This window comes from Dethiosulfovibrio salsuginis (assembly GCF_900177735.1).
In the GTDB taxonomy this organism is placed as follows: domain Bacteria; phylum Synergistota; class Synergistia; order Synergistales; family Dethiosulfovibrionaceae; genus Dethiosulfovibrio; species Dethiosulfovibrio salsuginis.
Genome location: NZ_FXBB01000020.1, coordinates 1 through 46,561, shown reverse-complemented (window position 1 = coordinate 46,561; position 46,561 = coordinate 1). Strand labels below are relative to the sequence as shown.

43 protein-coding genes and 1 riboswitch are annotated in these 46,561 nt (G+C 52.2%); of the genes, 14 read left to right on the top strand and 29 right to left on the bottom strand.

What is annotated here, in order from left to right; all coding sequences use genetic code 11:
• Positions 1–231 precede the first annotated feature (231 nt).
• Genes B9Y55_RS08375 through B9Y55_RS08325 form a run of 11 tightly spaced genes read right to left on the bottom strand, consistent with a single transcriptional unit; the run spans position 232 to position 12,305 of the window.
• On the bottom strand, positions 232–606 hold the full coding sequence (locus B9Y55_RS08375) for a fluoride efflux transporter FluC (protein ID WP_085544904.1): 375 nt from the start codon (positions 604–606) through the stop codon (positions 232–234).
• Between the two features lie 22 nt (positions 607–628).
• Entirely contained in the window at positions 629–1,264 is a 636-nt protein-coding gene (locus B9Y55_RS08370; RefSeq protein WP_085544903.1) for a cyclase family protein, read from the bottom strand.
• A gap of 25 nt (positions 1,265–1,289) precedes the next feature.
• A complete protein-coding gene (locus tag B9Y55_RS08365; protein ID WP_085544902.1) occupies positions 1,290–2,546 on the bottom strand; it encodes an HD-GYP domain-containing protein in 1,257 nt (418 codons plus the stop codon).
• Positions 2,543–3,709 carry an HDOD domain-containing protein gene (locus B9Y55_RS08360; protein ID WP_085544901.1) on the bottom strand — a complete coding sequence of 389 codons (1,167 nt, stop codon included), beginning with the start codon at positions 3,707–3,709 and terminating at the stop codon, positions 2,543–2,545. The genes B9Y55_RS08365 and B9Y55_RS08360 overlap by 4 nt, the downstream gene beginning before the upstream one ends.
• Before the next feature lie 35 nt (positions 3,710–3,744).
• Complete coding sequence (locus B9Y55_RS08355) at positions 3,745–5,097, bottom strand: diguanylate cyclase (protein ID WP_234986183.1); 1,353 nt, start codon at positions 5,095–5,097, stop codon at positions 3,745–3,747.
• Between the two features lie 8 nt (positions 5,098–5,105).
• On the bottom strand, positions 5,106–6,119 hold the full coding sequence (cheB, locus tag B9Y55_RS08350) for a chemotaxis-specific protein-glutamate methyltransferase CheB (RefSeq protein ID WP_085544900.1): 1,014 nt from the start codon (positions 6,117–6,119) through the stop codon (positions 5,106–5,108).
• Between the two features lie 12 nt (positions 6,120–6,131).
• Positions 6,132–8,306 (bottom strand): hybrid sensor histidine kinase/response regulator, encoded by a 2,175-nt coding sequence (locus B9Y55_RS08345; protein WP_085544899.1) that lies wholly within the window; start codon positions 8,304–8,306, stop codon positions 6,132–6,134.
• 24 nt (positions 8,307–8,330) lie between these two features.
• Entirely contained in the window at positions 8,331–9,989 is a 1,659-nt protein-coding gene (locus B9Y55_RS08340; RefSeq protein WP_085544898.1) for a methyl-accepting chemotaxis protein, read from the bottom strand.
• A gap of 17 nt (positions 9,990–10,006) precedes the next feature.
• A complete protein-coding gene (locus B9Y55_RS08335) occupies positions 10,007–10,513 on the bottom strand; it encodes a chemotaxis protein CheW (protein ID WP_159448290.1) in 507 nt (168 codons plus the stop codon).
• A 15-nt stretch (positions 10,514–10,528) separates the two neighbouring features.
• Positions 10,529–11,893 (bottom strand): CheR family methyltransferase, encoded by a 1,365-nt coding sequence (locus tag B9Y55_RS08330; protein WP_085544896.1) that lies wholly within the window; start codon positions 11,891–11,893, stop codon positions 10,529–10,531.
• Positions 11,880–12,305, bottom strand: a complete 426-nt coding sequence (locus B9Y55_RS08325) for a chemotaxis protein CheW (protein WP_085544895.1) — start codon at positions 12,303–12,305, stop codon at positions 11,880–11,882. The genes B9Y55_RS08330 and B9Y55_RS08325 overlap by 14 nt, the downstream gene beginning before the upstream one ends.
• 103 nt (positions 12,306–12,408) lie before the next feature.
• Positions 12,409–12,515, top strand: a riboswitch (TPP riboswitch).
• A 70-nt stretch (positions 12,516–12,585) separates the two neighbouring features.
• Between B9Y55_RS08325 and thiT the strand changes: the two genes are divergently transcribed.
• From thiT to hepT, 9 genes are read left to right on the top strand one after another with little or no spacing between them, the layout of a single operon-like run.
• Positions 12,586–13,092: an energy-coupled thiamine transporter ThiT gene (thiT, locus tag B9Y55_RS08320; RefSeq protein ID WP_085544906.1), complete on the top strand. Its 507-nt coding sequence runs from the start codon at positions 12,586–12,588 to the stop codon at positions 13,090–13,092.
• A complete protein-coding gene (locus B9Y55_RS08315) occupies positions 13,089–13,820 on the top strand; it encodes an ABC transporter ATP-binding protein (protein ID WP_085544894.1) in 732 nt (243 codons plus the stop codon). Before thiT ends, B9Y55_RS08315 begins: the two co-directional genes overlap by 4 nt.
• On the top strand, positions 13,817–14,557 hold the full coding sequence (locus B9Y55_RS08310; RefSeq protein WP_085544893.1) for an ABC transporter permease: 741 nt from the start codon (positions 13,817–13,819) through the stop codon (positions 14,555–14,557). The genes B9Y55_RS08315 and B9Y55_RS08310 overlap by 4 nt, the downstream gene beginning before the upstream one ends.
• A gap of 30 nt (positions 14,558–14,587) precedes the next feature.
• Entirely contained in the window at positions 14,588–15,529 is a 942-nt protein-coding gene (locus B9Y55_RS08305) for an ABC transporter substrate-binding protein (RefSeq protein WP_085544892.1), read from the top strand.
• Positions 15,526–16,026 (top strand): energy coupling factor transporter S component ThiW, encoded by a 501-nt coding sequence (gene thiW, locus B9Y55_RS08300; protein ID WP_085544891.1) that lies wholly within the window; start codon positions 15,526–15,528, stop codon positions 16,024–16,026. The genes B9Y55_RS08305 and thiW overlap by 4 nt, the downstream gene beginning before the upstream one ends.
• 51 nt (positions 16,027–16,077) lie before the next feature.
• Complete coding sequence (locus B9Y55_RS08295; protein ID WP_085544890.1) at positions 16,078–16,476, top strand: signal peptidase II; 399 nt, start codon at positions 16,078–16,080, stop codon at positions 16,474–16,476.
• 3 nt (positions 16,477–16,479) lie between these two features.
• The gene (locus B9Y55_RS08290) at positions 16,480–17,607 is read left to right on the top strand and encodes a threonine synthase (RefSeq protein WP_085544889.1); all 1,128 of its coding nucleotides are present in this window, start codon (positions 16,480–16,482) and stop codon (positions 17,605–17,607) included.
• Positions 17,604–17,978, top strand: coding sequence for a type VII toxin-antitoxin system MntA family adenylyltransferase antitoxin (mntA, locus tag B9Y55_RS08285; RefSeq protein WP_085544888.1), 375 nt, complete (start codon positions 17,604–17,606; stop codon positions 17,976–17,978). The genes B9Y55_RS08290 and mntA overlap by 4 nt, the downstream gene beginning before the upstream one ends.
• A complete protein-coding gene (gene hepT / locus B9Y55_RS08280) occupies positions 17,975–18,379 on the top strand; it encodes a type VII toxin-antitoxin system HepT family RNase toxin (protein ID WP_085544887.1) in 405 nt (134 codons plus the stop codon). Before mntA ends, hepT begins: the two co-directional genes overlap by 4 nt.
• On the opposite strand, the gene B9Y55_RS08275 is transcribed toward hepT, so the two are convergent.
• On the bottom strand, positions 18,348–18,695 hold the full coding sequence (locus B9Y55_RS08275) for a YbjQ family protein (RefSeq protein WP_085544886.1): 348 nt from the start codon (positions 18,693–18,695) through the stop codon (positions 18,348–18,350). The genes hepT and B9Y55_RS08275 overlap by 32 nt on opposite strands.
• Positions 18,696–19,169: 474 nt before the next feature.
• On the opposite strand from B9Y55_RS08275, the gene B9Y55_RS08270 reads away from it, so the two are divergent.
• On the top strand, positions 19,170–22,055 hold the full coding sequence (locus tag B9Y55_RS08270) for an ATP-binding protein (RefSeq protein ID WP_085544885.1): 2,886 nt from the start codon (positions 19,170–19,172) through the stop codon (positions 22,053–22,055).
• 44 nt (positions 22,056–22,099) lie between these two features.
• Here B9Y55_RS08270 and B9Y55_RS08265 read toward each other — a convergent pair whose 3' ends face one another.
• From B9Y55_RS08265 to B9Y55_RS08250, 4 genes are all read right to left on the bottom strand, one after another.
• Positions 22,100–23,194: an NAD/NADP-dependent octopine/nopaline dehydrogenase family protein gene (locus B9Y55_RS08265; protein ID WP_085544884.1), complete on the bottom strand. Its 1,095-nt coding sequence runs from the start codon at positions 23,192–23,194 to the stop codon at positions 22,100–22,102.
• Positions 23,195–23,378: 184 nt separating this feature from the next.
• Positions 23,379–24,380, bottom strand: coding sequence for a TRAP transporter substrate-binding protein DctP (gene dctP / locus B9Y55_RS08260; protein WP_085544883.1), 1,002 nt, complete (start codon positions 24,378–24,380; stop codon positions 23,379–23,381).
• 30 nt (positions 24,381–24,410) lie between these two features.
• Entirely contained in the window at positions 24,411–25,715 is a 1,305-nt protein-coding gene (locus B9Y55_RS08255) for a TRAP transporter large permease (RefSeq protein WP_085544882.1), read from the bottom strand.
• Positions 25,712–26,281 carry a TRAP transporter small permease gene (locus B9Y55_RS08250; RefSeq protein ID WP_234986182.1) on the bottom strand — a complete coding sequence of 190 codons (570 nt, stop codon included), beginning with the start codon at positions 26,279–26,281 and terminating at the stop codon, positions 25,712–25,714. The genes B9Y55_RS08255 and B9Y55_RS08250 overlap by 4 nt, the downstream gene beginning before the upstream one ends.
• 126 nt (positions 26,282–26,407) lie before the next feature.
• On the opposite strand from B9Y55_RS08250, the gene B9Y55_RS08245 reads away from it, so the two are divergent.
• Positions 26,408–27,217: a FadR/GntR family transcriptional regulator gene (locus B9Y55_RS08245; protein ID WP_143340874.1), complete on the top strand. Its 810-nt coding sequence runs from the start codon at positions 26,408–26,410 to the stop codon at positions 27,215–27,217.
• A gap of 295 nt (positions 27,218–27,512) precedes the next feature.
• On the opposite strand, the gene B9Y55_RS08240 is transcribed toward B9Y55_RS08245, so the two are convergent.
• Both B9Y55_RS08240 and B9Y55_RS13375 read right to left on the bottom strand, forming a co-directional pair.
• Entirely contained in the window at positions 27,513–29,627 is a 2,115-nt protein-coding gene (locus B9Y55_RS08240; protein WP_085544880.1) for a hypothetical protein, read from the bottom strand.
• Positions 29,628–29,881: 254 nt separating this feature from the next.
• Positions 29,882–30,058 (bottom strand): hypothetical protein, encoded by a 177-nt coding sequence (locus B9Y55_RS13375; protein ID WP_200806653.1) that lies wholly within the window; start codon positions 30,056–30,058, stop codon positions 29,882–29,884.
• A gap of 17 nt (positions 30,059–30,075) precedes the next feature.
• Between B9Y55_RS13375 and B9Y55_RS08235 the strand changes: the two genes are divergently transcribed.
• A complete protein-coding gene (locus tag B9Y55_RS08235; RefSeq protein ID WP_200806652.1) occupies positions 30,076–31,326 on the top strand; it encodes an alkaline phosphatase in 1,251 nt (416 codons plus the stop codon).
• A 92-nt stretch (positions 31,327–31,418) separates the two neighbouring features.
• Positions 31,419–32,603: a YibE/F family protein gene (locus B9Y55_RS08230; RefSeq protein ID WP_085544879.1), complete on the top strand. Its 1,185-nt coding sequence runs from the start codon at positions 31,419–31,421 to the stop codon at positions 32,601–32,603.
• A 51-nt stretch (positions 32,604–32,654) separates the two neighbouring features.
• On the opposite strand, the gene B9Y55_RS08225 is transcribed toward B9Y55_RS08230, so the two are convergent.
• The 11 genes from B9Y55_RS08225 to B9Y55_RS08175 form a co-directional block, all read right to left on the bottom strand.
• On the bottom strand, positions 32,655–33,407 hold the full coding sequence (locus B9Y55_RS08225) for a substrate-binding periplasmic protein (RefSeq protein WP_085544878.1): 753 nt from the start codon (positions 33,405–33,407) through the stop codon (positions 32,655–32,657).
• Positions 33,408–33,464: 57 nt separating this feature from the next.
• A complete protein-coding gene (locus B9Y55_RS08220) occupies positions 33,465–34,679 on the bottom strand; it encodes a Wadjet anti-phage system protein JetD domain-containing protein (RefSeq protein WP_085544877.1) in 1,215 nt (404 codons plus the stop codon).
• Positions 34,676–38,041, bottom strand: coding sequence for an ATP-binding protein (locus B9Y55_RS08215; RefSeq protein ID WP_085544876.1), 3,366 nt, complete (start codon positions 38,039–38,041; stop codon positions 34,676–34,678). The genes B9Y55_RS08220 and B9Y55_RS08215 overlap by 4 nt, the downstream gene beginning before the upstream one ends.
• On the bottom strand, positions 38,034–38,585 hold the full coding sequence (locus B9Y55_RS08210) for a DUF4194 domain-containing protein (RefSeq protein WP_268753293.1): 552 nt from the start codon (positions 38,583–38,585) through the stop codon (positions 38,034–38,036). Before B9Y55_RS08210 ends, B9Y55_RS08215 begins: the two co-directional genes overlap by 8 nt.
• A gap of 38 nt (positions 38,586–38,623) precedes the next feature.
• Positions 38,624–40,066 carry a DUF3375 domain-containing protein gene (locus B9Y55_RS08205; RefSeq protein ID WP_085544874.1) on the bottom strand — a complete coding sequence of 481 codons (1,443 nt, stop codon included), beginning with the start codon at positions 40,064–40,066 and terminating at the stop codon, positions 38,624–38,626.
• Positions 40,067–40,105: 39 nt separating this feature from the next.
• The gene (locus B9Y55_RS08200; RefSeq protein ID WP_085544873.1) at positions 40,106–40,636 is read right to left on the bottom strand and encodes a hypothetical protein; all 531 of its coding nucleotides are present in this window, start codon (positions 40,634–40,636) and stop codon (positions 40,106–40,108) included.
• The gene (locus tag B9Y55_RS08195) at positions 40,633–41,691 is read right to left on the bottom strand and encodes an AAA family ATPase (protein WP_085544872.1); all 1,059 of its coding nucleotides are present in this window, start codon (positions 41,689–41,691) and stop codon (positions 40,633–40,635) included. The genes B9Y55_RS08200 and B9Y55_RS08195 overlap by 4 nt, the downstream gene beginning before the upstream one ends.
• Positions 41,692–41,767: 76 nt before the next feature.
• Positions 41,768–42,364, bottom strand: a complete 597-nt coding sequence (locus B9Y55_RS08190; protein ID WP_085544871.1) for an RloB family protein — start codon at positions 42,362–42,364, stop codon at positions 41,768–41,770.
• Positions 42,364–43,665, bottom strand: a complete 1,302-nt coding sequence (locus tag B9Y55_RS08185) for an AAA family ATPase (protein ID WP_085544870.1) — start codon at positions 43,663–43,665, stop codon at positions 42,364–42,366. Before B9Y55_RS08185 ends, B9Y55_RS08190 begins: the two co-directional genes overlap by 1 nt.
• 152 nt (positions 43,666–43,817) lie before the next feature.
• Positions 43,818–44,027, bottom strand: coding sequence for a PhzF family phenazine biosynthesis protein (locus tag B9Y55_RS08180; RefSeq protein ID WP_085544869.1), 210 nt, complete (start codon positions 44,025–44,027; stop codon positions 43,818–43,820).
• On the bottom strand, positions 44,024–46,168 hold the full coding sequence (locus B9Y55_RS08175) for a GmrSD restriction endonuclease domain-containing protein (RefSeq protein ID WP_085544868.1): 2,145 nt from the start codon (positions 46,166–46,168) through the stop codon (positions 44,024–44,026). Before B9Y55_RS08175 ends, B9Y55_RS08180 begins: the two co-directional genes overlap by 4 nt.
• Positions 46,169–46,325: 157 nt before the next feature.
• Here B9Y55_RS08175 and tnpA point away from each other — a divergent pair.
• The coding region (gene tnpA, locus B9Y55_RS08170; protein ID WP_407641445.1) for an IS66 family insertion sequence element accessory protein TnpA at positions 46,326–46,561 on the top strand (236 nt) is incomplete at its 3' end.

Here is a 46,561-nt window from a genome sequence, read left to right as displayed (position 1 = left end):
TTATCGCCTTGAGCATCTGGGTTTCCTCGAAGAGCTCTTCATAGGTGGGCTTCTGAAACATGGATAGGCCTCCTTTCAGATTTATTCTGATGCCATGATATCACGTTGCAAGAAAATAAGGAACTGCTGGTTTAGGAGCTAAATCGGCGGGGGACTGAATAGTTACAAAAATAAAAACACAGGAGGTTGCGAGATATCAAATCCCGTAACCTCCTGTGTTTTTTCGATGGCCTATACAAGCTTGCCCAGCAGAACGCCGCAAAAAGCGGCTCCTACGCCTATGGCCTGGGAACCCAAAATATACGCTATCGCTGTGACGTGAGCTGCGGAGGATATGAGATGAAAGGCCTCAAAGCTCATGGTCGAGAAGGTCGTGAAGGATCCCACAAATCCCGTAAGGACGATAAACGCCGTCTGCCCGGATATAAAGTGTCGTTCGTTGGCCAAAGCCCATATAAAGCCAAAAAGAAGACATCCCGCTACGTTGACGGTCATAGTCCCCCAGGGGAACAATCCCGACTCCTTTCCCTGTACAAATGAAGAAAGGGAGTAACGGCTCAACGCCCCTAACGCGCCAGCTATCATCATGAACGCTATCTTGGACATCTTTTGCTCTGACCTTCGTCCCTCATTGGACCATTCCTATGGCCCTTATAGGCGCTCCGTCGGCTTGGCCTATCTTTATCGGAAGACAGCAGATAGTGAACGAATCGGGCATATCGTCCAGGCCTGTCAGGTTCTCCACTATGACCATGCCCGATCCCAGCAGGATCAGGTGGTTTGGCAGGACCGTAGAGTCTATAGGATCCACCGATATTGCATCGACCCCTATCCCCTTAAGTCCCCTCTCCGATACCCATTTTGCCGCCTCCTGAGATAACACCGGAAAGGGGCCAAAGTAGTCGTCGGTACCCCAAAACCTAGACCAACCGGTCCTTAGAATCAGGTAGTCACTCTCGTCCAGAGCTGCCTTAAATGGCAGAAGATCCTCCAGCTCCACCTCTTTGCCCGGTATGTCTATTGTGTCGACCAACACGGCCTTTCCCATAAAGGTGCTGACCTCCATCTGATCCAGGCAGGCGCCCTCTTTTAACATGTGGGCGGGGGCGTCCATGTGGGTTCCGGTGTGGCTGAAAAGGGTCAGGAGTTTTTCCGCAAATCCCTCGACCTCTACAGAGGTGGCTTTGACTATGGTAGGTGGTTCCGTGCCTGGGTAGACCGGCATGTTTTCCTTTATGGTGTGAGTTAAATCTATTGTCTTCATCTCTTTAACCTCCTTTTTGCATCGCTCAGCTTAGATAAATATCCATGAAGTCCCCTTCATCCATCATGGAGAGGCAGACGTCTACGACCTGTGGGTCGTAGCTGGTTCCCCTGTTTGTCTCCAGCTCAAGCCTCGCTTCCTCAAGCCCCAATCCCGGTCTGTAAGGCCTATGGGAGGATATAGCCTCGACTACGTCCGCTACCGCAAGACAGCGGGCTCCTATCAGGATCTCGTCTCCCTTGATTCCTCTCGGGTATCCCGACCCGTCCATCCTCTCGTGATGTTGCCGGACCATCTCAGCGACCGGCCAGGGAAAGTCTATGGATTGAAGCATATCGTAGCCCGCGTCCGGGTGGGTTTGCACCATGCGGAATTCCAGCTTGTTGAGTCTAGCTGGCTTGGTCAGTATCTCCGCCGGTATGGCGATTTTTCCTATATCGTGGACGAGCCCTGCGATCCTGACTCCCTCGATATCGTCCTCGGAAAGGCCGAGCCTTCTGGCTATGGTGGAGGCTATGGACGCCACACGTCTCTGATGGCCGGCTGTGTATGGATCCCTGGACTCGACCACCTTGCCCATCGCGTCGACCACACCCAGAAGGGATCTGCTGAGCCTTGAATTTGCCTCCCCTAACTCAGCGGTTCTGAGGTCCACAAGCCTCTCCAGTTTATCCTTGTAGACTGTGAGCTCTCTCTCCGATTTTGTCAGTTGATCCACCTTTCTCTCCAGGGAGTCGTTAAGGCCCTTGACCATCGAAAAGAGCTCCAGGTATTGGAGGACGCTGGCAGCGGAGTTGAGCACCACGGTCACGAAGTAGAGGTGAGAGTCGAGCAAAGTTCCCTTCTCGGAGGATATTATACCTAAAAACATCCCCATGGTCCTACTGGAGGTTGTCATGGAGTGTAGGAGGACGGTATTTTTGCCGTCCGATGACCTTATGAGAGTGGGTTTGTTCCTGTGAAGAGCCCAGGCAAAACTGCCGTCCCCGACCAGTATGGCTTTTTCCTTCTCAAGGATGGATGGATCTCCCTCGTGGCTTGAGAGGTTGAACGAGGCATCGGAATCTATGAGAAAGAACCCGGCGGAGGAACACTGAAAAAGCCCTTTGAGCCTCCGTAACGTCTCCTCCAGTACCTCCTCCGGCGATACCGTCACGCCGGTAACGGAGGAAAAATCGTTTAACCTGAGGACTATGTCCAGTATCTTGTCCACGAAGCGATGGCGTTCTTTCAACGTGGCGAGTTGGTACTCCAGATCCCCCGATATCCCCTGATACCTCATGAAGCTATTCCCCCCAAAAAGGCGTCCACTATTTCGGCCCTCTGCCTATTAAATTGACACATTATAAAATCCAGTTCGTTCTCCGTCACGCCCAGGAAATCAAGATCCTCGTCGCTCACGGGAGGGGCGTAATAGTCCCCCGCAAAGCCGCTGCCTACTGCGACAGAAAGCCCCTCTGCCACGGCAAACAGAGTTGATTTTCTGTCGTTGACGCGAGTGGACCTAGCCTCCGTTATGGAGCGAGCCAGATCGGGTGGCAGAAACCATCTGTCGAAAAGGGACAGTGTAACGTCGCTTGATCGGTATCCAAATACTGATTTTTCCGACTCAAGCAGCGAAGCTCCTCTGGATGCTCTGTACAGAGCGATGGAAAAGGCCTCCGGCATCCTTTGAACCATGACCAGCCTTCCCAGGTTCATCAGCATGCCCCCGACGAAAAAGTGTGAATCGTCGCCTCTGAATCGCCTGAAGGCCAGCAGCCTGGCGAAGAGGGCACAGCTTATGGATGACTCCCAAAAACTCCTCATGTCCAGGTTTTTATGGCTTATCCCCCTGAAGTAGGCTATGGAGGAGACCTGGACCACCAAGGCCATAAGGTCGTTGCTGCCGACTATGGATACCGCCTGCTCTATGGACTTTATGGTCCTGGGAAAGCCGTATATAGGGCTGTTGACGAGCTTGAGCAACCGCGCAGAGAGGGCTGAGTCGCGAGCTACCACTTCGGCGACGTGGACCGCCGAGCTGAATGGCGATTCTATCACGTCGATTATCTCCTGGAGCACCGGAGAGTAGGACGCCAGCCCAGGCTCAAGGTAGAGCAACGACTCTATGGGGAGAAGGTCCCCCTGGGACAGCTCTGGGCAGCTTGAGGGGAACAGCTTTTCCGGAATACTCCTGGCCCTGCGGGAGATCCACCTTTTCCCCCATCCCGCTTTCCATAGCGACAGGATAGGGCTGGGCGGATGACCGTCTAAATCGTCCACATCCTCCCTGTCGTGCGAATCTCCGTAGACGGACCCCTCAACTATTCCCCAGGAGAGGAATACCTCAACGTGTCTCGCTGTGACCAATGTATCCTTGGCGAGGATCATACGGCCATTGGGAGCGTGAAGGTCCTTGTCCAGGACCTTTCCCTCTAGAGAACCTATACCTACTACGGTCATTAAAACGCCTCCAAAAAGTATATCGCCGTACTGAATTACGCTTTATGCCCTCTCTTCGCCTCTTTGTTTTTGTACATTTTTTTGTCCGCCTCTATCATGAAGCCGGAGAGGCTGGAGCTATCTCCCGCTTTTCTGAGGTGTATCCCCACGCTCATCGATCTGTTTACCGATTTCAGCTTTTCTTCGAGCCTCTCTACTATGGCCTCTTCGCAGTCCTCGCAGTCTTTCAGGATTATAACGGCAAACTCGTCCCCTCCGACTCTGCCTACTATATCCGATTCCCTGAATACTTCTCGAAGTATCTGGGCTGTTTCCTGAAGGACCTTATCCCCTTCGTCGTGGCCGAAGTCGTCGTTGACCGCCTTAAAATCGTCCAGGTCGGCGAAGACGCAAAGTGCGTCTATCCCGTTTTCGTCGGCTATCTTGAGGGCCTTCTCTCCCATGGTCATAAAGCCCCTTCTGTTGTAGAGTCCTGTAAGTGCGTCGGTGGTTGCCTCGATCTCCAGCCTTTTCCTGAGGGAGACCGTCTCCGATATGTCTCTAAGGGTGGCCAGTTTGACCAGTTCTCCGTCCCAGTTTGAGGTAACCACCCTCATGTCCACGTAGATTTTCCCTCGAGAGGTCGTAAAGGATATTTCCCTGTCACCTTTTTCTTCCACCGAATAGGGAAAAGGCTTTCCTATCATCTTGGGGCTCGATGTCTCAAACAGAAGTTCGGCGGCAGGGTTGACGTATCTAACCGATCCAGACTTGTCGACCACCACCACTCCGTCTCCGGTTGTCTCCATTATGGTCTGGAAGTTTGCCTGGACCCTTTTCACGTCGTCCAGGGCGTTTCGGTAGTCCCCCGATAGCTTTTGAAGCTGGTTGTTCTGCATCACCGCCGCCTCGAAGGTGGATAACAGCAGATCCACTATCTGTATTCTGTCGGCGGTCAGTTTGTGGTATTGCCCGCCGAAGTAGACCTCAACGCTCATCTGTGCCTGCCCCGACCTTCTAAGCTCCAGGTTTGCCAGGACGTTCTGCAACCTTCTGAGCAAATGGCAGTCCTCGTAGGGTTTTGTGAGGAAGTTATCCGCCCCTGATTGAAGGCCCTTTATGACATCGCCGGGATCGGAGAGAGATGTAAGTATAATAACCGGTATGTCCTTTAGCTTAGGATCGTCCTTGATCCTCCTGCACATCTCGTAACCGTCCATCTCGGGCATCATGACGTCGGTTATTATCACCGTCGGAGTGACTTTTCCCGCCATCTCCAGCCCCATAGCCCCGTTACGGGCTACGGAGACGTTGTAGCCGTTTTCCCTGAGAAGCCTCTCCAGTCTCTTGGCCTGTGTGAGGCTATCCTCCACTATCTCTATCGTAGGGATCGGTGCGCTCAGAGTCATGAACATGGTCATCCTTTCCTCGAACATATATAGAGGGCTTTCCCTATAGACTTAGGAGGTAACACCTTGCAGGCGGCGGAGAGCCTTACCGCCTCCCCTGGCATTCCCCATATCACCGAGCTATCCCTGTCCTGGGCGAAGGTAAGGGATCCGTTGTCCTTCATGTCCTTAAGTTCCTGTGCTCCGTCTCTTCCCATCCCCGATAGCAGTATCCCTGCGGAGCAGGGGCCTATGGAGGTCCTTACGGATCGAAACAGCACCGAGGTCGACGGCTTTACCCCGTGTTCCGACGGTTCGTCGGAAAGGTCTATCTTCATCTCCGATACCTTCATCTGTCGCCCTTCCGGCGCCAGGTAGACAGTTCCAGGCAAGATTTTTTCCCTGTCTTCGGCGACTTTGACCTTCAGTTCTGTGCTTTGGGATAGCCATTGGGCCATCCCCTCGAGAAAACCGGCGGCTATATGCTGTACCACCAGTATCGGGGCGGGGAAATCTCCGGGTATGGCCGAGAGCAGCTCCGCCAGTGCGTGAGGCCCTCCGGTAGAGGCTCCTACCGCTACCGCCTTTATAGATCGACATTCTCCGTCGTAGGTCTGGAATTTTTCCCTGTTGTCGGAGGTTTTGACGGAGGCTATGGAGGCGTCTTTTACAGCGTCGCATAGCTGCTTTCCGTAGCCCTCCAGTCCGTTAGATTGTTGTGAGGGCTTAGGCAACACCGCAACCGCACCGGCCTCTATGGCCCTGAAGGTCTTCTCTACGTCGTCAGGCTCAAGGCAGGAGCTGATCACCACCACCGGGACGGGCTTCTCCTCCATTATCCTCTTGGTCGCCTGAAAACCGTCCATAATTGGCATCTGAATGTCCATGGTGACTACGTCCACATGGTTTGACAGTACGAAGTCCAGTGCCTCTTCTCCGTTACTGCACTGGCCTACTATCTCTATACCAGGATCTTTGGTCAACACCCGGCATAGCAGCTTTCTGAGGACCATCGAATCGTCTACCACTAAAACCTTTATCATAAACACATCTCCTTAGAGAAGCCGCTTCATTACCTCCAGCAGGTTTGTCTGATCGAAGCTGCTTTTCACTATGTATGCGTCCGCTCCAGCCTCTACCCCTCGTTCCTTGTCCTTTTGGGAGTCTAAAGAGGTTACCAGAACGATCGGCACCGAGCCCTTCGTTCCGTCGGATCTTATAGACCTCGCAAGGTCAAAGCCGTTCATCTTTGGCATCTCTACGTCCGATACGACTATATCGAATAACTCTCTGGAGAAGAGCTCAAGCCCCTCCTGGCCATCTACCGCCGTCTGTACCTTATAACCTGATGCGGTGAGTATGTTTTTAAGCAGAGTTCTGGAGGTTATAGAGTCCTCGACCAAAAGTACGGACGGAGGGTTTTCCTCGGTCTTGACCGTAAGGATCGTGGATTTTCTCTCCGAAGCCCTCTGGACCAGGTCCTTTACCCTCAGCACCGGGACGACTTTTCCCGATCCCATCACCGTCGCCCCGGACACGAAGGGAACCTTTGTCAGCTGAGGTCCCAGTCCCTTTAGCAATATCTCCTGCTCTCCTTTTACCGATTGAACGGCGAAGGCAAAAGAACGTGAGCTGGACGACAGCACCACCACAGGGAAAGGGGATATTTCGTCTTTTTCGGAGCGGTTGAGCCCAAGCATATCCCCTAGCCTGGCCAGAGGATAGGTTATTCCGTCTATGTCCACCGCTTCCCTGCCCTCCAGGGTCTTAATCCTGTCTGAGTGGATCTGGGTGACCTTGATCACCTGAGATGTAGGTATAACGAAAGGCCTACCCCATTCCTCAACAAGGACTCCTCTGAAAGTCGCCATAGACAGGGGGAGTTTGATCCTGAAGGAGGTTCCCGCTCCGACCTCCGAGGAAAGGGATAGAGAGCCACCTAGAGCCTCTACTTTCTCCCTGACTATGGCCATGCCCAGGCCTCTGCCGGATATATCGGTTATAAGGGCGCTGGTGGAAAGTCCCGATCTGAAAATTAGATTGAGAACCTCTTCGTCCCCCAGAGACAGGGCCTGTTCCTCGGACATTATCCCCGAGGAGACCGCTTTTTTTATAAGTTTATCCCTGTCTATCCCTCTGCCGTCGTCGGAGAGGGTTATATCCAGCTGCCCACCGTCGGTATAGGAGAAAGAGAGCCTCAAAGACGCCTGTGGATGTTTATCGGAGGCCGCTCTTTCGTCGGGCTTCTCTATGCCGTGATCCAGAGCGTTTCTTATAAGGTGGATGAGAGGGTCTTTCATACCCTCCAGGATTCTCTTGTCGACCTCTACCTCCCCACCGACCATCTGAAAATCGACGTCTTTCCCCATGGTCTTTGAAAGGTCTCTCACCATTTTAGGAAAAGACTGGAGAAGGGTCGAGGACGGTAGCATGACAACCGCCTTCGCTTCCCTGAGAAGTCTATCCAGAAGGACTCGAGCGGCTTTGCCGTCCAGGGATAGGGCCTTGGTTACCTTCCTTATGCCAGTCTCCAAATATTGAAAGGATTGCTTTAGGGCCTCCTTATCCTCCTGATGGAGGGCTCTCTTACAGTCCTCTATGGAAGATATGAGGTCTCTGGTCTCGGAGATTCTTTGATCTATAGCCAGGTTTACCGATATCATCTCCTCCGCCTGGAGGAGCAGCGAGTCTATTTTAGCCGATCTAACCCTCACGGTGTCCCCGGTGGCCACCTGATGGTTGTCCTGTGACGGGAGGGGGTCAGGGTTCTCGGGCTTCTCTTTCTCGTTTTTATCCGGCGATGGCGGAACTGAAAGGGAGAAGGATACATCCTTCGGTGGTCCGCTTTTCAACTCGTCCATCGCCTTAGCCAGCGATCTTCCTTCGCTGTCGTCCTGGTCTGGATCGGCGATCATAGCGGAAAGACAGCTCATAGACCTCTGGAGAAGGTCGTAATCTCGTCCCTCAAGGGAGAGGGTCTTTTCCTTGAGTTTCGAGAATATCCCCTCCATTGACTGGCATAAAGACGCCACCTTAGGCATCTCGACGGCGTGGGCGGCTCCTTTTAGGCTGTGGGCCGCCCGGTAGACCGATTCTACGACCTTTTCCGACGGGGTCGTGGCGTTTTCGAGCTCCAGTAGGCCGGAGGTCATGGTCTGAAGGTGTTCCTCCGCCTCCAGGAGAAAATCCTGCCGAAGTTCCTGGAGAAACTCCAGATCGGAGGGGCTCACTTTTTACTCTCCATTCTTACCGAGCTAGACCTGATACCGGTTGATCAGGTTTGAAAGGGTTTGTCCCATGTCCTTGAGCCCTTTGGCGGCTCTCTCCACGTCCTTCATTCCCGCCAGGTTCTGGATCCCCGCCTCTTTGACGTTCTCCATAGCGGTCAATACCTGATCGACCCCCCCTAGCAGCTCGTTGTTCGAGTTGGCTATGGCGGTAGCGGCTTGGGACATCTCTCCAAAACCTCTGGTTATCTCCTGAATGGAGTCTCTCGACGGAGTGGCCTCTTTGCCCCCTTCGTCCACCGCCTTTGCCCCCTGTTCTGTGGCCATAACCGCGGCATCGGTGGCCTTCTGTATCTCCCTTAGGATTTTGTGAACCTCTTTGGCGGACTGTTTCGACTGCTCCGCCAGGGCCTTTATCTCCTGAGCTACTACCGCAAAACCTCTGCCCTCTTCCCCCGCCTTCGCCGCTTCCACCGCGGCGTTGACCGCCAGCAGGTTCGACTGTTCCGCCAGGTCCTCCACCGTATCGGTTATGTCGCCGATCTCCTGGCTCTGCTCACTCAGCCTGACTATAGTCTGGGCTATGGAGTTCATCTGGTCCCCAATTTTTTTGAGTCCGCCTAGGAGTTTTTCCGTGGCGTCCTTTCCCTTCTGGACGACCTTTATGCCTCTTTTGGCGTTTTCCGCAACGTCTTTGCTCTTTTTATCGGTAAGAGCGGCGGTGGATCGTACCTCCTCCATCGTAGCGGTTGTCTGAACCACCGCCGCCGAGGTCTCCTCGGCGCTGGCGGTTACCTGAGATACCGCTGCGGAGATCTGATAGGCCGACGTAGACAGTGAGGTGGATACGTCGGCCATGGCAACTATCTGCCCTCTCATGTCCTCGGTCAGGGCCTGTATGGAATGGGCCAACTCCCCTATTTCGTCTCTCCGGTTGAGATATTTTTCCGGCACGTCTTTTCTTAAGTCGCCGTCTTTGAGTCTGGTAAGGAGCGCAACTCCCTCGGCGATCGGGTAGGCCACAGAGGATGTTATGCCGTAGGCCAGGATGCAGGCAAGGGCACCTCCAAGGAGGATCGCTATCATGGTGACTATGGACAGGGTCTCCCCAAGAGCCTGCTCTGAGCTCACGTTTAGGTCTATTTCCTGGTTTATCGCTAGGGCTAAACTCTCCAGGATTTCACCGAGCGAATCGGAGGTGGATATCATCGGCAGCATAGCGGATTGATACCGGTCGTAGAGCTTATCCCTATCGCCTGAAGGAGCCTCCAGAATCGCCTCTATGGCCTGGTCCAGCTTTAGGTGAGATTCCCGCCATATCCTGTATCTCTCCTCCGCCTCTTTTACGGTGTTTTCGTCGGTCCCTATTGTCTTTGACAGGGTTATGAGGTTTCCCCATAGGTCGTCCACCTTGACGAAGAGGGCCTTTCTCCTGTCCGCTATTCCCTGGATCTCCCTGAGGTCCATATCGTTGTGGACCGAGACGCTATCAACCCTTATGACCATCCTGTTGAACTCCAGGTCTTTCAGAGTCCTTATTGCCGGTATTTTGCTCGTGCTTATCTCCTCCATGGTGCGGGAGAGACGGGATATGCCGTAAAAACCCAGCCCACCGAGGGCCAGGGCTATGATCACCATCGTCCCGAACCCCCAGATGACCCTGTCTTTTATCTTGAAATTTCTCATCTAAGCATCTCTCCTGTCTATAACTCTCTATTGACTATCAGTCTCCGGTCGGAGAGGATTCTGTCTCCCTTTAATATGACTACGTCCTCATGTATCCCTGATATATAGTCCTCTATGCCTGAGGAACTAGGGAGTGGTGGCCCCAAAGAGTGGGATGGTGCGGTCATAACGTCCACAGGAGGTTCCACTAAAAGACCTATCTCCATGGACGGCGACCTTAAAACCAGGATAAAACGGTCTGGCGCCGAGCTCTTCGGCAGGTCTAAAATCGCCTTAAGGTCGTTTACCGACACTATCTTCCCTCTCAGGTTGACGACTCCGACTATAAAATCCGGCACCGCCGGTAAAGGGGTTATCTCCCTCGCGGGAAAAACCTCTCCCACCAGCTCGGAGGATATCCCGTAGAGCTCCTGTCCTAGCCGGAAGGTCACAAATTCATCCCCTTTGTCCAAGGAGTTTTGAGCTCTCCCTGATGCCAGAGCTTCCGCCCTTTCCTCCAGGACTGTGGATACGTCTTTTTTCACTTTTATCACCTCACATCACAGGTTATTCAGTGCTGATAACAGGTCTTTAGCGGTTGCCCCGTCTCCGTAGGGTACCGTTTCCTCGCCGGGCATCCCCAGGAGAAGCTCTCTCAGGTTTCTTACGTGCCTGCTTCTCTCTCTCTGATTTCCCTCCGATATGGCGATACCTAAAAGGGAATAGTGGGCCATGACGAATGAAGGGTCCAAAAAGAGGGCCTTTCGGAGGGTCTCTTTGGCGCCGTCCAGGTCCCCCATGTCCTGGTATATTATGGACGTCAGATAGTGGATGTAAGGGTCGGTGGAGTTCCCTAAGGATAGGCAAAGCTCGAGGGCCCTCTCGGTCTCTCCTCTGTCCGCTAAAGAGTGGATAAGCCCTATATCCGGTATGTCTGCCTCAGGCTCTGTGGAGTCAGCACGGGGATCTACAGGGAGAGGTTCGTACAGACCTGTTTCGTATTCCTCGTAGTCATCGTCGTTTTCGTTTCCCCATGGAGATTCGTGGGATTCCCCTCCTACCTCCGATGGAAAGGCGCAGAAAGGGGGCTCCGACTCGAAGGGCCTAAAGAAGGTCTGTCCTCCTAGGTGTACAGGATAAAAATGGGATTCTTCCATAAGGGAGGTCTCACAGGCGGCCACCACAAGCCATCCCTCAGGAGAAAGGGCCTCTAAAAAGCCCTCAAGGACCTTTTTCCTGCTGTCATCGTCGAAATACATCATCACGTTTCGGCAGAAAATAACGTCTATCTCGCCGCTACGCCAGGGAGTAGCCGATGCGACCAGGTTTGCCGAATCGAAGGATACCGCCGATCTGTAACGGCCCTTTACCTGAAAAAAGCCGTCCTCAAAGGGGTCGAAATACCTGGTTATCTCCGTATCGTTCATCCCTCTGAAGGACCATTTACCGTAAATACCTCTTCTTGCCTTTTTGAGGCTGCTTTCGTTCAGGTCCGTCCCGTACACCCTGAAACCGCCGCCTAGTCCTAACGTGGAGTCCTCCATTATCATCGCCAGGGTATAGGGCTCCTCTCCGGTGCTGCATCCGGCGGACCAGACCTTTATCGGCCTTTTAGGGCTCGAAACCAAGGAGGGAAGGATGTCCTCTTTAAAGGAGCTGAGGATCTTTCTGTCCCTGAAAAAATAGGTTTCCCCTACGGTTATGTAAGGAGAGATTACCTCCACAAAGGTCCGATCGGATCTCTCGATAATCCAGGTGACGATCTTATCCTGCCTTTCGTCTAGGTCCTGGGATAGGTCTCGAACCAGCAAGGCAGCTTTTTCCCTGGCCTTTTGGATATCCGACCCTAATACTATGCCAAATCTATTTTTAATTGAGTAGACCAGCTTATCCAGGTCCTCCGGGAGTAGCCTAAGGGAGCTCAAGTCCGCACCTCTCGGCCATCTCCATAATCTCTTCCGACGATGTAGTCGATATGGCTGTCCTGTCGTTTTGAAAGACCATGGATGCCTTTTTGCTCGATCCCGGCAGGTTTACAGGGTCTGTCGAGAGCTGAGTCACATCCCTTATACCGTCGACCCACAGGGCCCTAGGTCTATCCTGCCAGGTAATCAGTATAAAACGATGTTCCAGCTTTAGGGGGCTGAGCTCTTCTCCGTAGACAGGACGGAGATCGTAAAGGAGAACCCCCCTCCCTTCGACATCTATTATCCCAGCCACGATAGGATGGGGCTCGTTCAGAGGGGTCATTGCCACCGAGGGGACTATTCTATCGACCTCTTTCACCGGGAGGGCCAGTGTCCTCGAACCCACGTAAAAAATCAAATAGGAATCCATGCCGGTCACCTCCTAAAATTTCTTGAACCGATTATAGGCTTATGCCCTGGGCCTGTCACTAAGGGGACTGGTTGACATATTCGCTAAACAGGTGTAAAAGTGCTGTTGGAACTGGGGGAGTCGGTGTACCGGCTGAGAGGAGACTTTAAGTCTCGACCCCTGGAACCTGATCCGGATCATGCCGGCGCAGGGAAGTTTACCTCATACGTCCAGGGTGCCCCTCTACCTTGGAGAACCCCTTCCCTCCTCCGGCAACAACCATTTAGAGGAGGTTTTCCCTATGAAAGGCAATACCCGCATTTTGGTGGAAGCGTCTCTGTCGGTGGCACTGGCGGTGACACTCTCCTACGTCAAGCTATTTCGGATGCCCCAGGGAGGCTCTATCACCCTGGAGAACGTCCCCCTTCTGCTTTTTTCCCTGAGGTACGGTCTTAAGGCGGGCTTCGGTGCCGGTGCTGTGGCCGGTCTTCTTCAGCTCATGCTGGGAGGCTACGTGGCTCACCCTATCCAGGCGGTTCTCGATTATCCTCTCGCTTTTGCGGCCCTGGGATTGGCGGGATCGTTTAGGCACCACCACTGGGCTGGCATAGCCCTGGGGACCGTTGCCAGACTGGCCTGTCACGTGGCCTCCGGTGTGGTGTTTTTCGCCAGCTACGCCCCGGTAGGACAGAACCCTCTCGTCTATTCCCTAGTGTATAACGGCAGCTATATGGTCCCTAACATGATACTTTCCATTGTCATGATAACCGCCCTGTGGAAGAGGTTGCCAAAACCGGTAACCTTATGAATCTCCTATCGGTTCAGGGCCTGAAGAAGGATTTCGACGGCCTTTCCGTCCTGGAGGATTTCTCCCTGTCCGTGGCCCGTGGGGATTTCGTCTCCCTCATAGGGCCGTCAGGTTGCGGTAAAAGCACCTTCTTTGACCTGCTGACCGGTGCCGTCCCTCCCGACGAAGGAGAGCTCCTGTGGGAGGGCTGTGGTGTCCCCGATCTTTCGACGAAAGCGGCCTGGATGGCCCAGACGGACCTCCTTTTACCCTGGTTATCGGCGATGGAGAACAGCTTGCTGCCTAAAAATAATTATACCCTACAGGACAGGGAGAGGGCGGTCGACCTTTTTCGCAAACTCGGACTGGGGGGCTTTGAGGACTATCTTCCTAATAGGTTGTCCGGGGGAATGAGGCAGAGGACCGCCCTGGCTAGGACCATTATGTTCGATCGGGAACTTATCCTCCTGGACGAGCCCCTTTCGGCCCTGGACTCTCTGACCAGGCAGGGACTCCAGGGGCTTTTGGTGGCCCTCCAAAAGGACTTCGGCAAGACCATAATCATGATAACCCACGATGTGGAGGAGGCCCTGATAACCTCCGATGTGGTCGTCCTCCTGTCGGAACAGCCTATGGAGGTCAGGTCGATTTACGAGATCGAAGGGGAGAAGCCCAGGCTCAGGGACGATCCTTACGTGGTTGCCCTTCGTAAGGAGATACTGGGGCTTTTGAGAGGAGACATAAGGTGAAGAGGTTACTGCCCCTTTCACTGGGGGCGTGTCTGATTCTGTTTTGGGAGATTGGCTGCCGGGCTTGGTCCGTCCCGACCTATATTCTGCCCCCTCCTAGTGAGGTGCTGGTCACCGCCTTTTCCCAGTACAGGACTCTGGCCCATCACGGATCGGTCACGTTGCTTGAGATTCTCTCAGGGTTGGCTCTGGCCATCGCCATCGCTCTACCTATGGCCTCGGCTATGTTTTTATTTCCCTGGGTTGAGAGGGCCCTCGCTCCCTTTCTGGTGGCGTCACAGGCTGTTCCTGTATTTGCGTTGGCTCCGGTGCTGGTGGTGTGGTTCGGATACGGCATAGAGAGCAAGGTGATCATGGCGACGGTGATAATATTTTTCCCCCTCACGGTCAACCTGCTTGAGGGTTTTAAAAGCTGCGATCCCAGGCACGTGCAGCTTTTCAGGATGATGGGATACTCAAAGTACGGCACTCTCAAAAAGCTATTTTGGCCCTGGGCCCTTCCCTATTTCTTCGCCGGCCTCAAGGTTGCGGTGTCGGTCGCTACGATCGGTGCGGTCATAGGGGAGTGGGTAGGGGCCCAAAAGGGACTGGGATACCTGATGATCCAGTCCAACGCCAGGCTTAGGATCGATATGGTTTTCGCCGCTATCCTTTGGTTGTCCGCTATAGGGCTTGTCCTGTGGTGGCTCGCCGGAATTATGTCCCGTAGATACGCGCCTTGGAAAGATCGAGGTTAAAGATCAAACTCACGAAGGGAGATACGCAAAATGAAGAACGGTATTTTAAAGACCCTGGCCCTAGGGGCCTGTCTCGTCATGTCATCGCCCCTATGTGCTTTCGGAGCGGAAAAGCTATCGGTGATGCTGGACTGGTTCCCCAACGTGGACCATCTGCCTATCTACGTGGCCCAGGAAGAGGGCTATTTTAAGGAAGCTGGGCTTGAGGTTGAGATAATAACCCCGTCGGAGACCTCCGACTCTCTGAAGTTGGCGATGGCCGGTAAGGTGGACATAGCTGTAGGGTATCAGCCTCAGACCATAATGGCCGCAGCGGAAGGCCTTAACCTCAAGGCCGTCGGACGTCTCGTGGGACATCCCCTCACAACCTTGCTCTTCCTGGAGGATCGGGGGTTCAAAAGCCCAAAGGACCTTGAGGGGAAAAAGATAGGCTACACAGTTCCGGGAATGATGGACCTCATAATGGAGGCCTTCGCCAAGGAAAACGGCATAGATAAATACGAGGCTATCAACGTGGGATTTACCATAGTTCCATCGCTGGTTTCGGGGCAGGTCGACGCCGTCATGGGGCCTTTCAAGACCTACGAGGTGGTGACGATGGCCCATGAGGGGCTGAAGGCCGGCTATTTCGAGCTGGAGAAGCACGGTATACCCCCCTACGATGAACTTATCTTCCTGACCTCTCCCCAGATCTGGGAATCGAAAAAAGAGGCGGTGACCGCCTTCTGCGACGCGGTTCAGAGGGCAATAGACAGGTCTAGGGCCGATCGGAAAGGAGCTTTAGCCCTCTACCTCAATGCCCTGCCCGAGGCCGATAAGGACGTGGAGAGGGACGCCTTTTTCGCGACCCTTCCCTACTTCGCCGACTCTCAGGAGGGCGATCTGAAAAGGTGGCAGGACTTCGCCGCTTTCGCCCTCAGTTCCGGCTTGATCGATACCGAGGTAGATCCCTCGGCCATACTGGCGAGATGAGGACCGAGGCCATATCGTCGGTAACTCTGCGTCGGCTGACCGTCGCTGGGTTGCTCACCGCTACCGCCCTTCTTCTCTCCGGCGTGTCTATACCTTTCGGTCCGACTAAGTGCTTTCCCTTTCAGCACACCGTCAACGTGGTAGGGGGAATACTTTTAGGCCCTTGGTGGGCCGCTGGGACAGCTCTGGTGACCAGCGTTCTGAGGGTGGCGATGGGGACGGGAACCCTGTTCGCCTTTCCCGGCAGCGTTCCCGGTGCATTGGCGGTCGGTCTGGCGTACCGGTTTTTGCGGAAGGACTGGTGTGCTCTGGCGGAGCCCCTTGGGACAGGTCCCGTCGGAGCGACCCTGTCGGCCCTCCTTATAGCTCCCGCGATGGGAAAATCCGTGGGCTTTTGGGCCTTACAGTCGGCCTTCCTGACAAGCGCTATTCCAGGGTGTATCATAGGATACGCCGTTATCGCAGGACTCAGAAAGTCCGGTGTAAACGTAGATTGAGGCGGCCTTAGGGCCGCTTTTTTTTATCCTTTTGCTTGGAGGTATTAGCGTTTGAGACCAGCTTCTTTAGCGTCATTTATAGCCATCGGCACGTATGGCTGCTCCGCCGTGGTCCGCAGGCTGGGACTTCCGGCGGTGTGGAACCAGGGGGTCGCCTTCTCCTCTTTCGGAGACCGATCGAGTCTGGCGGTGGGCATTGGGTTCGTCGCCCTGTCGATCCTTTCGGCTATGGTATATGAAAAATCGGCCTACACCAGATCGGGGATAATAATGCTCTGGGGAGGTGCTCTGGGGAACCTCATGGACAGGCTTCTGTACGGTTCGGTTATGGACTACATACCTGTCCCTTTCTGGCCCGGAGGGCTGTACGTAAACGTGGCGGACCTGGCCATAATGCTGGGATGTATCTACCTGATACAGGGATTTTACGGAGCCAAGGAGGCGGAGTGAAACATGTTGAAGTGTAGAGCCTGCGACAGAACCTATAAGGACGACTGTTCCCTATGGCGGTGTAACTGTGGAGGATATCTCACCTATTTCAGGGAAAGGCCCCTGGAGATCTCCAGGGAGTCGATTAGGTCAGGCCCCCTATCTATGTGGCGATACCGTTCCGTTATACCGGTGGGCCCGGAGGTCATATCCATGGGAGAGGGGGTGACCCCTCTGGTGAAAGCCGACATTGGAACAGGAGAGGTCCTCCTAAAGTTGGATTACCTCTGCCCCACGGGCTCCTACAAGGACCGAGGAATATCGGTGTTGACCACAAAACTCAGGGAGAACGGCGTAACCTCCCTGATAGAGGACTCATCGGGAAACGCCGGGGCATCTATGGCCTCCTATTGCGCTAGAGGAGGGCTGAATTGCCGTATCTTCGTCCCTCACTACACCTCCGCCGGAAAATGCGTCCAGATAGAGAGTGCCGGAGCGGAGCTGGTCAAGGTTCCAGGGACCAGGGAGGACACCTCCGCCGCCGCTCTGGAGGGGGCGAGGTCGACGTTTTACGGCAGCCACAACTGGAGCCCCTGGTTTGTCGAGGGAGTCAAGACCTTCGCCTACGAGATATGGGAACAGATGGGATGGTCCGTGCCCGATAACCTAGTGGTCCCTCTGGGTCAGGGGAGCCTGGTTTTAGGTGCCTACAGGGCCTTCTCCGAGCTTTTGGAGGCAGGTCTAATAGACCACATGCCCAAGCTACACGGTGTACAGGCGGAAAACTGCGCCCCCATCGTAAGGGCCTACGAAAGGGGGCTGGGCAGTCCTGTTAGCATAGACAAGATAGAGACAGTGGCGGAGGGAATCAGTTCTTCCCAGCCTCTAAGGGGCGAGGAGGTTCTTGAGGCCATCAGGGGATCTAAGGGATCCGCTGTGGCGGTGGACGAGAATTCCATCGTGGAGGGCCTTTTTCGGCTGTCCTCCTGTGGGGTCTACGTCGAGCCGACCAGCGCGGTTGTTGTTCCAGGGGTATCAAAGCTGATCGAGTCGGGCGCTATATCGGAGGGAGAGACGACGGCGGTGTTTCTCAGCGGATCGGGCCTTAAGGCCACGGACAAGATCCTGGAGCTGAGGAGGAAGACAAAATGATAGACAAGGTGAGAGCCTATATGGGCCACAGAGAGGATGTTTTACTCGCCTTCGTTTTCGGATCTTACGCATCAGGGAGGGCTAAGGAGGACAGCGACCTGGACGTGGCCGTATATATGAAATATCCGCTCTGTGGTGGGGACAAATCGATCAAAGATGAGTTGGAGAGCTTAAGTGGAAAAATGGTCGATCTCGTCGTACTGAACGATATTGACCCGATAATCTCCATGGAAGTGCTGCAAAATGGGATTCCGGTAAAGATGGACGACAAGACATACCGAGCTTTTTTCGCAAAAACCGTATCTATGTACGAGGATATAAAAATAATCCGCAAAGAAGCGGAGGAAAAGTTGGTGGGGTTTTTCTCGTGAAGGACGACGTTTTATTAGCCAAAGCCGCTACCATAAAACGATGTATCGACAGGATACACAAAGTTACCGAGGGGGATATGGACCGGCTCGATGAGTGGGACGTCCAGGATATAGTGATCTTGAACCTCCAAAGAGCCATACAGGCCGCCATAGATATGGCGGCCCACGTGGTGGCTATAAAGGGACTGGGGCTTCCCAGGGAGAGTCGGGAAAACTTTGTCATGATTCAGCAGTCCGAGGGGATGGACCGAGATCTGTCAAAAAGGCTTCAGAGTATGGTTGGGTTCAGAAACATAGCTATTCATGATTACCAGAGGATGGATATGGACATCCTCAAGTCGGTTGTCTCCAACCACCTTGACGACCTTCTTAAGTGGGGCTCTTACTGTCTGAATCTATGAACCTAACCGCCGTGCCGTAGGCCACTATCTCCGCTGCCCCAGCTGATACGGCGGTGGTGGATAACCTCAGCCCTACCACGCCATCGGCCCCTATTTCTCTGGCCTTTTCCCCTATCCTGTCCATGACGATATCTACCGCCTGGTTTATCATCTCGGTGTACCTGGGAAGCTCTCCCCCTACGGTCCAGTTTCTTATGTTGGAGGATATGTCCTGAACCACCGACTTGGACAGGCAGCAACAGGCGGTGACGGACCCCACAAACTCGGTGTCCCTGCCGGGAAACACGTCCACCGTCATGATTGGGAAGGTACTCATAGTGACCACCTTTCTTGACTAAAAAATAAGATAGTCCTGTCCTTCAAAAGGCAGGCTATCTTATTTTACTATAAGGCATCTCTAAAAACTCACCTTTGAGCTCCCTCGAAGAGACCGTCCCGCCTACGCCCTGGCCCAATCGTATACTCGACCTGCCTGTTCCGTACGAACCGCCTCGGAGGGCTCGTCCTGTGCCCCCTCGGCTTGGGGCGACGTCCTGTCGCCCCATTCGACTACACGACGGCATGTCGAGTATACGGGCTCAAGTGGGCTCCGTTGGAACGGTCTCTCCGAGGATCAGAGTTTTTAGAGGTGCCCTATAACGCTATGGTTTTTACCGGTCCTCTTCAGGGCTGTGCTTGTAAAAACAGATAAATTATGTTATATATTAAGAATATAGGAAATTAGCGTGTTGTTCGAGAGCCCTTTGTTTTGTTTGATTAAATATCTATTTCTAAACGAGAGGAGCCTTCTATGAAGATTACCGCTGATGCCTCTGATAGTCGCCCCCACCAGAACGGCGGTAAACCCAGCGTCGTCTCAGCTAAGCTGTCCTCGAAAAACCTCACTACTTTGGGCACTATCCTCCTCACTGTGCTTGCGGTAGCTTTCATACTGACAGGGGTTCTGCTCATCCGCCTAGAATCGGAACGACACAGGTGGCAGGAGGTCGATAGAGCTCAGCAGGCACTAAACGCTCTAGGCGAGTCCCTTAAATATCGCATAGATTCTAACATATACAAGGTTGTTGCGGTTGAAGCTCTTGTGGCCATGAATCCCGATCTGACCCAGGAGGATTTCGCCCGTGCTATGGAGGTGCAGTTCAGAGGGGATCACGACTTGCGGAACATCGGCCTCGCCAGAGACATGATCATTCGGTTCATGTACCCGATCGAAGGAAACGAAGCGGCAGTGGGATTGGATTATAGGACCCTCCCGGACCAGTTCGAGGCGGTCGACCTGGCCAGGAGACTCGACAAAATAGTCCTCGCCGGTCCCCTCGATCTCGTGCAGGGTGGAAGGGGTCTTGTCGCCCGTATCCCCCTCTCCGTAAAGGACGAAGAATCGAAGGCGGAGGAGTTCTGGGGCTTGGCCTCGGTGGTGATCGACTGCGAGGCTCTTTTTACCGGAGCAGGGCTGGGAGATGATCACGATGGGCTGAGCGTCGCCATAAAAGGGAAAGATGGCTTGGGGGCAGATGGAGATGTATTCTGGGGAGATCCGTCGGTCTTCGACCATAGCCCTATCGTCTTTTCCATAGAGCTCCCCTACGGAAGTTGGCAGATCGGGGCGATACCTTCCACAGGATGGAGTCAATTCTCTTCGCTCTCCGATCCTACGATTTGGATCTACCTGACCGTTGCCTCTATATTGCTAGCCTTTACGGGACTCATCGTGTTTTTGCTCAACAGACTGGAGAGGACGGAGAGCGAGCACAGCCTCTTAGTCAGCAGCCTTGAGATATTTTTAAGACAGACGACCGACTTTATCTACTTTAAAGACAGTGACAGCAGATTTATCTTCTGTAGCCAGACACTGGCGGATATAACCGGCCACGACGACTGGAAGGATATGATCGGAAAGCACGACTTCGAGGTGTTCCCTCACGACACCGCCACGATCTACAACGAGGAAGAAAAGCCGGTTATCGAGGAGGGAAAGCCCCTTCTAAACAAAATAAATCCCTACTACTTAGCTAACGGTGAGTTGGGATACGTCCAGATCAACAAGTGGCCCGTTTTCGACGAGAATAACGCCGTGAACGGGATTTTCGGCATCAGCAGGGATATTACCGAGCATCAAAAGGCAGTGGAGGAGCTGCGCTCGGCGAAAGAGGAGGCCGAGTCCGCCAATAAAGCTAAGTCGGAGTTTCTCGCCAACATGAGCCACGAGATCCGTACGCCTCTCAACGGAGTTATCGGTTTTACGGACCTGCTGAGAAGCACACCTCTCTCTCCGATCCAAAAGGAGTACGTGGAAAACGCCAACGTGTCCGGTCATACGTTGCTGGGGATCATCAACGATATCCTCGATTTTTCCAAGATTGAGGCTGGCATGATAGAGCTTGAAATGGTCCCAACCGATATGGTCGGATTGTTAAAAAACTGCGTGGACATAGTCCGATATCCTGCTGGGAAAAAGAACCTTGAAGTGTCGCTTAACGTGGATCCCTCTATGCCGCCGTTCGCCATGGTCGATCCCATACGCCTCAAGCAGGTGCTCATCAACCTGTTGAGCAACGGGGTTAAGTTCACCGAAAAGGGAGAGGTGACACTGGAAGTCCGCCACAGGCCCCTAGGTGGCGATCGAGGGGTGTTTTCGTTCTTCGTTCGTGATACCGGCATAGGCATCGCAGATGAGCAGAGGGAAAGGCTTTTCAAGGCGTTCTCCCAGGCGGACAGCTCGACCACTCGGAAATTTGGCGGTACAGGCCTTGGCCTGGTTATCTCCGAGATGATCGCCCAAAAAATGGGCAGTACCATCCAGCTCGACAGCGTTTATGGGGAAGGGACGACCTTTTCCCTTGACCTTGTAGCACAGTATGCACAGGTCCCCGACGATTTGGAAGAGGGCTTACAGGAGCCCGATGGAACTCAGCGACAGGATGGGTCTATCCTAACAGGTCGAAATGGCATCGTTGTACTGGTCGCCGAAGACGTGTCTATGAACATGTTGCTTACTAAGTCGCTGCTGAACCGCGTAGTGCCGGGAGTGACGGTGGTAGAGGCGGAAAACGGGGCGGTCGCACTGGATAAATACAGGGAGAGCCCTCCCGATATAATATTGATGGATATCCATATGCCCGAAATGGACGGTCTGGAGGCGACAAAGGCGATTCGGGAACTGGAAAGAATATCAGGAATGCACGTGCCTATCATCGCTTTGACCGCAGGAGTGCTAAAAGACGAGATGGAACGATGCAAGGAGGCTGGAATGGACGATTTCCTGACCAAACCCATTGAGGTCAAAAAACTGCAAAAGGCATTGGGCTACCGCTCGGCGTCCTTCGAAGGTACCGAAGTTCAAGCTTCGGCGGTCCATTTCGACAAAAAGCAGTTGATAGACCGTTGCGGAGCCGACGATGCCTGTGAAATTATTCTGCTCATGAAAAAGGACATCTCAGCGCAGGTTGAATCCATCGGTTCTTCGACCCGTTCTGACGATCGTAAATCCTTGAAGCTTCAGCTTCACAGGCTTAAAGGAGCGGCTCTGAGCGGCAGTCTGCCAGGTATGGCGACTATGGCGGCAGAGATGGAGCGGATGGTAGTGGAGGACGTCGGAAAGGCTTTGCTGGAGGATAAGTATAACGAATTCATGAAAGAGTGGGAGGCCACGGAACGAGAGTTGAAAATCCCCTAAAAAGCGATGGTCCTGCTCCTATAAGAGCAGGACCATCGCTTTTACTATAACGCCAGGGCTTTTATCTCTTCGATATTTTTATCCTCTATCCCCAGTGTCTCTAAGGTAGTTCCTTTCGATAGATAGTCGACGTTATGGACGAACGACGTCGTCTCCACCACTAGGTCAGCTATAGGGGCCTTTACTCCCGCTTTTTCCGCTAGTAGCTTGGCCGGCAAGACCACCCCTGGGACGTCCTCGGTCAGGTATCTACCTTTCACGTTTTGACCGACTAGGTCGAAATAAGGTGATTCTGGGCTATGGACGAACTCGTATATGTTCTTCGATTGGTTCTCCCCGTAGTACATCTTCAGCTGAGAGAGACAGTCCTGGAGGGTGAGCCCTAAAGTCTTACCTATCATGAGCCTCTCCTCGTCCATTCGCTCCATAAACTCGGATATCATAGGGGTTATGCCGTCGATATAGTGCCTATAGGTAGAGCCATTTTTCTCTATATCCCCAAAATTGAACAGGACGGGGAAAGGATGGACCACGTAGTTAGGGTTGTCCAGGTCGACCTCAAGGAGAGACTCGGCGGCTATGAAGTTAACGTAACCTTTAAAAACGTTGTTAAGGATATTCAGGACCTCGGTATTTTGGGATACAGGAGAGGTCCCCAGTTTCATGGCAAATTTTTTCTTGTAAATGGATACGGTGTTGTAGCTCGATATTCGACAGGCATAGGGCATGGACGTCGTGCCGGAGATCGAGATTTCCTTTGAAACTCCCATTTTTTTCATCATTTTCTTAAGCCTAAATCCGGAGAAGTTCCCAGGAACCATGACTATATGTTGGCCATCCTGGAGATTCGGTATCATCTTCTTGAAAATAGGCTCGTGTGCGAAGGACGGAACCACGACCAGTATAACGTCGGCCCCTTCCATCGCCTCGGAGATATCCATCGTCACCAACGACAATTTGCCGCCTAAATTGATGTCTCCGCTTAAAAACATCTCAGGATTATCCTTTAGCTTAAGATAATCTTCCGTCGCCTCAAGAGGCTCCCACATAGCTACTTGGTATCCCTTGGCCGCTATTTGAGCGCAGAAAGCCCGGGCACCGTTGCCGCTTCCTAATACGGCAAAACGCTTTGTTTCCATCGTAATCACTTCCTGATCGTCGATATTCGTATGGGGTATACGATGTAGCCTTTTTTATCGACGATGGAGCGCCACAAAAAGATCGATAAATGCTATACTGACCTTATCGTGTCAAGCACCATCGCGGTGAGGGAGAGGAGATCCTTGGTCGGGGAACCTCTCCCTCTTTTTTGAAACTACCTGCTTACTTGACTATTTTCGACAGAACTTCATCTGCCCATTTCTCTCCTAAGTCCTTCTTGATCTGGGGCCAGACCTCGTTCTGGGTTTTAGTGGCCATTAAGTCGATCTGTTCGTCTGTTACGGATATGACTTTGATGCCGTATTTTGCGAGCTTGTCCTCGTTTTCCCCTTGCTCTTTCTCTGCGTTCACAAGCCTGGCACTCTCAAACTCCTCCGCTGCCTTGGAGATAAGTTCCCGATCGGACTCGCTCATAGAAGACCAGGTTTCCATGTTCACGTATAGATACCAACACTCGAAATGGGTGTTCACCGGTATGTAGTTCTCTATGACATCTCTGAAGTTAGCGTAATATCCTTCCGCCCCTGATCCGATAACTCCGTCGACTATCCCCGTCTGAATAGCGGTAAAGGCCTCGGAAAAGGGCAATGGAGTGGCTTGATATCCGAGAGCGTTAGCTAGCAGCTGGAATGACTTCATCGGAGGAACTCTGACTTTCAGGTTTTTCTTCACGTCCGGGTTACCTGGCTCAACAGGCTCTTTTTTGGTAGCGATTCCCCCAAAATACACTGGGTATGTTGCCAGTAGCTTTATGTCCTGTTTGGCTAGAAGATCCTCGGCGACCTTCATAAACTCCGACGATGAAACGAAGTTTTTACGGGCCTGATCCCAGCTCTCAACTATGTAGGGGAACCACAGAATCTGAAGCCTCTTGTCCGCCGCCACCGCTGGAGGCTGACAGGCCATCTCGACGGCTCCTACGCTGACGCTCTCGTGGACTACGGTGTAGTCCCCTAGCTGATTTGCGGGGTAAATCTGAATATCGACCCTTCCCTCAGTTAGCTCGCTTACCCTGCTTGCGAAGGCCCTGAGATCCTTGTCGACGGTGGTTCCCTCCGGTCTTACGTGAGACAGCTTCCAGACGACGTTTTTGGCGGAAGCCGTGTCCGATAGATTAAAGAGTCCAATCAGACATAAGGCAGCCCCTAACAGTAACTTTTTCACAATACATCCCTCCTCATTTTTTTGGTGCTTTTATTGAACAAATCCCATCAATCTAGGTAAAAACAACGATAGGTCGGGCCAGAAAGACGTCAGGAAAACCACTGGAACGTATCCAAGGACCAATAAAATCATCGCTGGTTTCAGTATCTCGGTGAACTCTACCTTTCCTATTCTCATTCCCAGATAGAGTATGCTGGCGTATGGCGGGGTGACTCCACCCATGGCCAAGTTGACCCCGATAATCGCGGCAAACTGGATAGGATCTATGCCGATCGCCTGAACCAATGGAAGCAGAAGAGGTGCGGTAAGTATGATTCCTGTGATGTCGTTTACTATCATGCCGATAAAAAACAGCAGAAAGTTGATAAGTACCAGCAAAAGCACCTTGTCCTGAGTGACACCGAAGATAGCTTTTACTATCTCCTGAGGAACCTGAAGCCGGACGAAGGTCTGGCTCAGCATAAGGCTGAAAACGATCATCACCATAATTGCCCCTACCGATGTGGCCGACTCTTTAGCTACAGAGTAAAATTCCTTTAAAGTCAGCCCTTTATAGACGAAAAAACCTACTGGTACGGAGTAGACGACTGCCACAGCGGCGGCTTCGGTCGGAGTCATTATCCCTCCGTATATTCCGCCTAGAACTATCACAGGCATCATCAAAGCTGGGATGGCGGCCCAGGTCCTTTTGCCTACCTCCCTTATCTTTTCAGCTCTCTCCATCTTAGGCTCCAGTTTCAAGGGAAAACGTCTGGCCCATACCATGTTAACGACGGCGAAGAGAGCGGTTATAAGCAACCCTGGCCCTACTGTCGCCAGAAAACAGGCCAGAATGGATGTTTCCGTCACCCAGCCGTATACGATCATGGTGACGCTTGGAGGGATCAACAATCCCAAAATTGAGGAGTTAGTCACAAGGGCGGTAGCATAACCTCTTGGATAACCCATCTTTTCCATCTGAGGGATGAGAATCGGCCCTGTCGCCGCGACTCCCGTTAGCCCACTGCCGGAAATTGCTCCGATAATCGCACAGCTGATCGACGCTACGACCCCTAGTCCCCCTCTTATTCTCCCGACGAAAACGTTAACGAAGTGAAGTAATGACTTGGCTATGCCGCTTTCGCTCATAAGGGATCCGGCGAATACGAACAACGGGATGCACAGAAGAACCGGGTTAGACAGCTGGTTGAACCCCCACATCATCATCCCTTTCATGGTTACCCCGCCGAAGATGTTCATTATCATCAAAGAGCCACCAAAACAGAAAGGAAGTGGGACACCAAAGGTCAATAGGACGACAAGCACTACCAGGGACGCTACTGTTACACCGATCATTGGTGATCAACTCCTTCTATCTTCACAGAGGGTAGTTCCGCTCCACAGGGTTCGGGGTTAAATAATTCGTCGTCAGAGGAGTTTCGATATTCGAGGTAGTCCTTTACGACCTGTCGAAGGGTATATATGGCCATAAGGATCGTCCCTACGAATACGGCGGACTCGACGTATATCATCGGAACGTAGAGAGTCGGACTCTCCTTCGATACCCTTAGACAGTAACGGAGATAGTCGTAGGACCACCAACCTAGCCAGCTTGAGACGATAAAACCTAAAGACGAACCTACTGTCCTGACTAAAAACACTTTTTTCTTGCTCTTCATGAAAACCTCTAGCACTCGAGCCACTATCTGGGTGCCTTCTCTGGATGCGTTAGCCCCTCCTAAAAAATAAAGCCATATAGCGGGGAACACCAGTAACTCCTCTATTCCCATAAGTGGGGCTCTGAAGACGTAGCGCAGTAGCACCTGGATAAAGATCATTACGGTTACGGTGATCATCAGAAAAGAAAGGGCGATTCTAAAGAATTTGTCGATAAAAAAGGTTGTTTTACTCTCTGGGTGCAAGGGAACTCCTCCTCTCGGTGTCGTTTAAATGTAGTACGGTTGGTTGTTGGACATTTGACATTGTAGATCATTCAGATCATTCGGTCAAGCAAGTATACTGCATATTATCTGAGTGATTATATTCACTTGGGATGGGATATTGCGGTAGAAACATGCTACAATATGGTTGTCCAACAAGGAGTGATGACCATCATGGAAAGTGTGATAAAACCTATCAATAGATCCGCCATTTACGAGGACGTATTGGACCAGATGATAGCTCTTATAAAGGGGGGAAGCTGGCTCCCAGGTGAAAAAATACCTAGCGAGACATCCTTAGCTCAACAATTTGCCGTCAGCCGGAACAGCGTCAGAGAGGCTCTAAAGGCACTGGCCCTGTTTGGGGTTCTTGAATCCAGACCGGGAATGGGAACATACATTCAACCCAATGCCCTCGCGCGAATAAACAACACAGAGCTTATCGAGATGATAAGCAACCCAACGGCGTCAAAGGAACGTTTTTTGGAGCTGATGCAGGTCAGAATTCTTCTGGAGGCTCAGATTGCCGCTTGGGCGGCGGAGCGAATAACCCCCGAAAAAGCTCAAGAGTTGATGGAAATAGTTAAGGAACAGTATAAGCTTAGAGGGAAAGAAAATTCTCTTGTCGAGAAAAACATAGAATTGCAGTTTGAGTTTCATGAAAAAATAGCCGAGATAGCTGGTAATACGGTTTTGATAAAACTCTTGAACGCTATCAGGACCGAGATCTTTACCCAGAGATATTCCTACCTGGTGCTTTCATCCGATAGATGGGAGCATATGCTTAACGAGCATCGTAAAATAGCCGAACTTATCTCCTCAGGTAAGGTGGTAGAGGCTAAAGATGGGATGGAAAAGCACCTCATATACGGCATGAATCAGGTTCTCGAGGCAAAGGACTGTCCTGGCGACGAGTAAATAAAGGGAACCTCTAAAAACTCACTTTCGAGTCCCCTCGAAGAGACCATTCCGCCTACGCCCTGGACCAACCGTATACTCGACCTGCCTGTTTCGTACGAACCCCCTCGGAGGGCACGTCCTGTGCCCCCTCGGCTTGGGGCGACGTCCTGTCGCCCCATTCGTACTACACACTACGGCATGTCGAGTATACGGGCTCTGGGCTCCGTCGGAACGATCTCTCCGAGGATTAGAGTTTCTAGAGGTGCTCTAAAGAGTGCTGTGGAGAAAAAACTATCCACAGCACTACCTGTACCTATTTTTCTTTCTTTTCAACCTCTACCACCTTCACCGCTGGTGGCCTTTTAAGGTAGCGTATCCTGTTCCACAGGTAAAGACCTATCCCTATAGGAAGTCCAAGCAGTATTATGAAGCGAGGTATCCAACCCAGCCCTTTTAGCATGAGGAAAACGTATCTCCCTATAAAGGGTATTCTCTCACACCAAAGGGCGAAGTGAAGCCCGTCCTTTTCCTTTAGGTCCTTCAAAGGATAGCCTTTAGCCAGCAGCGCCACTCCGTTTAGGGCCTCCGACCGGCCTATCTCTCCCGAACCTTTGACAACGTAGATGTGCCACAGCTCAAGGCCGTCTTCTCCAGCCTTTTGATAGACCTCTATCAAACTTGCCCGGTCCTCCAGGGATACCACTATGTCTTTCCCTGAGAGCCCGGACTTGAGCCGATACTCCCCTATCTCCAGCAAAGATCCTATATCGCGATCGCTCCATGTTGACCAGAACTCTACGCCCAGACTTAGGATGAACTCTGGGGCCACCGACGGATATTTATCCATGGAGAAACGGACTTTTTCCATCACTCCATCGTTCCTGAAAAAAGACTCCACCTTTTGGACGTCAGGGGCAAGGATTCGCCAGAGCATCAAAAAGAGATCCTCCTTAGCGGCTATTCTGCTCAGAGAGGCCGGAGAAAATCCCTCCACAGGGGCGTCGTTTGACACCAGTATCCACAGTCCCTTTGCGGCGGTCCTGTTGCCTTTTAGATCGGGGAGATAGCTAAGTCTACGGTTTAACAGAACCCAGTCAAGGTCGGTGGAGCTCCAGTCGGCGGAAAGGTAGTTCTCCAGTCCGATCTTGTGGACCGCCTCCAGATAGTCTTTGCCGTACTTTCCGTACAGGTAGACGAACTTGGCTCCCTTTGACCTGGCCAAGGTCCTTAACTCCCCTCTGTCCGGAGCTTCCAGCAGGGCCGCCTCGAAGAACTCCATCGACTGATCCGCCACCAGGGTGCCGAATACCTCCCAGAGGATTTTCATCCTGTCCGACAGGGCCTGGAAATTTGTGCCCTTGTCCAGCTCTCTGGAGACGTTTTCCCTGAATTTTTCCGACGACGCCAGAACCTGAGCGCTCTGAATCATATTCGTCGCCTCGTTGTGACAGATTCTCTGCCAGTCGGACAGCATAGACTCTACGTTGCGATTCATCTCCTGCCTGAGGGAGGGTGAGTTTCCGTCAGGGCTGTCGAACCATATGGACTGCACTGTCACGGAGGATTTGTACTCCAGGAAGAAGGCCTTTCTCAGCTCTTCCTCCAAGGTCGCCTTGGCCTGGGCCATCTGAAATCCCTCGAGGGCCAGAAGGATCCACCCGATTATGGGGACGACTTTACTGACTACCTTTCCTCCAACTTTGACCATGACCTTGGCCATCAGTTTTTTCATGATCCTGCTGCCCATCAGGGCGAGGATCGCTCCTAGGCCTAACACAGCAGCGGAGGACAATCTGCCTAGATCTCCTCTTTTTTCCGCGACCATCTTGGAGACAACCGATCCAGATACCGGTGGAAGGGGAATATGATTGTATATGGGTAGGTTGGTCCTTATTACCTCCAGGAATGGGCGACGGATCTCCTCCATGGACTGAAGCAATAGAGCCTGGGAGCGGTTTTCCAGGCTCCTTAACATATTTGCCTGAAATGGCTCGGAGACCTGTGCTACCCTACGGTCAGCTCTGCTCAGAAACACCTGGACCGTTTGCTCAAGGTCCTCCTTCGCCATAACCCCCGCCTTCAGCTGCTCCCACCACACCGCCATGGTGCTCAGATCGTCGGGAAGATGGGTGTCCTCCAGAGCCTGCCAGACCTTACGATGATGGTCCTCGACCAGGGCCTTTAGCTCCGACTCCGCCCATAGATCCATCTCTTCCGCTATCTTTAGCCTCTCTTCGTTGATCAGGCTAGGTAATTTTCCTATCTCTCGCTCCGCCGATTTTCCTGCTATCTCCACCTCGTAAAGCATCCGGGATAGCTGATCCCCCTCGGGGACGGATATGTCCAAAGAGGTCGCATAGGAGGAAGAAACCCATAGCAAGGTTATTAATGAAATATAAAAGCCTCTCGTGATAGTGCGAAAAAACATGAAATTATGACCTCCTTTTAAGGTTGTTGACGATAATTGCTACTGTGTGCCTGAGATTAGATATACTATGCAGTATAGGAAACAAAAAAGATCTTATCATAGATCGCCTAAACTCAGGATGCCTCTGGAACTAGGCTTTTTCCCCTTTTACAGGATTTTACGGAGTAGCTACCTAGTCTAAACCCCTCCGTTACCTACATGGTCCAGAATACGGGTGTCCCGTTGAGGGGGCAAATCCTTACTTTGAGGTGATCTCAGGTGAATTTATCCAGATCTACAAGATCGGCGACGAGGTTCATGGCGGCTTTTGTTCTAGTGATTATGTTGGCGGCGGGGGCATCGGCACAGACGGCTAAGTACGTCTTCTTTATGGTAGGTGACGGAATGTCCCTTACCCAGAGAAACGCGGCGGAGATATACCTGGCCAGCAAGGCTGGACATCCCCTGAATGGGCATCGTGAAACTGGCGATGAGCACGATGCCCATTCAGGGGATGTCCACGACCTACTCGACCCACTCTATAATAACCGACTCGGCAGCGGCAGGGACCGCCCTTGCCACGGGAAATAAGACCGCCTCTGGGGTTATCGCCATGGATCCCACCGGGACCGTCTCCTACGAGACCATCGCCCAGAAGGCCCACAAAAAGGGTATGAAGGTGGGCATAGTCTCCTCGGTGTCCATAGAGCACGCCACCCCTGCTTCTTTTTACGCCCATAGGCCCAGCAGAAAGGATTACTACGAGCTGGCTTTACAGCTTCCTGAGAGCGGTTTTGAGTACTTCGCCGGAGGCGGCTTCAACAAGCCCAAGGGCAAAAAGGGCGATCAGCCCGATGTGGTGGAGATAATAAAGGGAGCAGGTTACACCTTTGTGGAGGACATGGAGGGATTCAGGAAGCTCTCTCCTGCCGACGGCAAGGTCGTGGCGGTGAACCCGGTCCTCAAAGGCGGCAAATCCCTCCCCTACGAGATAGACAGGAGAGACGATTCAATCTCCCTTGCGGAGTTTACCGCTAAAGGGGTCGAGCTTCTCGATAACCCCGACGGCTTCTTCATGATGGTCGAGGGAGGCAAAATCGACTGGGCCTGCCACGCCAACGACGCGGTCTCCTCTATAAGGGACACCATAGCCTTCGACCAAGCGGTGCAGGTGGCTTTGGATTTCTACAATGCCCATCCCGATGAGACGCTTGTTGTCGTAACAGGCGACCACGAGACAGGTGGATTGTCCATCGGCTTTGCCGGGACCAAGTACGACACGTTCTTCCAGAAACTGGACGGACAGACGGTCTCTTACGAGGATTTCGACCTGCTAATATCCTCCTACAGAAAAAGCACCGACGGCAAGGGCTCCATGGAGGAGTTCTTCCCTCAGGTGGAGTCGGCCTTTGGCCTCAAGATGGAGGAGCTTTCTCAGTCCGACGTGGCCGAGTTAAAGAGGGCCTTCTCCGAGAGCATGAAGGGTAAAGACGATAGGAGCAAGGATCAGGAATCCTTTTTGCTCTACGGTGGATATGAGCCCTTCTCCATGGCCCTGACCCATCTTCTCAACCGTCAGGCGGGCATCTCCTGGACCAGCTACGCCCACACCGGGGTTCCGGTTCCTGTGAGTGCCGCAGGGGTCGCCCAGGATTCCTTTAACGGATACTACGACAACACCGATATCTATCACAAGATGGCGTCAGCGATGGGACTGTAAGCTCTCAGTAGCTTAATCCGAGATCCCGAGGAGAGCTTTAAAGCCCTCCTCGGGATTTAATAATATATATCGTCCAAAAGGAGAGGTTATAGATGTTCAGCAGGTGGTTTATGGAGGGAACGTCAAGACAGGACGTTCTGTTCACCGTTATCGTAGGGTTGCTCTGTGTCCTGCTTTGGAATTTGCCAACCGGGTTTGAGGATCGGCTTGGGAAGGGATCCACGATGGTCAAAGGTAACGTCGTCTCCACCGACGACTCTATGGTGGTTCGTTCGGGAATAATCAGGACCGGGATCCAGGTGGTGTACGTCCTTGCCGAGAAAGGGCAGTTCGAGGGGAAGACCCTTGAGGCTTCCAACCTATTGTCGGGAAAGTTGGAGCTGGACAGCTTTTACTCTCCCGGCGAAAGCGTGTTGCTGGACGTGTCGGTTAAGGACGGACAGCCGGTCAGGGTCAATATGTCGGGGCACAACAGACTTGGGATACAGCTCGCCCTCCTCGCCCTGTTCGCCGTAGCCCTGTCTGTCGTGGGAGGGGCCACCGGAATAAAGGCCATGGTCTCCTTCGTCTTCTCCGCACTGACTATATGGAAGGTCATGATACCCCTTTTCCTCAAGGGGATGGATCCCATACCGGTGGCGTTGCTGTCGGTTTCAGCCATGACATTCGCCATAGTTTTTTTGGTCGCAGGGTTCACCAGAAGGGGCTTCGTCGCGTGGCTGGGATCCATGGCCGGCCTTGCCTTGACCTGCGTCCTCGCCCTGCTCTTCTCCGGCCCCTTTTCGGTCCACGGGGCGGTCAGGCCTTTTTCCGAGACCCTGCTCTACTCGGGATTCCCCCATCTGGACCTGACCAGGATATTTCTAGCGGGGATATTCATAGCCTCCTCCGGTGCTGTGATGGACATTGCTATGGACATATCTGCGTCCATAGAGGAGATAAAGTCCCATAGGCCCGACATCGGAAGGTGGCAGCTATTTCGCTCCGGCCTAAAGGTAGCAAGGGCGGTCATAGGGACCATGACGACAACCCTGCTTCTGGCCTACTCGGGAGGCTACATGACCATGATGATGACCTTCATGGCCAGAGGGATTCCCATGGCGAACATATTGAACCTAAACTACGTTGCAGCAGAGATACTTCACACCATGGTCGGAAGCTTCGGCCTGATAACCGTCGCTCCTCTGACCGCCTTAGCTGGGGCTCTGCTGCCCTTCGCCAGGGAGGAGGAGCTACCGATAGAAGAGCCCCAGGTGGCATCGGCTCCCTCTGTATAAATGAACGGGAACACCTCTATTTGCCGAGGTGTTCCCGTTCATTTTTTCGCCCTATTTGAGGTATTTATCCACTATGGCCTGGTACGTTCCATCGGTCTTCATATCGTCCAGGACCTTCTGAAGCTGGTCTATCAGGGCCTGATCGGTGTCTTTGTGGAAGGCGTAGTAAAGGTGGCTCTCGCTCAGGACGTAGACCGTCTCGTAGTCTCCGGGGTTTAGGTTCATATCCTTAAGCTGCCAGTTGGCCACGCTCTCCTCGTAGATCAAAACGTCTATCCTGTCGGAGTTGAGCTTTTTGATGTTCAGTAGATTGTTGGCTATTCCCTCGATCTTGGTCATTCCTGCCTTCTGTGCCAGAGAATCGGCGACATCGTCCTTGACGACCCCGGCAGAGAGCCCCACCAAATCCGCATCGGAGGCCACCTTTATGCCCTTGCTCTTCAGGGCTATGACTGCGATTCTGGACGCTGATATTGGCCCGACCCAGTTGAACATGGGTTTTCTCTCCTCGGTGTAGGTCATGCTGAAAAGACAGGTGTTAGGGGTCGACTGAACCTCGTTGTATCCCCTAGCCCATGGGAGGACCTCTACATCCTTGGCGGTCTTAGAGGACCCGACCCTCTTTAACATCTCCGCCAGGACGTCTACCGCTATGCCCGAAGCTACTCCATCTTCGTCCTTCATGTTGTAGGGCGGGAATTCCTCGGTCATGAAGCGGATATCGTCCACCCCCACCGCGAAGACGCTCCCAGCTACTATACAGACCAACAAAAACGACAAACCAAGCTTCTTGATATATTTCAAGGCTATTCCCCCCTCGGAGATATTTTCTGGTTAGTCATTATACCTCTAGAAAGGTGATTAGTCAAAATATTGGCGGTGTTGGATGCTCTTTTTTTGCTTTAGCCGATCTAGTGCCTCTCGCAGATGGTTAAACCCTATCCGCTCCTGCTCCAACCTTATGGATTTTCCCCAGAGGTCGCTGTTGAGCCGGCGGTATAGGCTTTGCTCCTCGTCGGTCAGCATGGAGAGCTCTCCCCTCTCGGGGGTGATTTCCTCTCCCCAAAGATCTCGGTGTTCCAGCAGAGTCTTTTCGTCCATCAAGAGGGAACGGCAGTCGGGGACGACGGACCTAAACTGGTTTAGAATGGCGAAACCGTGGGTGTCCAGATCGCCCCAGTAGTGGACCTCCCTGTTTTTGAGCCAGTGGGCCTGAGAGAGATTTTCAAACCCATATCCCGAGCCGAATATGACCATGGCACCGGGAAACTGGGGGAAGGCCAGAAAGTTTATCTCGTTCTCAACGACGAAAACCCTTGTCACGTCCGAATTTAAAGAGGCGAAGGCTTTTTCCGTGACGGTTATATCCTGGTCCTCTCCTCCGTAGGGAAGGCTCAGCTGTTGGTCTAAAATCCTGAAACGAACCCTGAGGGGCTTCTCCTTGAAACCATAGCGACCGCAGAAGCCTTTTTTACCGGTATATCGTCTGTCTATAGATTCCTCCGGCAGGGCCAGGTCCAGGATCTCCCCTAGGTCCAATCGGTGTGCCTCTATAAACTTGCTGTGTATTCCCGGCAGGTCTATCTGTCTGAGGTATATGGACGGCTTGGGATTATCCTTAAGCCAGGCCACAACGTCAAGGATAGCGGTCCAATGCTCACACAGATCTAACCCCTGGAGGGGCTTCCTGGCCAGCCATGGCAGGATAGAGGGATCTCTATCGTTGGTCAGGGCCAAAAGGGATGCGAAGCTTTTGGCCTCTTTCCCCTTGCCTATCATCCTAAGACCGTCCTCAAGGCTGTCGATCCATATCTCCCACGGAATAGAGTTGCAGCCAAGGATCCTGTGCTCCACGGTTTTCCACTCTATCCTATAGGCTCCCTGCTTTTCGACGAGGAGGGAGATCCACTTCCTTACGTCGTCGAAATCGTCGCTTAGCTCTCGGGATGTAGGTTTTTTAAAAGCCAGTTTTAGGGGAAATAGAGGCTCTTCTGTTGCCATCGATCTAAGAATTGCACCTTTTTCCCACAGCTTTTGGACCTGTTTTCTCAGGTGATCCGGCGTAGTCCAATTCAAGACAATGTCCCTTCCTTTTGGCCTCTGTATTCCTGGATGGTCATGTTCAGCAGCACCGACCGCTGGTCTTCGCCGGACTGGACGAATCCGACGTTGGAGACGAAAGGCTCTATGATGTGGATTTTCTGCATCGGCGTGACCACCAAAAGCTGGAGGTTCAGTTTCTCGAAAAGCTGTAGACCGTACTGGGCCGACTCGTCGGACCCCCTTCCGAAGGCTTCGTCGATAACAACGAAGCGGAAAGACTTGGACCGGACCGCTCCCCACTCAAGGCCAAAACGGTAGGCAAGGCTTGCCGCCAGGACGGTGTAGGCCAGCTTTTCCTTCTGCCCCCCCGATTTGCCCCCTGAGTCGGCGTAGTGCTCGTGCTCGCTGTCGTCCTGTCTCCACCTCTCGCTTGCGGCGAACACAAACCAGTTACGGACGTCGGTCACTTTTGCGGTCCAACGTCTGTCCAGGTCGGAGAAGTTCTCCCTGCCCTTAAACCTCTCTATGATTCGCTTGACCTGGAGGAATTTGCCGTCGGAGTATTGGTTTTCCTCCGATCCAGTGAGGGTTCCCTCGGTGCAGGCCCTGAGCTCCGCCTGAAAATCCCTGACGTCGACGTCGTGGCTCAGCTGAGCCTCTATCCTTATGTATCTGTCGGGGTTGTAGTCTATCTGGGTAAGCGATCTGTTGATCTGATCTATTCTCTCCCTGATGGTCTCCCTCTCCCGGTTGAGCTGGGATTGGAAATTGGCTATCTCCCTGATAGTGTTCTCGTTGAGAAGCTCCTTGAACCGTCCCTCGAACCTAGGTAGATCGTCGGACCTGAGACCTTTGAGCATGGAGAGAAACTCACCGCCTGAGGCCACGTCTGAGTCGACGTCCTTCGTATCGAGGGGCCATTCCCTTCTGTATTCGGTCATGGCCTTTACGATGCTCTCCCCTAGACGGGCTATTTTTTTGTCCTCCCCGTCTATTTTGACCTGAAGCCACTCTCTCAAAGCCCGCTCTCTGGTCTCACAGGTCTCTACCGTGAGGGCCTTATCCCCCGTAGCTTCCACCTGGAAAGCCTCCAGAGAGGTGAAATACTTAGTCAAACCGTCATCGGTATCGGAGAGGGTCTCCCTCGCTTCCCTCAGTTGGGTTGTCGCGTTGGATATCTTTTCCTCCGTCTTTGACCGACGATCCTTCCTTTGGTCCAGCTTTTCCTCGGTTTTCGCCATCTCCAGCTCAAGCTCCGAAAGCTGGGAGGTCAGGAGCTGAAGGCGGTCCGATGCGGCCTCCAACGTCCGTCTCTCCTCCTCCAGCGTCGATATGGAGAGGCTCAGAGGTCGCCAGTTTATCTCTCCAAATTCCCGGTATTCCTCCAGTCCTGAAAGGGCCTTGAGGGCATTCATAAGCTCCGATCTCTCGGAGTTGAGGGAATCCATCCGTCTCGAAAGCTCCGCTATGCGTAAGGTGTTTCCACGGGCCTTTTCCTCCAACGCGGCTATCTTCTCTTCGTTGCTCCATCCCAGGACATATCTGCTTTTATCGTTGAGGGCAAACCTATCGTCCTTTTCGTGTCGTCCTCCGGGGGTTTTAATCTGACCTGCAGCGGTTACCGCCATCGGCTCTTTTCTGAATCGGTCCGCACTGTCGCAGCAGATCAGGTTGAACCGATGGGCCAGCTCTCTGTCCAGCCATCCGTAAAAGGGCGAGTTTGGCTTCAGCTGTAGCTTGTTCACCAGTGAGTCGGGATGGATCTGCGGCTGTCCCTTTCTGCCGTCCTCTCTGACGTGGAAGTAGACCAGGCGGCCTTTTAGGTGGGTCCTGTCCACGAACTCCTCGACCTGACGATAGTGGCTATCGGGAACCAAAAGGGAAAGACCGAAGTTTCTAAGTAGCCTCTCCGCCGCTCCCTCCCAGTCCCTCTGGTCCTCCCTCACCTGTATGAGCTCTCCCACGAAGGGCATCTCCTCCTCGGAGATGTTTAGGGCCTTGCATATAGACCTGCGAATCGAGACCTGTCTCTCGTCTATATTGCTCCGACGGGCCTTTAGGCCGCCTATCTCGGCGGTCAGTCCCTTGAGCTCCTCCCTCTCGCGGGAAAGCGGAACCCCTATCTCGTTCAGGTCGTTGTTTATCCTGGCCTCGGAGGATTCGCATCTTTTCTTTATCTGGGCTAAATTAGACCTCTGCTTTAGAAAATCCTCGCCGCTGGAGGGAAGGACCTCCTCTAGGATCGCCAAAAGCTGACCGTATCTGGATTCCCGTCTCTTCCGGTGGTCCAGCTCCTGCTGAAGTCTTCGGATCTCCTCGCCGATGGTCTCTACGCGGTCTCCTCCGCTCTCCGCTATGCTGAGCCTTAGCTCCCTTTCCCTCTTTTTCTGGGTGTTTTTGAGGTCCTCTAGCTCCGTGACCGCTCCTTTATGTCTTAAGAACTCCTCCTCCAGGGAGGATATACGTTTCTTGAGAAGCTTTATCCTCTGGCTCGCTATCCATGGATGAAGGGCCTCCCGGCAGTTTCTGAGGTTCTGGACTGACATGGATATCTGGCCGTGTCTCTCCCAGTTGGACACGAGGGGCTCTAACTGCTCTATCTGTCTTTTTGCCTTAAGGACCGCCTCGTGGGCCCTGTTTAGATCCTCGAAATGGGCGATTAGTTTCTCTATCCTTGACTCCGTCGGGAACGGCTCTATCATGTGGTCCCTGACGAAATCGGTGAGGTTGCCCACGGATTTCATCGAGACCGTCTGATGAAACAGGTCCAGCGCCTGCCTGTCCTTTATGCCGAAGCTTCGCCTGAACCAGTTCCCGTATTCGGTGAAACTGTCGAAGACCCCGACCTTCAGGGAACGGAGCCTCTTTTTCAGGCCTAAAATATCCTTCCCGAAATCGGAAAAGTCCTTTGCGATGGAAAGCTCTCCATCGCAGGCCACGTAAAGCCTGGCGGGCTGGCTGGAGGGATCTTTTGTCCAGAAAACCTGAGCCAGGGTGACCGTCTTGTCGTAGCCCTCGTTTCTGAAAACCCCCAGTATGACCGAGTAGCTCTTCTCGTCCCTGAAGGACACCGCCTTGACGCTTCCCAGGGACTCCCTGCGCTCGGACTTAAAATAGCCGAGGACGTAGGACTTAAGGGTCCTCTCTTTGCTCTCCGCTCCGGCGGCCTTGTTGTAGGCCACCTTATGGCTTGGGACCAGCAACGTGGTAATGCCGTCCACAAGGGTGGACTTCCCCGAGCCTATATCCCCCGTCAGTAGACAGTTTTTGCCGTCCAGGTTTAGGCTCCAGACCCTTCCGTCGAAGGTCCCCCAGTTGAGGACCTCAAATCGGTGGAGCCTGAATCCAGCCAGCCCATCTTCGGAGGAAAACTCAAGCTCTATAGGTTCACTCATCGTCTTTCTCCTCCTGACCTCTGTAACCCTCAAGTCGCTTGTCGAAGTCGGAAAGCCATTGGGCGTCCACAAAGGCCTTTATGATCCGCCGGACCTCTATGGTACCTTCGCCTTTGTCCATTCGGCGTATAAAACCTAGATCGGCGATTTTGTTGAGTATGGCGTCCACCTGGCCTATCAGCTTAACGTCGTCGCTCCCGTCGGGGAAAAAGATACGGATCATCTCCACCACGTCGTCTTTGGACATTATCAGCCTGGTCTCCCCGCCTCCAGCGTCGAACTCGGCCAGTTTTTTGCGAAGAAGGGCCAGGACAAGGCTCACAGGATAGGAGAGCTGCCGCCTGGCGACCAGCCGAGGTAGCTCTCTTTCCTCGTCCTCTTCCTGCTTTTTAGAGCTCAAAAAGGCGTATCCCTCCGCCTCGTCCAGGGCCAGCTCAAGGCCTAATACCGCTACGTAGTCTCGGATATTCCCCTGTAATTTCAGTAGGTCCTCCCAAACCCTCGGTTTCTCATCCCGGTATACGACCCCTTTAAGGAGTGGTATTACCGCCGAGGAAAGTTCGTCTGAATCGGATATTTTAATCAGCTCCTCAAAAGAATAACCATCGGTATGGTAGCCTGGACCGTTTTGGTATGGGATTCCCAGGCTATTTCCTCGTGCCTACTATCGTCGACAACGCTGTGGGGCCACTCGCCTGCTATGTGAAAGTAGGTCACAAGTTCCGCTAGGCCCTGGTTGAGTGGATGGGCGGAGATGACCTCTCCTAGGCTCACCTGGTCCCTGGTCTGAAGCTCACGGCGGATATTGCTGGAAAGCTCCTCTTTATCCACGATGGACTGAGAGAATAGAGCGGAGGTGTCCACGTCGAAAAATCCCTCGTCCAGGATAACCTGATCTATCGTCGCCTTAAACGGGGCGGAGTATAGGGGCCTTTCCATAGGCAACTCTATGGTCGGGGACGTTTCGTCTATCTCCATGAAATCGCCTGATGGGTGGTTCTCCCGTATCTCAAGGCATTGTGACTCCAGGGAGTGCAATATCTCTATGATGCGACGGTTCTCTAGCCATGCCTGATCGTCCAGAAAGCGGCGAAGCTGCTCCGACAGCTTGGCTACGGTCCTCTGGGTATGCTCTCCCGCCTCAAGCCAGTCGTAATGAACCCTTCTAAGTCTTGGCTCCGGGTCCATCTCCTTTATTGGGACAAGCTCTAGGACTCGATCCAAAAGGTCCGTAAGCTCCTCCTGACGGGACTGGGACATGAGAAAGTCCCAAAAAGCCCTGAAGCTCCTTCCCTGATCTGAGTCGGATATGGCGTCCCTCTCCCCCATTATCTCCTCCAGCAGCTCTCCCTTAGAGCCTTTCCACAGGGCGATACGCTCTCTCACCCGTCGGTCAAGGCCTCGGAAGTTATGCTCCACTTCCCTGAAATCGGACAAAAGGGCTCGGGCAAGCTGTACAAACTGCTGAAATCGATCCTTCAAAGACGTGTCGTCCAGAAGAGGAACTTCGCCGGACTCTATCGTCGAGATCTCCCTATCTATATCGTCCCTCCGCTTTTTAAGCTCGGCGATCCTTATCTCCGGGTCGATCTGGCTGCCCTCGCTCATCTGGCGAAGGAGCTCGAACATGGTAAGAAGCCGGGACTCGGTTCCCACAAAGACCCTCTCGGTCAGACTCTGGAGCCACAGCAGGGCTTTTTCCGTCGCAGGGGTTAGGTCGAAGTGGGGCTCGTCGGTTCCCGGTGGGTAGAACTTCCTGAGCCAGCCCTTGTCGTTGTTGGCCCAATCGTTCAAATATCCAAGGGCGGTTCCCGGAAAGGAGTGGCCGTCTCCGTCCTCTCTGAGAGAGAAAAGCTCGTCCTCCAGGGCCTCAACCAGCTCCCCTTGGGAGAGAATTCGGACGTTGGGTACTATGAAAACCCTGTTCAGAAAACTGGCCACCAGCGGGGCATGCTGTGCCCTAAGCAACCGCCAGGCAGGGTGGTTCTGTCGAAGGGACTCTAGGGTATTGTAGTCGAGAATCATCGTGGAGAGCCTCCTGAAATTTGGGGTGTGTACCGTATTTTATACCTCCTCCTCGTCCAGCTCTCCCTCTATCCTCCTGGCTGGCCATTGGGGGAAGTTCTCGTTCCAGGTCTCGAGGTTGAAGACCTGACAGTTCTGGACCGGGTGTCTGCACCACCTGGGGGCGTTTTTGCCCGATGGGGACAGCTTTTTGGATATCTCGTCGGACAGATAGGGCAGGAACTCGCTGTCTAAGGTCACCAGGTTTATATAGTAGACCGTCTTGGACAGCCTGTCCTCCGCCCAGCGATAGAAAAAGCTGTCTATGAACTTCGAGGCGAATGTGGAGCTTAATGTGCCGTTCTCCAGCTCGTTATAGAATTTCATTAGGCCCCTTTCCGTGGCCCTCGGGTTCCCTGGGTCCTTTATCTCGACGAAAAGGATAGCATTCTCAAACTCAACTATGAAGTCCACTCGGTGCATCTCACCTATGCTGTGGTAGTTAGGCCGGTTGCGGTCCATCTGATCGAAGACCATACCGTCTATGGCGTCGGTGAAGTCGATCTCTATGTCCCGTTCTCGGAGGATCATTTTCCCAGGGTCCCCATCTTTCTCCTGACCTGCTCTTTTGTCATATCGCTGAAGGCGTTGGCTATGGCGTTAGGTGGGATTGCTCCGTAATCGTCCACCATCTGAACAGATACTTCCTCGCAGTCGTCTCTGGACAGGACGTGATATCTAACCTGGTCTCCAGCTTCTTTATCCATGAGCAGATCTAGCCATTTTATGAAGACGTAATCGTGGGTGGCCAGGATAATCTGCTGTCCCTCTCGGGATAGCTCCAGTAAAATCTGGACTAAAAGCCTCATCAATCTGGGGTTGAGGTTCGCCTCGGGCTCATCCCAGAACAGAGGCCCACTCTGCCCTGGCTGCACCGATCCGGTCTCCATGAGCCTGTAAAGCACACCCGCCTTTCTGAAGCCCTCCGCCATAGCGTTGGCCGAGTGCTCCCCGCTTTCCACCTTAAAGGTTACCTTCCCCCCACCGTAAAACACGAAGCTGCCGCCGCACAGGGCTCGAATCTCCCCCATGGCCCACCGGACCTTTTCGTGGAGGTATTCTCGTCTAGCCTCGGGCAGATCAAGGGTCAGGCAGAGGTCGTAGTAGGTCTGATCGAAGGATAGGTCGTACTTCTCGTAGAGGCTGTTAAAGCCCTTCATAAAAGATAAGACTTCCTTGGTGGGGATGAAGGAGGGTTCTCCTGTGCTTCCTAGGTATCGGTCTTGCTCGATCTCCAGATAGCGGGAGACCTCGGAGAAACTGCAATCGATGCTCCCTTTCTTCCCCAGCTTGGCGGACAGGGCTCCCCACGGATTGGATCCCTGCCGGTACATATTGCCGAGGTGATCGTCCAGTGGCATGAACACCTGAAGCAGCTTTTTCGTGAGCTCCTTCTCGAGATCCTCTGCCATGTCCTTCTCCCCTTTTTTGAAGGTGGAAGCACCGTGGCAGAGGGTATAGGCCGCCTTGAGCAGATGGGTCTTTCCGGTGCTGTTCTCCCCTATGAAAACGTTGACCTTTGGGGAGAAATCTATGTCTATGCTCTCAAAATTGGTGAAGTTCCTGAGGCTTAATGACTTTATCACGGCTGTGATCCCTCCACGTGTATTATCGACTCGGAGTAGATTCTCCGGTAATCCTATCGGTAAAGACGTCAACTATTTAGGGTCGAGGTATCCTTTTTACTAGCCTATAAACCGTGGTGCTACCAAGTCTTTTGGGCCATCCGCTAGAAGGTGGATTATCTCCCTTTTCTGCTCGGAGGATAGCCTGATCGATTCTTTCATTCGTGAACTTACTAGCGTTGATGTCTTTATCGTATCCAGGGATATGCTTTTTTAGACGATCAGAGCAGTCCCTTGACGATCGAATCGCGACACCATCCTCAAAGTGAAGCAATAGCCAATACTCGAACTTGGGATTGCTCAAGGCTAAGCCGTAATTTTCCTTTGATTTAGCCCATGAACTAAGCTCTTCTATTTGACTATCGGTCCACTGATCCTTGTCGACCACGATCCAAGCCTCGTCGAAGATTTTTAGATCGTTTTCATTCAGCCAGTTTGCCATTCTCTTTAAAACTTTAGGAGGAGAGCTTGCATGACCTCCCTTAAGACATAATATTTTTGCTGTAGACAAGGTTGTGTTAAACATGTAGAAATATTTTGGCTCGATTTTTTCGCCTTCAGTGGCGATCAGGAATAACTTCCTTTGTGGCCTTATCCCAGTCGGTCGATTGAAAGATCGTCTCCCAGGAGACATTAAAAACAACTTCCTCTCGTCAAAAGCCTTGGAATCCCGCCAAAACGCCCTTGGAGGTAGCTTTTTAGGATGTCTTTATCGTAACGAATGTCTTTGTAATCGCTAAAGGAAAACAAGCTAGAGGCCCCATGAAGATCTCTTTCTGCCACCCACATCTCGTCTCGACGGAACAATTCTTGGTCCATCAGAAGCATATCGTGGGTTGTAAACAAAAGTTGAGACCTAGATCTGTCGGAACAGGCAGAAAGATAAAACTCAATTAGCCTCCTTGTGAGCAACGGATGGAGACTACGGTCAATTTCGTCTATAATGTAGACTTTTTTAGATCCATCGGCGGCTAACTCCAGAAATGCCGGCAATAGATCGATAACCCGTTGAGATCCATCGGACTCCTGGCGAATATCGAATTTTACCGATGTTCCGTCCTCTCTAGAGTGAAAGGAGATCAATTTCTTTGCTATCAGTTCGTCGTTCTCTCTGGTAATTACAAGTCGTTCCTTTGTAGGTAGTCGGACAGCCATGCCTTCTTTGACGTCCTCTTTTAGCATCATCTTAAAACTCTCTGGAATAGGAACGTTGTCTAGAGGCACATCCTCCGATCCTAAATGCAGAATGCCTGTGTCAAGTTGACACAACATATCGTTCATAGAGTTGTATAGAGGATGTCCATCGTCGAAAAAACGCTCGAAAGGTTCAAAACGAGAATCTGGAGCGATTAGCTGTAAAATATCCTTAAACCAGTCATAGACGGGGCGAAAAGCATCGATATTTTGATCCACAGAGTTGGTCAAAAAAAGCTGATTTATCCTGGTACCCTTGAAGGCGAATAGAAAGAAATCCCTGTCTGGCAGAGACTTATCGAGGTCTATATCCCCCTCTCTACGGCTGTAAAGCACCTTTTCGCTTGAGCTGGATATAGCGGTAAGGCTTTCCTCTAAAATAGCATTGCGGGTTACGGCAAGACGGAAATCGTATATCGTCTCATCTATAAGCACCTCAAACTCAAAACGGGAAGGTTGTTTAGACCCCTCTAAGCTAAGCTTAAAAAAATCTACAGGTATCAAGCTGTCCGGTCTGGTTCCGTTCACCACAAGCGTTTTTACGAAGCTGAGTGCTTTAAAAAAATTTGTCTTCCCAGATGCGTTACCCCCATATAGAGCGGCAATTGGAAGAGCCCTGGTTCTGTGCTTATCCAGTTTGGGTACCCTTTCTCCATGTTGACGCTCTTTGCTAGCGATCATGGAAAAATCGACTTTATCTCTGAAAGACATCCAGTTTTCGATTGAAAAACGAATCAGCATTCTATCGCCTCCTGTGGGTATATTGGCTCATTATATGACCTAATATACCCCTGAAGTGGGTGTATGGTCAAATATAAAGAGAAAAAATCTCTTTATGTGCGATAGACTGCCTCTGGCTTGAGGTCAAGTTGGAAAGTTGTCTTTGTTGAGGCTTAATCCACGTGTATTATCGACTCGGAGTAAAGGACGGCCTTCCCCGCCAGTTTTACCCGGGAGCCTGCTATCCTTCCGTACAGAACACCGCATCGTCTGGACGCCTGATAGGCCACCAGCTCCGATAACCACCGCTCCATAACGCATACTGCGGCGGGATTACCTCCGAAAACCCTGTCCGTAAAGGCGTCAACTACGTACTGTCTCATACTTCGTTCACCATTTGGCTTTCAAATGACTGTCTTATCAGTCCCATCACGTATGGTATTTCATCTTTTGAGGCAAGAAGAACTTCCACATCCCCGTTGCCCCATCGTCCGACCTTGGTCACGTCTTTGCAGATGCCTCTGCTATCGGTTAAATCCATAAATCTCATGTTTAGGGATATTCGCAACCCTTTTCTCTGAGGAACTATGTCCACGAAGTTCGTGTCGGCTTTGTATGCTATATATAACTTCAAAAAATGCTCAGTGACACAGGGGTCTAGGGCGAGAATCTCTTTCCTGATGGAGTCAAAAAGTTCCCTTGTACTTGAGGTACTTCCATTATCGTCGAAAGAAAGGTACGGATAGCTTTCTATGGTGTAGTTTTCGTTCTTTGATCCAGCATTCGTTGGGGATTCTATGAAAGTAATAGAGGTCTCAGGAAAGGGCCAAACCTTAAGAGCTAAATCGCTTAGCCTTTGGCCCCGGCTTATAATAGTATCTTCATTCCACCTTTCCGTATTACCTAGTCCTTCGTTCAATTTTAGAGGACTATCCTTAAAACCTCCCTCCATGTCCCTTTTCTCGGCAAAAGGCCTATCGCTGTACTCCGAATTGTATCCTGTAAGAGTCAAATTCCCTAGGGTATGAAGCCAGCTGTTGTGTACCCTCTCCCAATCTTCGCCTAGATCGGACCTCCATTGCTCCTGGAGGGAGGGATTTTGAGGCATAATATGTTCTATAGAATACTCCTCTAAATTTACTTTCTCTTTTCTCCTGTGATTTTCGAGCTTTCTTAGACAATAGGTAGTTCTAGCCCTCACTCTGTTGTAAAGGTCTATAGTGCTAATGTCTTTTCTGAACTCTTCGTCGTTAGGGAATCTCTTGTAGGACACTAACCCGTGAAATTTTGCGTTCAAAAAATCGACAAGCCCGTCTCCCTCAAAGGACTTGGCCTGTGCAGCAAAATCAGCCAGAGTCTTATTGAGAGAGTTTGTTGGGATAGAGCAGATTACCCTACGGAATACGTAGGATTCGACCGTTCTTACCAGAGTTAGAAAATCTTCCTTGCTCAGAAGCCCCAAATCGTAGCGGTTATAGAGTTCCAGTAAAAAGGGATAGGCCACGTCGACTTTTAGGTTTTTGAGGTCGTAAAAAGCTTCTCTCAGGCTTGGGTCCGACTCTTTATCAAAAGCCATAGCACAGAAAAAGCGGGAGTAGCGGCGTATTTCCGCCACTAAAGACGCTATCCCTCCATTGGTTACTTTTGTGCTGCGGGAATACTCCTTAAAGGCCTCATATACCTCTCCTTTTCTTGGTATTTCTCCGTTAGTAAGGGTCAGATAATGGCGCATAAAATCGTCGAAGTATTCCGTGTAAGCCTCTTGGCCGAAGGATATCTCCATGGGACGCCAGTACTTATCGTAAAGGTCAGCCTGGAGATTGTTTTCCAATCCCATAAGTACGAAGTTTCTGATTAAGTCGGCCTGGCTTAGCTCTTTGCCGGTTGAGTTCATGCTCTCAAATATAAGCTGTGGGTTATCGTAGGCTCGATTTAGTGCAACTTCAACAACCATAAGCTTAGCCAGTCCTTTGCATAGGGTTACTAATTTGCCTTTCTCCTGGGCAATAAGCTTCTTTAGGAGCTCAAAGTTTTCCGCTATGCGGACGGAATGTTCTTTAGGTAGCTCTTTATCGGAAAGAAGTGCTATCAACGACTCTTTATCGGTTTGGGTTAGGATGAGTTTATAGCGCTTTTCCCCTTCTTCCTCTTTGTTGATCAGATAATAAGAGATTATTTTATTAGGAGAAAATCCCTCTATAGGTTCTTTGCTCTCTGCTGGTTGAGAATTTAGGTAATCTGCCAGTGCGGCTAATAGTAAAGTCAAAGTGGTTAGCCGTTGTTGTCCGTCTATAACCAGCAAAGAAGAGGGCGATAGGATTGTCTCGTTTGGATTTTGGGTTATGTAGACGACGGATCCAACGAAATGGGACGGAATATCATCCCTATTTCCGGTCCTTATTATGTCTTCCCAAAGCTGTCGGCACTCTTTGTCCGTCCAGGAATAGGTTCTCTGGTAGATGGGGGTGGAGAACTGGGGTGATTTCCTTATGAGATGCAGAAAACTGGCTTCGTTGGCTTTCATGGCGACCTCCCAATATGTTTTTTCGTTTCTCAATATACCATAACTTTCAGCGTAAGCGTCAAAGCTAGCAGTACCTCGTAGCATCATCATCGGCGTGAGATAATCGCCCCACGATGAAGACTGAAGGGAACTCAATCAGTACGGGGGTGGTAGACCAATGATGACGAACCAAGAAGCTAAGCTAGCAGAGACCTTAAAGATCTGGGCAGATCATATCAATAACTGTCGGTCCAGCGGAATGACAGTAAGGGCCTGGTGCAAATCCAAGGGAATCCACGTTCATACCTATTATTACCGCCAAAACCAGGTCCGCAAAGCTGCCTGCAAAGAGGCGCAACAGCAGGAGCGTAAGACATCGGTATTTGCCGAGATAAAGCCTATGGAGCAACGTCG

Coding starts and splice junctions, on each gene's coding strand:
- B9Y55_RS08375 (WP_085544904.1), bottom strand. CDS start 606: ATGTCCAAGATAGCGTTCATGATGATAGCTGGCGCGTTAGGGGCGTTG.
- B9Y55_RS08370 (WP_085544903.1), bottom strand. CDS start 1,264: ATGAAGACAATAGATTTAACTCACACCATAAAGGAAAACATGCCGGTC.
- B9Y55_RS08365 (WP_085544902.1), bottom strand. CDS start 2,546: ATGAGGTATCAGGGGATATCGGGGGATCTGGAGTACCAACTCGCCACG.
- B9Y55_RS08360 (WP_085544901.1), bottom strand. CDS start 3,709: ATGACCGTAGTAGGTATAGGTTCTCTAGAGGGAAAGGTCCTGGACAAG.
- B9Y55_RS08355 (WP_234986183.1), bottom strand. CDS start 5,097: ATGACTCTGAGCGCACCGATCCCTACGATAGAGATAGTGGAGGATAGC.
- cheB (WP_085544900.1), bottom strand. CDS start 6,119: ATGATAAAGGTTTTAGTGGTAGACGATTCGATGGTCCTCAGAAAGCTG.
- B9Y55_RS08340 (WP_085544898.1), bottom strand. CDS start 9,989: ATGAGAAATTTCAAGATAAAAGACAGGGTCATCTGGGGGTTCGGGACG.
- B9Y55_RS08325 (WP_085544895.1), bottom strand. CDS start 12,305: ATGGATTCCTATTTGATTTTTTACGTGGGTTCGAGGACACTGGCCCTC.
- thiT (WP_085544906.1), top strand. CDS start 12,586: ATGAAAGGCAATACCCGCATTTTGGTGGAAGCGTCTCTGTCGGTGGCA.
- B9Y55_RS08315 (WP_085544894.1), top strand. CDS start 13,089: ATGAATCTCCTATCGGTTCAGGGCCTGAAGAAGGATTTCGACGGCCTT.
- B9Y55_RS08305 (WP_085544892.1), top strand. CDS start 14,588: ATGAAGAACGGTATTTTAAAGACCCTGGCCCTAGGGGCCTGTCTCGTC.
- thiW (WP_085544891.1), top strand. CDS start 15,526: ATGAGGACCGAGGCCATATCGTCGGTAACTCTGCGTCGGCTGACCGTC.
- B9Y55_RS08290 (WP_085544889.1), top strand. CDS start 16,480: ATGTTGAAGTGTAGAGCCTGCGACAGAACCTATAAGGACGACTGTTCC.
- mntA (WP_085544888.1), top strand. CDS start 17,604: ATGATAGACAAGGTGAGAGCCTATATGGGCCACAGAGAGGATGTTTTA.
- B9Y55_RS08275 (WP_085544886.1), bottom strand. CDS start 18,695: ATGAGTACCTTCCCAATCATGACGGTGGACGTGTTTCCCGGCAGGGAC.
- B9Y55_RS08270 (WP_085544885.1), top strand. CDS start 19,170: ATGAAGATTACCGCTGATGCCTCTGATAGTCGCCCCCACCAGAACGGC.
- B9Y55_RS08265 (WP_085544884.1), bottom strand. CDS start 23,194: ATGGAAACAAAGCGTTTTGCCGTATTAGGAAGCGGCAACGGTGCCCGG.
- B9Y55_RS08255 (WP_085544882.1), bottom strand. CDS start 25,715: ATGATCGGTGTAACAGTAGCGTCCCTGGTAGTGCTTGTCGTCCTATTG.
- B9Y55_RS08240 (WP_085544880.1), bottom strand. CDS start 29,627: ATGTTTTTTCGCACTATCACGAGAGGCTTTTATATTTCATTAATAACC.
- B9Y55_RS08235 (WP_200806652.1), top strand. CDS start 30,076: ATGGGCATCGTGAAACTGGCGATGAGCACGATGCCCATTCAGGGGATG.
- B9Y55_RS08230 (WP_085544879.1), top strand. CDS start 31,419: ATGTTCAGCAGGTGGTTTATGGAGGGAACGTCAAGACAGGACGTTCTG.
- B9Y55_RS08215 (WP_085544876.1), bottom strand. CDS start 38,041: ATGAGTGAACCTATAGAGCTTGAGTTTTCCTCCGAAGATGGGCTGGCT.
- B9Y55_RS08205 (WP_085544874.1), bottom strand. CDS start 40,066: ATGATTCTCGACTACAATACCCTAGAGTCCCTTCGACAGAACCACCCT.
- B9Y55_RS08200 (WP_085544873.1), bottom strand. CDS start 40,636: ATGATCCTCCGAGAACGGGACATAGAGATCGACTTCACCGACGCCATA.
- B9Y55_RS08190 (WP_085544871.1), bottom strand. CDS start 42,364: ATGTCTCCTGGGAGACGATCTTTCAATCGACCGACTGGGATAAGGCCA.
- B9Y55_RS08185 (WP_085544870.1), bottom strand. CDS start 43,665: ATGCTGATTCGTTTTTCAATCGAAAACTGGATGTCTTTCAGAGATAAA.
- B9Y55_RS08180 (WP_085544869.1), bottom strand. CDS start 44,027: ATGAGACAGTACGTAGTTGACGCCTTTACGGACAGGGTTTTCGGAGGT.
- B9Y55_RS08175 (WP_085544868.1), bottom strand. CDS start 46,168: ATGAAAGCCAACGAAGCCAGTTTTCTGCATCTCATAAGGAAATCACCC.